This window comes from Sulfitobacter sp. 1A13368, assembly GCF_043557275.1.
Taxonomy (GTDB): Bacteria; Pseudomonadota; Alphaproteobacteria; order Rhodobacterales; family Rhodobacteraceae; genus Sulfitobacter; species Sulfitobacter faviae.
In genome coordinates this window covers 228,913-283,937 of sequence record NZ_JBIFFR010000006.1, presented here as the reverse complement: position 1 = coordinate 283,937, position 55,025 = coordinate 228,913, and the positions used below count along the sequence as shown (strand labels likewise).

At 63.6% G+C, this 55,025-nt stretch carries 52 protein-coding genes and 2 riboswitches (2 of these 54 only partly in view); of the genes, 26 read left to right on the top strand and 26 right to left on the bottom strand.

The window, feature by feature from the left end; translation table 11 throughout:
* Positions 1-160, bottom strand: a riboswitch (cobalamin riboswitch); it reaches 56 nt to the left of the window's first position.
* A gap of 25 nt (positions 161-185) precedes the next feature.
* The gene (locus tag ACGYK4_RS14020) at positions 186-1,265 is read right to left on the bottom strand and encodes a CobW family GTP-binding protein (protein WP_394457061.1); all 1,080 of its coding nucleotides are present in this window, start codon (positions 1,263-1,265) and stop codon (positions 186-188) included.
* Between the two features lie 355 nt (positions 1,266-1,620).
* Here ACGYK4_RS14020 and urtA point away from each other — a divergent pair, with 355 nt between their 5' ends.
* The 6 genes from urtA (at position 1,621) to aspS (ending at position 9,465) form a co-directional block, all read left to right on the top strand.
* The gene (gene urtA, locus ACGYK4_RS14015; protein ID WP_394457059.1) at positions 1,621-2,907 is read left to right on the top strand and encodes an urea ABC transporter substrate-binding protein; all 1,287 of its coding nucleotides are present in this window, start codon (positions 1,621-1,623) and stop codon (positions 2,905-2,907) included.
* A gap of 76 nt (positions 2,908-2,983) precedes the next feature.
* Positions 2,984-4,912 carry an urea ABC transporter permease subunit UrtB gene (gene urtB, locus ACGYK4_RS14010; RefSeq protein ID WP_394457057.1) on the top strand — a complete coding sequence of 643 codons (1,929 nt, stop codon included), beginning with the start codon at positions 2,984-2,986 and terminating at the stop codon, positions 4,910-4,912.
* Between the two features lie 3 nt (positions 4,913-4,915).
* On the top strand, positions 4,916-6,097 hold the full coding sequence (gene urtC, locus ACGYK4_RS14005; RefSeq protein ID WP_394457056.1) for an urea ABC transporter permease subunit UrtC: 1,182 nt from the start codon (positions 4,916-4,918) through the stop codon (positions 6,095-6,097).
* The gene (gene urtD, locus ACGYK4_RS14000) at positions 6,094-6,849 is read left to right on the top strand and encodes an urea ABC transporter ATP-binding protein UrtD (protein WP_322328935.1); all 756 of its coding nucleotides are present in this window, start codon (positions 6,094-6,096) and stop codon (positions 6,847-6,849) included. The genes urtC and urtD overlap by 4 nt, the downstream gene beginning before the upstream one ends.
* Entirely contained in the window at positions 6,836-7,531 is a 696-nt protein-coding gene (urtE, locus tag ACGYK4_RS13995; protein WP_271692372.1) for an urea ABC transporter ATP-binding subunit UrtE, read from the top strand. Before urtD ends, urtE begins: the two co-directional genes overlap by 14 nt.
* A gap of 158 nt (positions 7,532-7,689) precedes the next feature.
* Positions 7,690-9,465, top strand: coding sequence for an aspartate--tRNA ligase (aspS, locus tag ACGYK4_RS13990; RefSeq protein WP_394457053.1), 1,776 nt, complete (start codon positions 7,690-7,692; stop codon positions 9,463-9,465).
* 29 nt (positions 9,466-9,494) lie between these two features.
* Here the strand turns inward: aspS and ACGYK4_RS13985 are convergent, their stop codons facing one another.
* The 4 genes from ACGYK4_RS13985 to ACGYK4_RS13970 form a co-directional block, all read right to left on the bottom strand.
* Positions 9,495-10,226 (bottom strand): BglII/BstYI family type II restriction endonuclease, encoded by a 732-nt coding sequence (locus tag ACGYK4_RS13985; RefSeq protein ID WP_394457051.1) that lies wholly within the window; start codon positions 10,224-10,226, stop codon positions 9,495-9,497.
* On the bottom strand, positions 10,210-10,842 hold the full coding sequence (locus ACGYK4_RS13980) for an MT-A70 family methyltransferase (RefSeq protein WP_067261508.1): 633 nt from the start codon (positions 10,840-10,842) through the stop codon (positions 10,210-10,212). The genes ACGYK4_RS13985 and ACGYK4_RS13980 overlap by 17 nt, the downstream gene beginning before the upstream one ends.
* A gap of 112 nt (positions 10,843-10,954) precedes the next feature.
* On the bottom strand, positions 10,955-11,431 hold the full coding sequence (locus ACGYK4_RS13975; RefSeq protein WP_067261510.1) for a hemerythrin domain-containing protein: 477 nt from the start codon (positions 11,429-11,431) through the stop codon (positions 10,955-10,957).
* A gap of 58 nt (positions 11,432-11,489) precedes the next feature.
* Positions 11,490-11,660, bottom strand: coding sequence for a hypothetical protein (locus tag ACGYK4_RS13970; RefSeq protein ID WP_394432070.1), 171 nt, complete (start codon positions 11,658-11,660; stop codon positions 11,490-11,492).
* A gap of 149 nt (positions 11,661-11,809) precedes the next feature.
* Here ACGYK4_RS13970 and ACGYK4_RS13965 point away from each other — a divergent pair, with 149 nt between their 5' ends.
* Positions 11,810-12,532: a GNAT family N-acetyltransferase gene (locus tag ACGYK4_RS13965; RefSeq protein ID WP_394457050.1), complete on the top strand. Its 723-nt coding sequence runs from the start codon at positions 11,810-11,812 to the stop codon at positions 12,530-12,532.
* 9 nt (positions 12,533-12,541) lie between these two features.
* On the opposite strand, the gene ACGYK4_RS13960 is transcribed toward ACGYK4_RS13965, so the two are convergent.
* Positions 12,542-13,261 carry a response regulator gene (locus tag ACGYK4_RS13960; RefSeq protein WP_394457076.1) on the bottom strand — a complete coding sequence of 240 codons (720 nt, stop codon included), beginning with the start codon at positions 13,259-13,261 and terminating at the stop codon, positions 12,542-12,544.
* 126 nt (positions 13,262-13,387) lie between these two features.
* On the opposite strand from ACGYK4_RS13960, the gene mce reads away from it, so the two are divergent.
* Positions 13,388-13,792: a methylmalonyl-CoA epimerase gene (gene mce / locus ACGYK4_RS13955; protein ID WP_067261515.1), complete on the top strand. Its 405-nt coding sequence runs from the start codon at positions 13,388-13,390 to the stop codon at positions 13,790-13,792.
* A 2-nt stretch (positions 13,793-13,794) separates the two neighbouring features.
* On the top strand, positions 13,795-14,088 hold the full coding sequence (locus tag ACGYK4_RS13950; RefSeq protein WP_067261517.1) for a DUF1467 family protein: 294 nt from the start codon (positions 13,795-13,797) through the stop codon (positions 14,086-14,088).
* Here ACGYK4_RS13950 and ACGYK4_RS13945 read toward each other — a convergent pair.
* From ACGYK4_RS13945 to trpS, 4 genes are all read right to left on the bottom strand, one after another.
* Positions 14,021-14,755: an EI24 domain-containing protein gene (locus tag ACGYK4_RS13945; protein WP_394457048.1), complete on the bottom strand. Its 735-nt coding sequence runs from the start codon at positions 14,753-14,755 to the stop codon at positions 14,021-14,023. The genes ACGYK4_RS13950 and ACGYK4_RS13945 overlap by 68 nt on opposite strands.
* Positions 14,746-15,318 carry a nitroreductase family protein gene (locus tag ACGYK4_RS13940; protein ID WP_394457047.1) on the bottom strand — a complete coding sequence of 191 codons (573 nt, stop codon included), beginning with the start codon at positions 15,316-15,318 and terminating at the stop codon, positions 14,746-14,748. Before ACGYK4_RS13940 ends, ACGYK4_RS13945 begins: the two co-directional genes overlap by 10 nt.
* Positions 15,319-15,327: 9 nt before the next feature.
* Positions 15,328-16,434 carry a class II histone deacetylase gene (locus tag ACGYK4_RS13935; RefSeq protein WP_394457045.1) on the bottom strand — a complete coding sequence of 369 codons (1,107 nt, stop codon included), beginning with the start codon at positions 16,432-16,434 and terminating at the stop codon, positions 15,328-15,330.
* 209 nt (positions 16,435-16,643) lie between these two features.
* Positions 16,644-17,660 (bottom strand): tryptophan--tRNA ligase, encoded by a 1,017-nt coding sequence (gene trpS / locus ACGYK4_RS13930; protein ID WP_394457043.1) that lies wholly within the window; start codon positions 17,658-17,660, stop codon positions 16,644-16,646.
* Positions 17,661-17,735: 75 nt separating this feature from the next.
* Between trpS and ACGYK4_RS13925 the strand changes: the two genes are divergently transcribed.
* Positions 17,736-18,422 carry a rhomboid family intramembrane serine protease gene (locus ACGYK4_RS13925; RefSeq protein WP_394457041.1) on the top strand — a complete coding sequence of 229 codons (687 nt, stop codon included), beginning with the start codon at positions 17,736-17,738 and terminating at the stop codon, positions 18,420-18,422.
* Here ACGYK4_RS13925 and murJ read toward each other — a convergent pair.
* From murJ to ACGYK4_RS13905, 4 genes are all read right to left on the bottom strand, one after another.
* The gene (gene murJ, locus ACGYK4_RS13920) at positions 18,419-19,960 is read right to left on the bottom strand and encodes a murein biosynthesis integral membrane protein MurJ (protein ID WP_394457039.1); all 1,542 of its coding nucleotides are present in this window, start codon (positions 19,958-19,960) and stop codon (positions 18,419-18,421) included. The two genes, ACGYK4_RS13925 and murJ, sit on opposite strands and share 4 nt — an antisense overlap.
* Positions 19,961-20,070: 110 nt before the next feature.
* The gene (locus ACGYK4_RS13915) at positions 20,071-20,622 is read right to left on the bottom strand and encodes a CHAP domain-containing protein (protein WP_394457037.1); all 552 of its coding nucleotides are present in this window, start codon (positions 20,620-20,622) and stop codon (positions 20,071-20,073) included.
* A gap of 123 nt (positions 20,623-20,745) precedes the next feature.
* On the bottom strand, positions 20,746-23,526 hold the full coding sequence (locus ACGYK4_RS13910) for a [protein-PII] uridylyltransferase (protein WP_394457036.1): 2,781 nt from the start codon (positions 23,524-23,526) through the stop codon (positions 20,746-20,748).
* A 1-nt stretch (position 23,527) separates the two neighbouring features.
* Positions 23,528-24,709: a penicillin-binding protein activator gene (locus ACGYK4_RS13905; RefSeq protein WP_394457034.1), complete on the bottom strand. Its 1,182-nt coding sequence runs from the start codon at positions 24,707-24,709 to the stop codon at positions 23,528-23,530.
* 87 nt (positions 24,710-24,796) lie between these two features.
* Between ACGYK4_RS13905 and rsmI the strand changes: the two genes are divergently transcribed.
* From rsmI to ACGYK4_RS13885, 4 genes are all read left to right on the top strand, one after another.
* Positions 24,797-25,654, top strand: coding sequence for a 16S rRNA (cytidine(1402)-2'-O)-methyltransferase (gene rsmI, locus ACGYK4_RS13900; protein ID WP_394432047.1), 858 nt, complete (start codon positions 24,797-24,799; stop codon positions 25,652-25,654).
* 76 nt (positions 25,655-25,730) lie between these two features.
* A complete protein-coding gene (locus ACGYK4_RS13895; protein ID WP_276154079.1) occupies positions 25,731-26,075 on the top strand; it encodes a YraN family protein in 345 nt (114 codons plus the stop codon).
* Positions 26,076-26,180: 105 nt separating this feature from the next.
* Entirely contained in the window at positions 26,181-27,116 is a 936-nt protein-coding gene (gshB, locus tag ACGYK4_RS13890) for a glutathione synthase (protein WP_209217012.1), read from the top strand.
* The gene (locus tag ACGYK4_RS13885; RefSeq protein ID WP_394432044.1) at positions 27,113-28,030 is read left to right on the top strand and encodes an alpha/beta hydrolase; all 918 of its coding nucleotides are present in this window, start codon (positions 27,113-27,115) and stop codon (positions 28,028-28,030) included. The genes gshB and ACGYK4_RS13885 overlap by 4 nt, the downstream gene beginning before the upstream one ends.
* Here the strand turns inward: ACGYK4_RS13885 and ACGYK4_RS13880 are convergent.
* The 3 genes from ACGYK4_RS13880 to cobU all read right to left on the bottom strand — a co-directional run bounded on the left by ACGYK4_RS13880 (position 27,993) and on the right by cobU (position 30,682).
* Positions 27,993-29,510 carry a YifB family Mg chelatase-like AAA ATPase gene (locus ACGYK4_RS13880; RefSeq protein ID WP_394432042.1) on the bottom strand — a complete coding sequence of 506 codons (1,518 nt, stop codon included), beginning with the start codon at positions 29,508-29,510 and terminating at the stop codon, positions 27,993-27,995. The genes ACGYK4_RS13885 and ACGYK4_RS13880 overlap by 38 nt on opposite strands.
* Before the next feature lie 72 nt (positions 29,511-29,582).
* Positions 29,583-30,164: a histidine phosphatase family protein gene (locus tag ACGYK4_RS13875; protein ID WP_394432040.1), complete on the bottom strand. Its 582-nt coding sequence runs from the start codon at positions 30,162-30,164 to the stop codon at positions 29,583-29,585.
* Positions 30,161-30,682, bottom strand: coding sequence for a bifunctional adenosylcobinamide kinase/adenosylcobinamide-phosphate guanylyltransferase (gene cobU / locus ACGYK4_RS13870; RefSeq protein ID WP_394432038.1), 522 nt, complete (start codon positions 30,680-30,682; stop codon positions 30,161-30,163). Before cobU ends, ACGYK4_RS13875 begins: the two co-directional genes overlap by 4 nt.
* Positions 30,683-30,780: 98 nt before the next feature.
* On the opposite strand from cobU, the gene ACGYK4_RS13865 reads away from it, so the two are divergent.
* The 5 genes from ACGYK4_RS13865 (at position 30,781) to ACGYK4_RS13845 (ending at position 36,494) form a co-directional block, all read left to right on the top strand.
* Positions 30,781-31,659, top strand: coding sequence for an RNA polymerase factor sigma-32 (locus tag ACGYK4_RS13865; protein ID WP_067265311.1), 879 nt, complete (start codon positions 30,781-30,783; stop codon positions 31,657-31,659).
* Between the two features lie 81 nt (positions 31,660-31,740).
* Positions 31,741-32,934, top strand: coding sequence for a bifunctional phosphopantothenoylcysteine decarboxylase/phosphopantothenate--cysteine ligase CoaBC (gene coaBC, locus ACGYK4_RS13860; protein WP_394457032.1), 1,194 nt, complete (start codon positions 31,741-31,743; stop codon positions 32,932-32,934).
* Positions 32,935-32,943: 9 nt separating this feature from the next.
* A complete protein-coding gene (dut, locus tag ACGYK4_RS13855) occupies positions 32,944-33,396 on the top strand; it encodes a dUTP diphosphatase (RefSeq protein WP_394457030.1) in 453 nt (150 codons plus the stop codon).
* On the top strand, positions 33,396-34,433 hold the full coding sequence (locus ACGYK4_RS13850) for a HesA/MoeB/ThiF family protein (RefSeq protein ID WP_394457028.1): 1,038 nt from the start codon (positions 33,396-33,398) through the stop codon (positions 34,431-34,433). The genes dut and ACGYK4_RS13850 overlap by 1 nt, the downstream gene beginning before the upstream one ends.
* Before the next feature lie 48 nt (positions 34,434-34,481).
* Positions 34,482-36,494, top strand: coding sequence for a M3 family metallopeptidase (locus ACGYK4_RS13845; RefSeq protein ID WP_394457027.1), 2,013 nt, complete (start codon positions 34,482-34,484; stop codon positions 36,492-36,494).
* An 18-nt stretch (positions 36,495-36,512) separates the two neighbouring features.
* On the opposite strand, the gene ACGYK4_RS13840 is transcribed toward ACGYK4_RS13845, so the two are convergent.
* The 6 genes from ACGYK4_RS13840 to ACGYK4_RS13815 form a co-directional block, all read right to left on the bottom strand.
* Positions 36,513-37,451, bottom strand: coding sequence for a 2-hydroxyacid dehydrogenase (locus ACGYK4_RS13840; protein ID WP_394457025.1), 939 nt, complete (start codon positions 37,449-37,451; stop codon positions 36,513-36,515).
* A gap of 3 nt (positions 37,452-37,454) precedes the next feature.
* The gene (gene rodA / locus ACGYK4_RS13835) at positions 37,455-38,594 is read right to left on the bottom strand and encodes a rod shape-determining protein RodA (RefSeq protein WP_067265296.1); all 1,140 of its coding nucleotides are present in this window, start codon (positions 38,592-38,594) and stop codon (positions 37,455-37,457) included.
* Positions 38,591-40,540 (bottom strand): penicillin-binding protein 2, encoded by a 1,950-nt coding sequence (gene mrdA, locus ACGYK4_RS13830; protein WP_067265293.1) that lies wholly within the window; start codon positions 40,538-40,540, stop codon positions 38,591-38,593. The genes rodA and mrdA overlap by 4 nt, the downstream gene beginning before the upstream one ends.
* Positions 40,541-40,555: 15 nt before the next feature.
* Positions 40,556-41,095: a rod shape-determining protein MreD gene (locus ACGYK4_RS13825; RefSeq protein WP_067265291.1), complete on the bottom strand. Its 540-nt coding sequence runs from the start codon at positions 41,093-41,095 to the stop codon at positions 40,556-40,558.
* Positions 41,092-41,994, bottom strand: a complete 903-nt coding sequence (gene mreC, locus ACGYK4_RS13820) for a rod shape-determining protein MreC (protein WP_067265288.1) — start codon at positions 41,992-41,994, stop codon at positions 41,092-41,094. The genes ACGYK4_RS13825 and mreC overlap by 4 nt, the downstream gene beginning before the upstream one ends.
* Before the next feature lie 71 nt (positions 41,995-42,065).
* Positions 42,066-43,112 carry a rod shape-determining protein gene (locus tag ACGYK4_RS13815; RefSeq protein WP_040700660.1) on the bottom strand — a complete coding sequence of 349 codons (1,047 nt, stop codon included), beginning with the start codon at positions 43,110-43,112 and terminating at the stop codon, positions 42,066-42,068.
* Between the two features lie 189 nt (positions 43,113-43,301).
* Between ACGYK4_RS13815 and ACGYK4_RS13810 the strand changes: the two genes are divergently transcribed.
* On the top strand, positions 43,302-43,883 hold the full coding sequence (locus tag ACGYK4_RS13810; RefSeq protein ID WP_067265286.1) for a VOC family protein: 582 nt from the start codon (positions 43,302-43,304) through the stop codon (positions 43,881-43,883).
* Positions 43,884-44,142: 259 nt separating this feature from the next.
* On the opposite strand, the gene ACGYK4_RS13805 is transcribed toward ACGYK4_RS13810, so the two are convergent.
* Positions 44,143-45,711 (bottom strand): 2-isopropylmalate synthase, encoded by a 1,569-nt coding sequence (locus ACGYK4_RS13805; RefSeq protein WP_394457023.1) that lies wholly within the window; start codon positions 45,709-45,711, stop codon positions 44,143-44,145.
* Between the two features lie 296 nt (positions 45,712-46,007).
* Here ACGYK4_RS13805 and ACGYK4_RS13800 point away from each other — a divergent pair, with 296 nt between their 5' ends.
* Together ACGYK4_RS13800 and ACGYK4_RS13795 are read left to right on the top strand one after the other, a co-directional pair.
* Positions 46,008-46,676 carry an SDR family NAD(P)-dependent oxidoreductase gene (locus ACGYK4_RS13800; RefSeq protein ID WP_394457021.1) on the top strand — a complete coding sequence of 223 codons (669 nt, stop codon included), beginning with the start codon at positions 46,008-46,010 and terminating at the stop codon, positions 46,674-46,676.
* Positions 46,673-48,199 (top strand): cryptochrome/photolyase family protein, encoded by a 1,527-nt coding sequence (locus tag ACGYK4_RS13795; protein ID WP_394457019.1) that lies wholly within the window; start codon positions 46,673-46,675, stop codon positions 48,197-48,199. Before ACGYK4_RS13800 ends, ACGYK4_RS13795 begins: the two co-directional genes overlap by 4 nt.
* Here ACGYK4_RS13795 and ACGYK4_RS13790 read toward each other — a convergent pair.
* The gene (locus ACGYK4_RS13790; protein WP_394457017.1) at positions 48,196-49,626 is read right to left on the bottom strand and encodes a nitrilase-related carbon-nitrogen hydrolase; all 1,431 of its coding nucleotides are present in this window, start codon (positions 49,624-49,626) and stop codon (positions 48,196-48,198) included. The genes ACGYK4_RS13795 and ACGYK4_RS13790 overlap by 4 nt on opposite strands.
* 205 nt (positions 49,627-49,831) lie before the next feature.
* Between ACGYK4_RS13790 and ACGYK4_RS13785 the strand changes: the two genes are divergently transcribed.
* Both ACGYK4_RS13785 and gltX read left to right on the top strand, forming a co-directional pair.
* Positions 49,832-51,382 (top strand): MORN repeat-containing protein, encoded by a 1,551-nt coding sequence (locus ACGYK4_RS13785; protein WP_394457015.1) that lies wholly within the window; start codon positions 49,832-49,834, stop codon positions 51,380-51,382.
* A gap of 64 nt (positions 51,383-51,446) precedes the next feature.
* Positions 51,447-52,784 carry a glutamate--tRNA ligase gene (gene gltX / locus ACGYK4_RS13780; protein WP_394457014.1) on the top strand — a complete coding sequence of 446 codons (1,338 nt, stop codon included), beginning with the start codon at positions 51,447-51,449 and terminating at the stop codon, positions 52,782-52,784.
* Positions 52,785-52,887: 103 nt separating this feature from the next.
* Here gltX and ACGYK4_RS13775 read toward each other — a convergent pair whose 3' ends face one another.
* Positions 52,888-53,478: a gamma-glutamylcyclotransferase family protein gene (locus ACGYK4_RS13775; protein ID WP_271692340.1), complete on the bottom strand. Its 591-nt coding sequence runs from the start codon at positions 53,476-53,478 to the stop codon at positions 52,888-52,890.
* 101 nt (positions 53,479-53,579) lie between these two features.
* Positions 53,580-53,666, top strand: a riboswitch (glycine riboswitch).
* A 149-nt stretch (positions 53,667-53,815) separates the two neighbouring features.
* Between ACGYK4_RS13775 and gcvT the strand changes: the two genes are divergently transcribed.
* On the top strand, positions 53,816-54,949 hold the full coding sequence (gene gcvT, locus ACGYK4_RS13770) for a glycine cleavage system aminomethyltransferase GcvT (RefSeq protein ID WP_394457012.1): 1,134 nt from the start codon (positions 53,816-53,818) through the stop codon (positions 54,947-54,949).
* Between the two features lie 21 nt (positions 54,950-54,970).
* On the top strand, positions 54,971-55,025 hold the beginning of the coding sequence (gene gcvH / locus ACGYK4_RS13765) for a glycine cleavage system protein GcvH (protein WP_067265267.1). Its footprint extends 305 nt past the window's final position; only the first 55 of its 360 coding nucleotides appear in the window; it begins with the start codon at positions 54,971-54,973; the stop codon falls past the right edge of the window.

Sequence of the window (55,025 nt, the reverse complement as noted above, 5' to 3'; positions counted from 1 at the left end):
CCTTCCCAAGCCTTAAGCTCAGTGGTTTTTGCCGGGGTCACTCACCGCTCACAGTTGCGGGGGCAGTTACGGTTTCGGCGCGCGTTGCTTACTTTACCGTATTCCCTTTTCATCCCAGACGCCGCTGCGGCGGCTGGAAACCATCGCCCTGATCTGTGGCCGAAGAGCCATGCCGGGTCAAGCTGCTATCTCGCCTGTCGCCCAGGCCCATCGCGCCGGGCGCGCAGCATATCGAGGCTCCGGTTCAGTTCGGGGTTGGTCATGTCGCGGGCGATGACGACGATGCGGGACTGCTGGTCGTCCTTTGGCCAGTCGCGCAGGGGGACGGGCGGATCGAAAAGATGCTGCACGCCGTGAAAGACAAAGGGGGTGGGGACGTCTTCCAGATGCACAATGCCTTTGACCCGCAAAAGATCGGACCCGCGCAGCCTGACCAGCGTGTCGAGCCAAAGGTCGAAAACCTCGGCCGGGATCGGTGCGTCTAGCACGATGGAGGCCGATCCGATCCGTGCATCATGCTGGTGGGTTTGCATTACGGGCGCGGATGCCGAGGGCGCGGCGAAGCCTGAGAGGTTGTCGAGCGGATCCGCCACTGGGGCGGGCGTGAGCCATTCCATAACGTTGCCCGCATCAACCGCCCGCCGCATACCGCTGAGTCCCCAGAGCGATGCAACCGGGATAAGCCCGCGTTCGGCCTTGATGATGCGCGCCGTTTGATTGAGGTCGCGCAGCCTGCCTTCAAAGGCGGCAAGCGCTTGCTGGGTCACCAAGTCGGATTTGCTGAGCACCAGCAGATCGGCCATCGCCACCTGCGAGACGGCTTCGAACTGCTGATCCAGCGTGTCCGGCCCATTCGCGGCATCGACGACCGTCACAACCCCGTCCACGCGGAATTTGCGGGCCAAATAGGGATCGGCCAAGAAAGTCTGGAGAATGGGGCCGGGATCGGCCAGCCCCGTCGTCTCGATCACAACGCGGTCGAATTGCACACGCCACGTTTGCTTACGGCGCTTGAGGTCTTGCAGCGTTCGCGACAGATCCCCCCTGATCGAGCAGCACAGACAGCCCGATTGCATGAGAATGACCTCTTCGTCGGCGGTTTCGATCAGATCGTGGTCAAGCCCGGCCTCACCGAACTCATTCACGACGACCGCGATTTTGGGGGCCTCTTCGCTTGAGACGATATGATTGAGCAGCGTGGTTTTCCCCGCGCCGAGGAAGCCGGTCAGCAGGGTGACGGGGATACGTTTGTCGGTGGCGGGCATGGTTTGCTGGCTCTGCTATGGATTATCTCAGTGACGTTATAACATCACAATATGTGGTGCAACCCGCCGGCCGATGCCCCGCCTTTGCCAAATCCATGCGCTCAGCGCCCAAATTTTGGCAGGTCCACCTCAAATTGCCCAATCAAAGGGCGTTGTTGCTGCGCCGCAGAAAGCGACCTCGGGTTAGGGCTTGTTCCAACGCGCCCTGAAATTGAGGCTGCAGAGGCCTCGCTATGGGGCGGCGCCAAGGGAGTTGTCCGGCAAGGGGGGCATCCGCGCGCGATAACAATAAACGCTGTGTGGAAGAGGCATCATCGCGTCTTTGCTCTTCCGCACACCAAACGGGGATACCGTCATGAAATTTTCCACCAAACGCACAGTCACGGCGACCGCTGCCCTTCTGCTCGCAGGTTCAGCCGCCGCTGCGGCCTGCGACGATCCGATCAAGGTTGGCGTGCTGCACTCCCTCTCGGGGACGATGGCCATTTCCGAGACGACGTTGAAAGACACGATGGAGCTTCTGATCGCGCAGCAGAACGCCGCGGGCGGCTTGCTGGGATGTGAGATCGAAGCGGTCGTCGTTGACCCGGCATCCGACTGGCCGCTGTTCGCCGAAAAGGCGCGTGAGCTTCTCACCGTCTCCGAGGTGGATGTCATCTTTGGCTCTTGGACCTCGGTCTCGCGCAAATCCGCGCTGCCCGTTCTGGAAGAGCTGAACGGGCTGATGTTCTACCCCGTCCAATATGAGGGCGAGGAAAGCTCGCGCAATGTGTTCTACACCGGTGCGGCCCCGAACCAGCAGGCGATTCCGGCCACCGACTATTTCCTTGAGGAACTGGGCGTCGAGAAATTCGCGCTGCTGGGCACTGACTATGTCTATCCGAGAACCACCAACAACATTCTTGAGCAATACCTGCTGGACAAGGGCATCCCCGAAGAGAACATCTTCGTCAACTACACGCCTTTCGGCCATTCTGACTGGTCCACGATCGTGTCGGATGTGGTCGAACTGGGCGCGGATGGCTCGCAGGTGGGCGTGATCTCAACCATCAATGGCGATGCGAATATCGGCTTTTACAAAGAACTTGCCGCGGCGGGCATCTCTGCCGATGACATTCCGGTCGTCGCCTTCTCGGTCGGGGAGGAAGAGCTTTCGGGCCTCGATACCGCTGACCTCGTGGGGCACCTCGCGGCGTGGAACTACTTCCAATCGGCTGAATCCGAGCAGAATGACGAATGGGTCGCCGCGTGGAAAGAGGCGATGGGCGAAGACCGGGTGACCAATGACCCGATGGAGGCGCATTACATCGGTTTCAACATGTGGGTGAACGCGGTCACTGAAGCAGGCGCCACGGATGTGGATGCGGTGCGTGCGGCGATGTATGGGCAGGAGTTCCCGAACCTCACCGGCGGAACGGCTGTCATGCTGCCCAATCACCACCTCGCCAAGCCTGTGTTGATCGGTGAAATCACCGAAGACGGCCAATTCGACATCATCAGCCAGACCGAAGAAGTGCCGGGCGATGCATGGACGGATTTCCTGCCTGAATCGGCGGTTCTGGTCTCCGATTGGAAAGACCTCGAATGCGGCATGTACAACAAAGAGACTGAGACCTGCGTTCAGTTGACTTCAAACTACTGAACCCAAGAGCCGGGCGCGCCCTCAGCCGTGCCCGGCATCCGTTTTAACCACTTCCTCTCCGAAAGCCCCATACCTCATGGTTCGAATGCTGCTCAGCCTGATGTGCTTGCTGGCCTCTGTCGGTTTTGCATCCGCTCAGGACCTCCAGTCCCTTTTGCAGACCCACGAAGCGGAGGTGGTCAAACCCTCGCGTAAATCGGTCGGTGTCCTATTGGACGATCTGGTGGCCTCGGACTTGCCGCAGGTGCCAGCCTTTCTGGAGCAATGGGCCGAGCGGAACGTCTGGCAAGACGATACCTCGGGCCTGTTCTACTTTGGGGCCGAGGCGGATGATACACTCGCGCTGCGCGACATAGATACGGGCGAAGAGGCCACTGCGCCCTCGGACGGGTTCAGCCAATTGCGCCCCAATGGCGGCGTGCGGCGTGTCATTGGCACCGCATTGGTGCAGTTTCAACTGTCCGATCCCGATCCTGCGCGCCGCCGCGCCGCGCTTGAAAGCATCGCGCGTCGCAGCGATGCCAGCCAGCTTGGCCCGCTCCTGGCCTCCCTCGACGGGGAGGATGACCCCGCCCTGCGCGCCCGGAAGGAGCAATTGGCCAATTTCCTGACCGCGCGCTTTGGGCAGGCGGCTGATGAGCGCATTCGTGCGATTGAAAGCCTATCCTCCGATACCTCACTCGAAGCGCGGGCGGTGCTGAGCCAGATCCTCTCGGCCAAGACCGGCGTGGCCGAACAGCAGCCCGAGGGGAACATCGCCCGCATTCTTGATCCCATGGCAGCACCCTCGGCAAGCTATGAGACGCTGGTCGAGGCGGGCCTCGCCCCTGGGATCGTGCCACAAGGCGAGATACGCGCAGCGCTGATGGCCAATATCGTCGATGGCCGGGTGGGCGGCGTTCCTCTGGCGCAATTGGATAACCCGGCGCGGCGTGTGGATGCCTATCGCGCGCTTGCCGAGGCAGGCAGCGTGCCGCCTCTGGTGACGCAGGAAGATATCGACACCGCTTTGCAGAACGCTGTCTTTTACGAGCGTTACGCAGAGGAGGACGCCGCGATCACCGACGCGGCCCGCGCCACGCTCGACGCGGTCGAAACGCGGGTCGGCTGGGCGCAGACGTTGGATTTGACACTCGACGGTCTTTCGCTGGCCTCGATCTATTTCCTCGCCGCGATTGGGCTCGCGATCACCTTTGGGCAGATGGGGGTCATCAACATGGCCCATGGCGAGTTTATCATGATGGGGGCCTATACGGGCTATGTGGTGCAGCTCATCGTTCCCGATTACACGGTGTCGCTTCTGATCGCGCTGCCGCTGGCCTTTGCCGTCACCTTTGGCGCGGGCGTCGCGATGGAGCGGCTGGTGATCCGCCATCTCTACCATCGCCCGCTTGAGACTCTTTTGGCGACCTTCGGCATCTCAATCGCCCTGCAGCAGATCGCCAAGAACATCTTTGGCACGCAGGCCCGTCCGCTGACATCGCCCGAATGGCTGCGCGGGGCGCTGGTGATCTCGGATGTGGTTCAGATCAGTTTCATTCGCATCGCCATTTTCGTGCTCGCGCTGATCTTTCTGTTCTTGCTGCTGTATATTCTCAAGCGTACGCGCCTTGGCTTGGAGGTGCGCGCGGTGACGCAGAACCCCGGCATGGCGGCCTCAATGGGGATCAACCCGGATCGCATCAACATGATGACCTTCGGGCTGGGCTCCGGCATCGCCGGGGTCGCGGGCGTCGGCATCGGGCTTTATGCGCAGGTCACCTCCGAGATGGGCACGAATTACATCGTGCAAAGCTTCATGACCGTCGTGGTGGGCGGTGTCGGATCGGTCTTCGGCACGCTGGCGGGCGCGGGGCTGATCGGCTTCCTGCAAAAGGGGATCGAGTGGTTGAACCCCTCCAATACGCTGGCGGCCCAGACCTATATGATCCTTTTCATCATCCTGTTCATTCAATTCCGGCCCAAGGGCATTGTCGCCCCCAAAGGCCGGGCAGCGGCGGATTGAGCCATGACCCAGACGCACAGCCAACGCAGTTCCTTCATCGGGCGCAATCCTTCGGTTCTCTACTTCCTCGCCGCGCTGGGCCTGTTCACGGCCCTTGTCACGGTGATGTCCGAAGCGGTCGGCACCGGGCTTGTCTCAACCTCTTTCGTCAAGACGCTGGGCAAAACCCTTTGCCTGTGCCTTGTGGCCATCGCGATGGATGTGGTCTGGGGATATTGCGGCATCCTCAGCCTTGGGCATTTCGCCTTTTTCGGGATCGGGGGCTACGCCATCGGGATGTGGCTCATGTATGCGCGCACCGAGATCATCGTGGCCGAGAGCCTCGCCGGTCAGACCATCCCGCCCACGCCGCAGGAGATATCGGACGCGATCGGAAACCAGATTTTCGGGGTTGTCGGCTCATCCGACTTTCCGCTGATCTGGGCCTTTGCGGACAGCCTGTGGATTCAATTGGCCTTCGTCGTGCTGATCCCCGGCGCGCTGGCGCTGGTCTTTGGCTGGCTTGCCTTCCGCAGCCGCGTCAATGGGGTCTACCTGTCGATCCTAACCCAAGCGATGACACTGGCGCTGGCGCTTTACCTCTTCCAGAACGACAGCGGGCTGCGGGGCAACAATGGCCTGTCGGGCCTACAAAACATCCCCGGTTTCGCCGACAGCGGGCAAGACGTGGTCTCAATCGTCTTCTTCCTCGCCTCCGCCGTGGCGCTCGCATTGGGCTATCTGTTCTTCGCTTGGATCACCGACAGCAAGCTGGGCAATATCATCCAAGCCATCCGCGACGATGAATCGCGCGTCCGTTTCCTCGGCTATCATGTGGAAAGCTATAAGCTCTTCGTCTTCACCATCACCGCCATCGTCGCAGGCATCGCGGGCGTGCTCTATTACCCGCAGGCGGGCATCATCAACCCGGCTGAGATCGCGCCCATCGCCTCGATCTATCTGGCGGTCTGGGTCGCCATTGGCGGGCGAGGGCGGCTTTACGGGGCGGTCATCGGGGCGGCGGTGGTCTCGCTCCTGTCCAGTTGGTTCACGGGGGGCGGCGCGCCCAGCATCGATCTGGGGGTCTATACGATCCACTGGGTCGATTGGTGGCTGGTGCTGCTTGGCCTGAGCTTTGTACTTATCACGCTGTTTGCGCCCAAGGGCATCGGCGGCCTCTTTGACAAACTGGTGCGCAAGTCATGACTTCTCTTTTGGAAATGTCCGGAATTTCGAAGTCCTTTGACGGGTTTCAGGCGATCAAAAACCTCAGCCTCCAGATCGGGGAGCCGGAATTGCGGGCCGTCATCGGCCCCAATGGGGCGGGCAAAACCACCTTCATGGATATCATCACCGGCAAGACGAAGCCGGATGAGGGCTATATTCGCTTCGGCGAAGACAGCCGCTCGCTCATCGGCCTGTCGGAAAGCCAGATCGCCATGCTGGGGATCGGGCGGAAGTTTCAAAAGCCCACGGTTTTCGAGGCGCAAAGCGTGCGCGAAAACCTTGCCATGGCGCTCAAGAACCCGCGGGGCACCTTCTCGGTCCTGTTTTATCGCAAGAGTGCGGAGGGGGCGGCGCGGCTTGAACAGATCGCCGATGAGATCAACCTGACCGCCCATCTCTCCCGCCCTGCCGGAGAGTTGAGCCACGGGCAAAAACAATGGCTGGAGATCGGGATGCTGCTTGCGCAATCGCCGCGCCTGCTGCTGGTGGATGAGCCCGCCGCAGGCATGACCGCGCATGAGCGCGAGCACACCACCGACATCCTGAGAAAGGCGGCCGAGACCCGCGCCGTTATCGTGGTGGAGCATGATATGGAGTTCGTGCGGCGGCTGAACTGCAAGGTGACCGTATTGCACGAAGGATCGGTGCTGGCCGAAGGGTCACTGGACCATGTGACCAACAATCAAACCGTTATTGACGTTTATTTGGGGCGCACCGATGCTGGAGATTGAGAACCTGAGCCTGAAATACGGGCAATCCCAGATCCTTCATGACATCACCTTGAACGCCCCCGTGGGGCAGGTGACCTGCGTGACCGGCACGAATGGGGTCGGCAAGACGAGCCTGCTGAAAGCCATCGCCGGGCGGCATCCTTTCTCAGACGGGGCGATCAGGCTTAATGGCGTGGAATTGCAACCGGGGCGTGCGGCACTCTCGGCCAAGGCGGGCGTCGGATATGTGCCGCAGGGGCGTGAGATTTTTCCACTGATGACTGTGCAAGAGAACCTTGAGACGGGCTTTGCCTGCCTGCCCAAGTCCGAGCGCAGAATCCCGGATGATATCTTTGATCTGTTCCCCGTGCTCGCTGAGATGAAGACCCGGCGCGGGGGGGACCTGTCTGGCGGTCAACAACAGCAGCTTTCCATTGCCCGCGCACTCATCGCGCGGCCCAGCGTGCTGCTGTTGGATGAACCCACCGAGGGGATTCAGCCCAATATCATCCAGATGATTGGCCGCACCATCCGGCTTCTGCGCGATCGGGGGGAGTTGGCCATCGTGTTGGTCGAGCAGAACTTCGATTTTGCCTATAACAACGCGGATCATTTCCACGTCATGCAGCGCGGTCAGATCACCCAATCGATCCCAAAGGCAGAAGCGAAAAGAGAGCAGCTTTTGGATGCACTTGCGCTCTAGCTGACCCCTCAAAGAGGGATCGCGCAGGACTCCGGCTGGGGGGCTAGGCGCGGAAACCTCCTATTATTGTGGGGGCGCGTGGCAGCAAAGTCTTGACTTCCCGAGCGTCAAACGGTGTACCTGCGCGAAACCTGAAATAGCCCTAGGAAGGGACCATCATGCACGCCTATCGCAGCCATACCTGTGCCGATCTGAGCCTTGAGAACAAGGGTGACAATGTGCGCCTGTCCGGCTGGGTGCACCGGGTGCGCGATCACGGCGGCGTGCTGTTTTTGGACCTGCGCGACCATTACGGCATCACGCAGGTGATCTGCGACCCCGACAGCCCGGCCTTCGCCGAGATGGAGAAGGTCCGCGCGGAGTGGTGTGTGCGCATCGACGGCACCGTCAAGGCGCGCGATGAGAGCCTGATCAACCCCAAGCTGCCCACGGGCGAGATTGAGGTCTACGCGCGCGACATCGAAATCTTGGGCTCTGCTGCCGAGCTGCCGCTTCAGGTCTTCGGCGATCAAGAGTACCCCGAAGAGACGCGCCTGCGCTATCGCTACCTCGACCTGCGCCGCGAGAAGATGCAAAAGAACATGGCGCTGCGCTCTGACGTGGTGGCCTCGATCCGCAAGCGCATGTGGGATCAGAACTTCCGCGAGTTCCAGACGCCGATCATCACCGCCTCCTCCCCCGAGGGCGCGCGCGACTTCCTCGTGCCGTCGCGTCTGCATCCGGGCAAGTTCTACGCCCTGCCGCAGGCCCCGCAGCAATTCAAACAGCTGCTCATGGTTTCGGGCTTTGACAAATACTTCCAGATCGCACCCTGCTTCCGCGACGAAGACCCGCGCGCCGACCGCTCGCCCACCGATTTCTACCAGCTCGACATGGAGATGTCCTTTGTCACGCAGCAGGACGTCTTCGACACGATCCAGCCGGTGATCGCAGGCATCTTCGAAGAGTTCGGCGGCGGCAAGAAGGTCGACGAGACTTGGGAGCAGATTTCCTACAAGGACGCCGCGCTGTGGTATGGCTCCGACAAGCCCGACCTGCGCAACCCGATCAAGATGCAGGTGGTGAGCGAGCACTTCCGCGATTCCGGCTTCGCGATCTTTGCCAAACTGCTTGAGCAGGAAGGCACCGAAATCCGCGCCATTCCCGCGCCCACAGGCGGCAGCCGCAAGTTCTGCGACCGTATGAACGCCTTTGCGCAGAAGGAAGGTCTGCCCGGCATGGGCTATATCTTCTGGCGCGATCAGGGCAACGGAATGGAAGCGGCAGGCCCGCTGGCCAAGAACATCGGGCCCGAGCGCACCGAAGCGATCCGCCAGCAATTGGGTCTGGGCGTCGGCGATGCGGCCTTCTTCCTCGGCGGCAAGCCGAAGAGCTTTGAGGCCGTCGCGGGCCGTGCGCGTAACGTCATCGGCGAGGAGTTGAACCTCACCGACAAGGAGCGTTTCGCCTTTGCATGGATCGTGGATTTCCCGATCTACGAGCGCGACGAAGAGACTGGCAAGATCGACTTCGAGCACAACCCCTTCTCCATGCCCCAAGGCGGAATGGAGGCGCTGGAGGGCGATCCGCTCAAGGTGCTGGGCTACCAATATGACCTCGCCTGCAACGGCTATGAGTTGGTCTCGGGCGCGATCCGGAATCACAAGCCCGAGATCATGTTCAAGGCGTTTGAGATCGCAGGCTATGGCGAAGACGAGGTGCGCAAGCGCTTTGGTGGCATGGTCAACGCCTTCCAATACGGTGCGCCGCCCCACGGTGGCTGTGCTGCGGGCATCGACCGTATCGTCATGCTGCTGGCCGAAGAGCAGAACATCCGCGAAGTCATCCTCTTCCCGATGAACCAGCGCGCCGAAGACCTGATGATGAACGCGCCTTCCGAGCCCACCAGCGATCAGCTGATGGAACTGGGTCTGCGGGTCATCCCGCAGGAGTGATCCTGTCTGAATGAAACGTCGCCCCCGGCTTAACCGGGGGTGATATTGCCCGGTAGGATGCCCAGCACCAGAACCGGGCAGCCGCCGCTGCGCCCGGCGGCGATTCGGCTGATCAGCTTGTGGGTGCCGGTGGTGCTGGCTCCGAATTTCGCGCTGACGGTCTTGTCGGTCTCATTGCCAAATTTGTCCAGGCAATTGCCGAGCGATTTGAAAAAATCGTTCGACAGTTCGCGCGTGACAATGACGCCCACGTCGATCACCCCCGCTTCGAAGAAGCTGCGAAAGGCGTAAAGGTCGCGGTCGTAAGTCTGGTCCTTGCTGTTCCACTCATAGTCGAACGCCACCCGGCCGCGCCAAAAGTCGACCATATGATTGTGGATGAAGTCTTCGCGGATGATGCGGTCAACCTCGGGGGCGCTGTCGCCTTTGCCCGCGGTGAGTTGCACCAGCAGGTCGGCCTTGATGCGCACTTCTTCGTGGAAGTTCTCGGCAGCCGCATATTGCGCGAAACGGGTGGTAGCCGACATGCGGTTGCCCCCCGGCGCGCGGATTTCATCGCGGCTGATGGTGAATTGGCGCAGCACCCGGATGATCGCGGCCAGTTCCTCGGGCGCGCGCTGTTGCAGCACGGCGGCGGCGCTGCGGTAGCTGGTGACGGAATAGCGGTCGCGCAGATCGACGGGCAGCAGGTCTTCGACAAGTCTTTCGTCGTCGAAAACCGCGTCGTCGATGCGCCGCGCCAGATTACTCAGCCGCGACACTGGAATTGTAGCTGTAGGTCTTCCAATCGGGCTTGTAATCCGCCTCGGCCTGATTGCCCCAGACGGTCCACCCCTCACGCACGCCACGCCCGAAGAGTTCGAGGTAGGGGCCCCAAGAGCAGCTTTCGATCAGGTCATATTGCTCATCCGGCTTGCGCGAATGTTCGCGCTTGCGGGTTTGCAGCATGTTCACCTGCCGCCGCCCGGCGTCGAGCGTGCGCACGTTCTTACCACGCACGCCGAAAAGCAAAATCTCGGTCACATTGCGGAAGTAAAAACCCACGCCGCGCCCATCACTGCCGCCATCCTTGCGGATTTTGTGCCAGATGATGTTGGATTTATACTCAAACCCCCAAGCCTTGAGCACCTGCAACCCTTCGGGCAGCAGCGCATTTGGCACCCACATGTAGCAATGCGCGCGGTCTTCGAGGTGATCGGCCACGGGCAGGGCGCAGATATCCTCAACCGTCATCGTGGGATAACGGGCCAAGCGCTTATGCTCGGGCGCGACCTTTCCGGTGCGATTGGTAAAGCGCCACGGCGGGTCCGCCATGACGCATCCAAACCGGTCTTTGCCCAGAAAGTCGCGTAGGTCTTGTGATGGATTATCGCTCATATCCAATATATTGCGTTCCCTCGGGCTTTCTTGCAACCGCAACCTGCCCGGCGGGGCTGGATATCCACAAGAACGTTAAGGGAACACATCTAGCAGGGAAGAGCGGCTTGGGTCAATCCTCAAGGCTGTCTTCGCGCTTTTCCTCGATGAGTTTGGCTTCCTTTTCCTTACGCTTCAGGAACTTGTCGCCGAAGGCATCGTTCTGTTCCTCGCCGATAACCTTTTTCGCGCGGGTAAAAAGCTCGTCTTCTTCCTCATCCATGTGATGCTCGTAATCGTGCTTGAGCTGCTTGAAACGAGTCAGCCAAGCCGAAGAGGACATATCGGTTTCGCGCAATTCCTCCATGATGTCGTCAAGCTGCTGGTGCTCATGCACCGAATGGCGGGCGTGATCTTGGCCCCATGTCTCGGACATCAGCGTGGAATAAAAGGTCTCTTCCTCGGCGGCGGCGTGGGATTTCACGTCATGGTAAAAACGGTCCCAAGCTTTGCGGCGCTCGGCGCTGTCGCCTTCGGTGTCGGCAATGGTGTTCAACAGGGCGCGGTGTTCATCATGATCTTCTTTGATCGCGTCATAGATGGAGGGCATGGGGAAATCCTTTGGTGTTACCTGTGGCTAACGCCGCAGCCACCGGCAGGTTCCCGCCTTAGAAGACCGTGCCCTGCGCCGCTTGGCTGGCAACCTCTTGGAACAGCCCGCCGGTTTGCGCGTGAAATGCGGCCAAGGCGACGACCACCAGTCCAAGCGCATTCGCGCCCACAACGATCCAATCGACCGGCTTTGCGGGTGTCGCGCTGTCCTTGATGTGCTGGCTCATCTCACCCTCCCGGGCCTTTGCGGTTGCGACGATGCTGAAGGCTGATTGTGGCATCAATGTGTAGCTTGGAGGCCAAGACTGGGGTCTGACGCGATTATTTCAAGTTTATTCAGCTTGGCTGCTCGAAAACGCCGGTGCATAACTTTTCCATGAACAGTAAATCTGACCCGCGCCCCGTTGGCCCCCTTGTCGAGAATTGGTCCGAGCCGCCACGCCCGGGGGGTGAGGTGCTCACCGGGCAGCATGTGGTGTTGGAACCGCTTTCGGCCGAGAAACATGCGGCACTGCTTTACCCCGCCTATCTGGGGGAGGATCACGTTTGGGATTATCTGCCCTACGGGCCATTCTCTTCGGCGGCGCAGTACCACCGCTGGGTGCGCGACAATGCGGAAAAGGCCGATCCCTATTTCATGGCCGTAAAGGACCGCGCGCGGGATCAATGGCTCGGCGTGGCGAGTTTCCTGCGGATCAAGCCCGAGGCGGGCAGCATCGAAGTGGGCCATATCAACTTTAGCCCCGCGCTTCAGCGGACCCCGGCGGCGACCGAGGCGATATTCCTGATGATGCAATGGGCCTTTGAGGCGGGCTATCGCAGGTTCGAGTGGAAGTGCGATGCGCTGAACCGTCCGTCGCGCCGCGCGGCGCAGCGTCTGGGGCTGAGTTATGAGGGCGTCTTCCGGCAGGCAACCATCGTCAAAGGGCGCAATCGCGACACGGCTTGGTTCGCCGCGATCGACACGGAATGGCCCGCGCTGAAAGAGGCGTTCGAGGTCTGGCTTGCCCCCGGCAATTTCGACGGGCAGGGGCAGCAGAAAGAGCGGCTTGGCGATCTGACCCGCCTTGTCCGGGTGGCCGGGGATCCGACGCTTTAACCCGTCAGGCTAGATCGCCAGCTTTTCAGCAAGGCGGTGCCGGATCATCCCGGTGATGGCTGCGGTCTCAGGCCCCGCGGGTTGGCCCAGGGCGCGTTTATGGGCCAAGGCGCGGGCGGCTTCTTCCAAACGTTGGTCATTGGCCGAACGGGCCACCCCGCACAGGAATTGCGCGACGTAATCCAGCGTGTGATTGTCGGGCGCGTCCCCCAGCACGTCAGCGATATGGGCGATGTCATCTTGGAAACCGATCCGGTCGGGGGTGACATCCTCATCCGGCAGGATGCGTGGCCCCCGGGGGCGGCGGTCGTCGGACAGCGCGGCGAGGATGGCTTGCTGAAAGGAGGACAGCGAGGTGATCGGCTTGGACAGGAAGCCATCCACCCCCGCCGCACGGGCGTCAGGCTCCATATGGCTGTCGCCAGAGATGGCGATGATCGCCTCGACCCGCGGTGTGCTTTGCATTAGTTCGGCAATCAGGTCCAACCCGCTGCCATCGGGCAGGCCAAGGTCGACCAGCGCCACGCTGGGGCGGTAAACCTGCAAATGCCGCCGGGCCGAGCGCAGGCAGTCCGCCCGTCTGATCCGCGCGCCCGAGCGCAGGCAGAGCAGGCGCATCGCCTCACAGGCGAAACGGCTGTCTTCCACCACCAGAACGGTAAGGCCCAGCAATGGCCGCTCCGCCGTGGGGGTGAGGGTCGGTCTTTCAAAGGGGTCGGTATCGTCCATCATCGCCTCCAACAACAACTGCAGCGCCATCGTTACGCCGCGTTGGCTAATGACGCGTTAACGTGACGCATTGTTGTTTACCGGGGCGGCGGGCATAAAGCTGGCAAATCACGAGGAGCATTCAGGATGATCGGACGTCTTAACCATGTGGCCATCGCCGTGCCGGATCTCGAAGCGGCGGCTGATCAGTATCGCCACGCGCTTGGTGCCAAGGTCGGCGCGCCGCAGGCCGAACCGGACCACGGGGTGACCGTGATCTTCATCGAACTGCCGAACACCAAGATCGAATTGCTGCACCCCTTGGGCGAAGACAGCCCGATCAACGGCTTTCTGGAAAAGAACCCCGCAGGCGGCATACATCACATCTGCTATGAGGTCGAGGACATCCTCGCCGCGCGGGACCATCTGAAATCCACCGGCGCGCGTGTCTTGGGCTCGGGCGAGCCGAAGATTGGCGCCCATGGCAAGCCGGTGTTGTTCCTGCACCCCAAGGATTTCAACGGCGCGCTCGTCGAGCTTGAGGAGGTCTGATCATGGGGATCGTTTCGGGGCTCGTCCTCTTTGCCGTCATCTGGTCGATGACCTTCCTGATCGCCCTGCCGATCCGGGTGCAAACCCAAGGTGACGCGGGCGAGGTGGTGCCGGGCACCCACGCAGGCGCGCCCGAGCAGCATCATCTGGGCCGCAAGGCGCTGTGGACCACGCTGGTTGCCGCGATCATCTGGGCGATCAGCGCGACGATCATCCTGTCGGGCTGGATCAGCGTGGCGGATATCGAAGGTTGGCTGCATCCGAATGCGGCACCAACGCATGGTACAGGTGGGTAAAGGTCGCCGCCCCTAGGATCGGGATCAGCAGGTTCAGCAGCGGCACCGAAAGCGGCACCGCCATCAGCACCCCGGCCATCCAGATCGTGCCCGCATGGCGGCGACGCAGGCGCTTGGTCTCGTCCCGCCCGTGGCGGCGCAGCGCGGCGAGGGTGAAATACTCCCGCCCCAGCAGAAACCCGTTCAGCCCCCAGAAGATGAACAGCGCCGCCGGGGCGAAGAGCAGGTAGAGCACCAGCGCCAGCAGGTTCGCCCCTACCAACACGCCCATGAAATTGACCGTGTCGCGGATGGCGTCGCCCATGCCGACTTGGTTCGCGGGGGGCAAGTGCGGGTAGTGCACCTCTTCCACCGCATCGGCCACCTCATCGAGAAACATCGAGGTGATCGCCGAGGCCACGGGCACCATCAGGAAGACCGAAAGCACCATGAGCAGGATCAGCGCGCTCCAGCTCAGCAGATCGTCGAGCCAGTTGACTTCGCCCAGCACGGGCAGCCAAGCGTCTTCGGGGGTGACCCAATCCACCAGATAGGCAAAGCCCGCCGTGGCCGCGATCAGCAGCGCCAGCGACAGGCCCACGCCCAAGAGCACCACCTTGCGAAAGCGCGCATCGCCCAATTGGCCAAGCGCGCGGGTGAATGACCTGAGGATCGCGCTTACAGCCATGTGGTGATCCTGTCGATGTCCGGGCGCGGACGCTCCGGCGGGGCGGTGGTTTCGGTGCCGATGTGAATGATGCCCGCAATGCGCTCATGCGGGGCGAGGGCCAAACCCTCTTCCATAAAGCCCCGGTCATGGGCGGGCCAACCGCTCAGCCAATTGGCGCCCCAGCCTGCGGCGAGGGCGGCATTCAGAAGCGCGAGGCAAACCGCCCCGGCGGAATAGGTCTGCTCCAGCGGCGGAATTTTGGGAGAGGGTTTTTGCACCTCGATCACCGCCACGGCAAGGTTGCCCTGATCGAACTGCCCGCGCCCTTTGGTGATGTCCTCGGCCCCAAGGCCAAGCGCCGCGCCGCGTGTCTCGACCACCTCGGCCAAACGCGCCATCGCGGCACGGTCGATGACCACGAAACGCCAAGGCTCCAACTTGCCATGATCCGGTGTGCGCGCGGCGGCGGTGAGAAGCGGGCGCAGGGCCTCGGCATCGGGCACCGGCAGGCCCAGTGTCTTGGCCGGGCGCGAGCGGCGGTTTTGCAAAAAGGCGAGGACGGAAGGATCAGCTACGGGCATCGGGGTCTCTTACAGGTCCAGTTGCTGCGCCATATCGTCAATCGACTGGCGGAGGAAGGCATCAAAGGCGGGCGAGGGTTGGCGCGCATTCAGCGACCGCGCCATCGGGTCCGGCGCGTCAATCGCGCTGCCGCTCAGCGCGGCGATGGTGGCATGGCCGCAGAAGGGGACATAGGCTTCGGAATAGCCGCCCTCATGCACCAGCACCAGCTTGCCATCGCAAAGCCGCTCGGCGGTGCTGCGAATGCGTTTGGTCATCTCGGCAAAGGTTTCGGCGGTGGCCTGCATCCGCGCCAGCGGGTCGATGATCGCCGCGTCATAGCCGCAGGCGACGATGATCATGTCAGGGGCGAAAGCCTCGATCGCTGGGATCACAACGCGGTCCATCGCGTGGAGGTAGGCGGTATGGCCCGAGCCTGCGTGCATCGGCAGGTTGATGTTATAGCCTTCGCCCGCCCCGCGTCCGCGCTCCGTCAGGCCGCCGGTGTCGATGGGGTAATTCCCCTCTTGGTGGAGCGAGATGGTCAGCACGTCATCGCGGTCATAATAAATCGCCTCGGTCCCATTGCCGTGGTGCACGTCCCAATCCAGCACAACGACGCGCTTTGCCAGCCCCTTGGCCTGCGCGGCCTCAATGGCGATGGCGATATTGGCGAGAAGGCAGAAACCGTTGGGCAGCTCCGGCAGGCAGTGGTGCCCCGGCGGGCGGCTGAGGGCATAGGCGTTCTGAAGCTCGCCCCGCGCCACGGCATCGACGGCGGCGATGGACAGCCCGGCAGAGAGCGCGGCCAGTTCATAGCCGCCACGGGCGAAGGGCACCGCATGGCCCAGCTCACCACCCCCCGCATCCGAGAGGCGTTTGAAGTCATCAAGATAGGTTTCGGGATGCACCCGCGCCAAGGCCTCCCGGTTGGCGGGGGCAGCGCTGCGGGTGTCGAGTTCGGCGAAGAGCCCGGTCACCTCCATCAGGTTCTTCATCCGGCGCTTGGTCTCGGGATTTTCCGGCAAGCCCCCGGCGGCGAGGGGCTGCACCAGCCCGCCCACCGGCATGGTAAAGACGTAGTTGCCCCCTGCGTGCCAAAAGCAGCGTTCGTCCCAGAAAAAACCTGTGGTCATCTTGTGCTCCCCTTCATCCTTGCGGGGAAGGTGGCGCAGGGCGGCGGGATTGTCCATGACGCGGCGGGGCCACGCGGGCGGTGGCGCGTGAGGTGGGTGCGGGATTTGGTATTTGAGAAAGGATGAAGGGGGGGGGGCGCTTTGGGTGGAAAGCGTAGGGCTTGGGGTGGCCCTAGCGCCTTTGGGGGGGGCGCTAGGGGTTTTGGTGGTTAGCCGACCATGCCGACGATCTCATAGGTGCGTTTGAGGATCGGGGCGGTGATCTCGCGCGCTTGTTCCGCACCGCGGGCGAGGATGCGGTCGATCTCGGCCGGATCGGCCATCAGGCGCTGCATTTCGGCGGTGATCGGGCCCATTCTGGAGACGGCCAGTTCCGCCAGCGCAGGTTTGAAGGTGCCGAATTGCTGGCCGCCGACCTCCGCCAACACCTGATCGACGGTGCGGTCGCTGAGGGCGGCGTAGATGTTCACGAGGTTGCGCGCCTCGGGGCGGTCCTTCAGCCCCTCGGCCTCGGACGGGAGGGCGTCGGGGTCGGTCTTGGCCTTGCGGAACTTCTTGGCGATCGTGTCGGCATCGTCGGTCAGGTTGATGCGGCTCGCGGGCGAGGGGTCGGACTTCGACATCTTCTTGGACCCGTCGCGCAGGGACATGACGCGGGTGGCCGCGCCTTCGATCACCGGTTCGGTGAGCGGGAAGAAGTCAACGCCGTAGTCGTGGTTGAACTTCGCGGCGATGTCGCGGGTCAGCTCAAGGTGCTGTTTCTGGTCCTCACCCACCGGCACATGGGTGGCGTGGTAGATCAGGATGTCGGCGGCCATCAGCGCGGGGTAGGCGAAAAGCCCCAGCGAGGCGGCTTCGGCGTTTTTGCCGGCCTTGTCCTTCCACTGGGTCATGCGGCCCATCCAGCCCATGCGCGCGACGCAGTTGAAGACCCAAGCCAGCTGCGCGTGCTCAGGCACTTGGCTTTGGTTGATTAGGATGGATTTTTCAGGGTCGATGCCCGAGGCGATGAAACCGGCGCAGAGCTCGCGGGTGCTTTTCTTCAGGTCCGCCGGGTCTTGCCAGACCGTGATCGCATGCAGGTCGACCATGCAGTAGATCGATTGCACGCCCTTTTCCTGCGCATCGGCGAACCGTTTCAGCGCGCCGAGGTAGTTGCCCAGATGCAGGTCGCCCGAGGGCTGAATGCCGGAAAACACGCGCGGGGTGAATTGGGTCTCTGACATCTGGAGGCACCTCTGGGCTGGAAAGTCTTGCGCGGCAGGCTTACTTCTGGCCGCGAACCCCGTCAAGGAGCGCCCATGCAAGACCCAGACCTCCAGCCCCCCGTGAACCCGCTGCCGCCCGCGGTTGTCATTCTGTTTCTGGCCATTGTCGGGGTCGAGGTGGTGCTCTCTTTGGCCGAGGCCGGGCTGGTGGGTGGCCCCGCTGCCGTGGGCTGGCGACTGGCGCTGGTGCGCGACTTTGGCTTTTCGGGGCTGATTTTTGATGCGATGATTGGCGCAGGCCAGTACCCGATCGAACATATCTGGCGGGTGGTGACTTACCCTTTCATACATCTGGGCTTTACTCATGCGATCTTTGCCGTGGTGCTGCTTTTGGCCCTGGGCAAGATGGTGGCCGAGGCGATGGGGCAATTGGCGTTTGTGGTGATCTTCGTGCTGTCGGGGATCGGTGGGGCGCTTGTCTATGGGGCGCTATTGAACGATCCGGTCTGGCTCGCCGGGGCCTATCCCAATGTTTACGGGTTGATCGGCGGCTATAGTTTCGTGATGTGGCGGCGGTTGCTGGGCTCGGGCGGACCGCAGTATCAGGCCTTTACGCTGATCGCGCTGCTGATGGGGCTCCAGCTGTTTTGGGGTATGTTTTTCGAGACTGGCTTTCTCTGGGTGGCGGAACTGGCGGGGTTCATCTGTGGTTTCGGGCTGAGCTTTCTGGTCGCGCCCGGGGAATGGGCGCGACTGCGGGCGCGGTTGCAGCAGCGTTAACCGCGCCGCATGGCGGATTTGAACTCGGACAGCCGGAATGCGCCGATTAGCTGGCCGACGCCGAAGTAGCTGAGTGCCGCGATGACAAGCAGCAGCACCAGCGCCAGCCCGCGCCACCACGGCAGGCCAAGCATCGGTTGCAGCGCGGCATTGCCCAGCCAGAGCGCGCCGCCCATGGCGGCGGAGGCGATGAGGATGCGCCAGATGCGTTTGTGGAACCGTGCGTCGAATTTGACGGCGTCGCCAAAGCGCCGTGCGCCGATGGCGAGGCAGGCAAACATCGCCCAGCCCGCCAGCGTCGTGGCGACCGCCGGGGCGATCCAGCCGATGAAGGGGGCAAGGCCGATGGCGAGCGCTGCGTTCACCACCATGGCGATCACAGCGAAATGGAAGGGGCGGCGGGTGTCTTCGCGCGCGAAATAGACCGGTTGCAAGATTTTTTGCAGCACGAAGGAGGGCAGGCCGAGGCCGTAAACCATTACCGCCGTGGCAATCGCAGCGGTGTCATCGACGCCCGAGGCGCCGCGCTCGAACAGCACGGTGACCAGTGCGAAGGGGATCACGATCAGCGCGACCGAGGAGGGGATCGTCAGGGCCAGCGAAATCTCGGCGGCGCGGCTGAGCGCGGTTTGCGCGCCTGCGTCGTCTCCGGCCCGCAGGCGGCGCGACAGGTCGGGCAGCAGCACGATGCCCACGGCGATGCCCACCACGCCTAAGGGCAGTTGATAGAGGCGGTCGGCGGCGAAGAGCCATGAGACGGCCTTGTCATATTGGCTGGCCACCAATTGCCCGACCACGAGGTTAATCTGCATCACGCCCGAGGCCAGCGCGGCGGGCAGGGCGATGACGATCATCGCGCGCATGTCGGGGGACCAGCGTGGGCGGGAGGGGCGCAGCGGGAAGCCCGCTTGGGCCGCGGCGCGCCATGTCAGCGCCAGCTGTGCCACACCGGCGACGGGGATCGACCAGATCAGCCAAAGCGCCACTTCGCCCCCGGTGAGCGCGGCGAAGGTCATGGCGGCGATGACGAAGATGTTTAGCAGCACCGGCGCTGCGGCGGCCACGGCAAAGCGCCCAGTGGCGTTGAGGATGCCCGAAAACAGCGCAGACAGTGACATGCAGAGGATATAGGGAAAGGCGATGCGGCCAAAGGCGACCGTCATGTCGAAGCGCGGGTCTCCGACGAAACCTTCGGCTGTCAGCCAGACCAAGCCGGGCATGAAGATCATGCCCAAAGCGGTCAGCGCCAGCACCACCAGCGCCAAGCCGTTGAAGGCATCGCGGGCGAATGTCCCGGCGCCTTCCTCGCCCTCCAGCTTTTTGGCGAACATCGGCACGAAGGCCGCGTTGAACGCGCCCTCGGCAAAGAAACGGCGGAACATATTGGGCAGGCGAAAGGCGGCGACGAAAGCGTCCATGACAGGGCCGGGCCCGATGAGCGACAGCAGCAGCACTTCGCGCAGGAAGCCAAGCACACGGCTCAGCAGGGTCCAGACCCCGACAGTGAAAAAGCCGGACATAAGACGGATAGGTTTCATCGGAGGAGCCTTAAATTGCGCTGCGGTGATCCCTAGCGCGGGCGCTCATCCGGTGCAATCGCGGTGAGCGGTGCTGAATGGCCCCGCCCGCCGCTTTGGCAAGCCGGCGCTTATCCCCCCGTGGGATAGATGAACCCGTTGATCGGATAGGTGCTGCCAAAGGCGCCCGGCTGGCTTTCCAAGCGCACGGCGGACCAGTCGTTGTCGTCAGAGACGTCGATCACCGCCATTTTGAGCGAAACCTCGTTGCGCTTCCAATTGGCGTGATCCACCCGGATTTCGCGGGGTGAGACGATATCGGAAACCACAGCGATATGCCCCATCGGCATGGAGCGGGTGGCGCTGAAGGCCATCACGGCACCGACGACGGGATCATCGCCGCGCGGGTAAAGCCCTTTGGCCTTGCCCCACCATGTCTCCGCATTGCCGCGAATCTGGATGCCGCTGACATTGCGGGCGAAGGGCACGCACCAAACGCGCTGGCCCTTGGCGCGCATGTCTTTGGCGGTCTGTACGGCCATGAAATGCCGCTGGGGATCGATGCCGCCGAAATCATAGGTCTGCGGGATGTCAGGCGCTTTGGCGCAGGCTGCCGTGAGAAGAAGTGTGGCGCAGAGGGCCGTCAGGCCCCGGTTCGGCAGTGCGGCGCGTGTCACGCTCATATGTCCCTCATTCATGGAATCCCGCCTCAGCGGCGAGTTGCAGGGATTTTGAGGATCTGATGCGCAAAGCAAAGCGGTCAAAGAGCGGGTGGCGAAAACCCGCCGATGAAGCGGAGGCGGGGGCTAGCCCTCCGCCCGCTCCACCCCTGCGGCAATCGCTTCGCGCAGGCGTTTCTCCAAGGTGCGCTGCTTGGCCTCGGTATAGTATTTCAGGCCGAACATATCCTTGACGTAGAAAGTATCGACCACCTGTTCGCCATAGGTCGCAATCACCGCATTGGCGATATAGACGTTGGAGGCCGCCAAGGTGCGCGTCAGATCATAGAGCAGACCAGGCCGGTCGCGGGTGTCGACCTCGATTATCGTGTAGATTTCAGAGCCTTCGTTGTCGAAGGTGATATGCGTGGGCACCTTGAAGGCGCGTTCGCGCTTCTTGACCTTATCGCGGGATTTCAGCGCGTCGCGGGCGACGATCTCGCCGCGCAGGGTCTTGAGGATCATCTCGCGCAGCCGCGGCAGGCGCCTGGCTTCATAGGGTTGATCCTCGCTGTCCTGAATCCAAAAAGCGTCAGTTACGAAACCATCCTTCGTGGTGTAGCTGCGCGCATCCACCACATTGGCGCCGACCAGCGCCAGCGCGCCTGCAAGCCGGGCAAAGATGCCGGGGTGATCGGCCATGACGAAACAGGCCCGCGTCGCGCCGCGGTCTTCGTCGGGGTGCAGATCAATGCGAATATCATCATTGCCGATGTCGCGCAGCAGTTCCGCAAAGGCGACATGGGCGGTGACATGCAGACCCTGCCAATAAGGCGGATAGTGGCGGGCCGTCTCGCGTTGCAGGTGTTTGCGCGGCCAATCGGAGAGCGCGGCGCGCAGGGCTTTCTTGGCCTCCGCGCCACGGTTCTCGCGGTTGAGGTCTTCAAGCCCGGTTTCCAGCGCCCGTTCGGTCTGGCGATAGAGGGCGCGGATCAGCACCGCTTTCCAATTGTTCCACGTGTTCGGCCCGACGCCGCGAATGTCGCAGACCGTCAGCACGCAAAGTAGGTCGAGCCGTTTGACCGTCTGCACCGCCTTGGCAAAGTCGCGCACCGTGCGCGGATCGGCGATGTCGCGTTTCTGGGCCATGTCGGACATCAGCAGATGATAGCGCACCAGCCATTCCACTGTGTCGACCTCATCGCGTTTCAGCCCCAACCGGGGGCCAATGCGCCGCGCCAGTTTCGCGCCGATGATGGAATGGTCCTCGGGCCGCCCCTTGCCGATGTCATGCAGCAGCAGGGCCACATAGAGCACCTTGCGGTTCACCCCGCGTTTCAGGATCGAGGAGGCGACGGGCAGTTCTTCTTCCAACTCGCCCTTTTCGATCCGGGCGAGGTTGGCGATACATTGGATGGTGTGTTCGTCCACCGTGTAGGAGTGATACATGTTGAACTGCATCATCGCGACGATCGGCTCGAACTCAGGGATGAAGGCGCCCAAGACGCCCAATTCGTTCATCCGCCGCAGGGAGCGTTCGGGATTGCCGTGTTTCAGCAGCAGATCAAGGAAGATGCGGCGCGCCTCTGGCGTGCGGCGCATGTCGTCGTCGATCAGCGCGAGGTTGGCCTTGATTAGGCGCATCGCATCGGGGTGGATCAACATCCCCGTGCGCAGCGCTTCTTCGAAGATGCGCAACAGGTTCAGCTTGTCTTGTAGAAACTCTTCATCGTCCTTCACCGCGATGCGGTTGTGGATCACCTGAAACCCCTCGCGGATTTTCGGGCGGCGGCGGAAGATGCGTTCCAGCAGCGGTTCGGCCTTCATATGGGACGCTTCGAGCCCGCTGACGAAGATGCGCGTCAGATCCCCCACCGCGGTGGCATGGCGGAAATAGGCCTGCATGAAAATCTCGACGCCGCGCCGGCCGCCGATGTCCTGATAGCCCATGGCCTGAGCGACCTGCACCTGCATGTCGAAGGTCAGCTGTTCCGTCGCGCGCCCGGCAATCAGGTGGAGGTGCCCTCGCACGGCCCAGAGAAAAGCCTCGGCCTCGCGGAAGGTGTCGTATTCATCGGCGCGGAAAACGCCGAGATCGACCAGATCCGCGACCCGGTCCACGTCATGGATGAACTTGGCGATCCAGAACAGCGAATGCAGATCGCGCAGCCCGCCTTTGCCTTCCTTGACGTTTGGCTCGACCATATAGCGCTCACCCTGTTTCAGGTGGCGATTGTCGCGCTCTTCAAGTTTCGCTTCGATGAAATCCTTTCCCGCGCCTGAGAAAAGTTCGTTCTTGAGCCTTTCGGAAAGCTCTTGCGCAAGGGTCACATCGCCGTCGATGAAGCGGTTCTCCAGCAGGGCGGTCTGAATGGTGAAATCATCCGCCCCCAGCCGCAGGCAGTCTTCGATGGTGCGGGTGGCATGGCCGACCTTCAGCTTTAAATCCCACAAGATATAGAGCATCGATTCGATCACGCTCTCCGACCAGGCGGTCGCTTTGTAGGGGATGAGGAACAGCAGATCGACATCGGAAAAGGGCGCCATCTCTCCCCGGCCATAGCCGCCGACGCCAATCATGGCGAGCCGTTCACCCTCGGTCGGGTTCGGGTTGGGGTGCAGCACCTGCGTGGCGATCTGCAAGACGCAGCGCAGCAGTTGGTCGGTGAGATAGGTGTAGGAAGAGGTCATCGCCCGCGCATCGAAGGGCGATTCAGCAAAGCCTGCCGCGATGGCCTTGCGGCCCGCTTGCTGGGCTTCTTGGATCAGGGGGACGATCTCGGCCCTGAGGGCCGCGCCCTCCAGCGTGCTGTCGCGCTGGGCGAGGGCTTGCCAGATGGCCGTGTCGTCAAAGATTTGTTCGGGCGCGCAAATCAGGCGCGGGTGTCGACGCGCGCCTGATGTTGTTGTCGGTTTCGCGAGGTCCAATTCAGAAACCAGCCCCGCCAAAGCCGCGCGGTGCCGGGTCGAGCACGACGACGCGGTTGTCGCGGATCGTGGCCACGGCCAAGGCGCGTTCGTTGGTGCCATCGCGGCGCAGGCGGAAGATGCCGCTGGCGCCTTGGAAACCCGCCCCTCGGGTCAGCGCGGCCCCGGAAAGCGCGTTGGATTTGCCGCCTTTCACCAAGGAGCCGATTGCCGCGATCCCGTCAAAGGCCAGCCCGGCCAGAGGGTGCGGATCACTGCCATAGGCCGCGGTGTAACGGTTGGAGAAGGCACCGCTCGCCGCCGTGTCCGGCAGAGCGAACCAGCCGCCCTGAACGCCGGGCAGCTCCAGCGTTTGGGCGGGGATGTCCCAACGGGTCAGGCCGACATATTGTGTGGTCGCCGATTGGATGCCAGCCTCGGGCAACAGCTGTGCGAAAAGCGGCAGGGCGCTGGCCGAGGAGGTGGTGAGGAAGAGCGCATTGGCGCCGCTGCCTTCGATGGTCACTTTGACGCGCGGCACGGCGGCCACGACCGACTCTTGGCTCAGCGCGTAATCGACGGTGCCTGCCAGCGTCGCGCCATTGGCGCTGATCGCTTGAACGATCGCGTCACGGCCCAGTTGTCCGGCAAGGTCCTGACCATGCAGCACGACCATTTTGTCTTTGCCGTTGCGCTTTGCAAAGCTCACCAACCGGTTGGCGGTATTGGCAAAAGTCGGCCCAAGCACGAAAACATTGCCGCCCGCGATGGTCGGGTTGTTCGAGAAGGAGATCACGTTAACCCCGGAGGAGGCCACGGCCACCCCAGCCGCATTGGCCGCTTCGCCGTAAACCGGGCCGAGGATGATCTTGGCCCCTTCATTCACCGCCTGCGCAGCGACGGATGCGGCTGTGCTGGCATTGCCTGCGGTGCCATAAACGCGCAGGTCGATCTGGACGCCATCCAGATCGCGCATCGCAAGACGCGCGGCGTTTTCGAGGTTCTTGGCCAGCAACTCATCACTGGCCGTGCCGCCCCGCGGAACCAAGAGCGCCACGGGGACGGGGGCCGCAGGGTCGATGCGCGGGCCGCCGGAATTGGCGCCGCCCGTGGCGACAGGCTGACAGGCCGCCAGCAGGACCGCGAAGAGCGGCAGCAAGAGCAGGTGCATCTTCTTGCGGATGGCGCGGAAACAGGCAATCATTTGTATTCACTCCCCGGTGGTGGCAAGACGACGATGGTCGCCGGAACATGGCCGCGATCATAGTGACTGCGAAAGGCGGGTCCAGCGTTGAAATTTGACAAGACAGAGCTAGCCCCGGGACTTTATTTCGTGGGCGTCCCCATCGGCACCGCACGCGATATCACGCTGCGCGCGCTCGACACGCTGGCCTCGGCGGATTTGCTGGCGGCAGAGGACACGCGCAGCCTGCGGCGGCTGATGGAAATTCATGGGGTGCCGCTTGATGGGCGCAAGGTGCTGGCGCTGCACGATCACAGCGGCACATCGGTGCAAGAGCGGCTGATCGCGGCCATCCGCGAGGGCAAATCTGTCGCCTATGCGTCGGAGGCGGGCATGCCGCTGATCGCCGATCCGGGGTTTGAATTAAGCCGCGCCGCAGCCGAAGCGGGCGTGATGCAGACCTGCGCGCCGGGACCATCGGCCGTGCTGACCGCGCTGGCCTTGGGCGCCCTGCCGACGGATGCATTTTTCTTTGCGGGCTTCCTGCCCAATAGTAAATCGGCACGCATCGCGGCGCTGGAAAAGCTGCGCGACGTGCCGGGGACACTAGTTTTCTACGAATCGCCCAAACGGCTCGGCGCCATGCTGCGCGATGCGGCAACCGCACTGGGCGCGGGGCGTAAAGCGGCAATGTGCCGGGAGTTGACCAAGAAATTCGAAGAGATTCAGCGGGGTACCCTAGAAAACCTCGCCGAGCTTTATCAAGCGAAGGCTCCGAAAGGCGAAGTGGTCGTGCTGATCGATCGCAGCCGTTCAGACTCTGTTAATCACCTTGACCTAGAAACAGATTTGCAACGGGCGCTTACAGAAATGTCGATGCGTGACGCTGTCGATTTGGTGGCGCAGGCCCATGGCCTGCCACGGCGGCAGGTCTATCAAGCGGCATTGGCGCTCGGCAAAGGTTAGAACGCGGATCGGAGCAATGAAAATGGCGCAGGGTGATACGGGGATACGAACTGCGACCAAGCGCCAACGGGGGCGCATGGCCTATCATGCCGGGATCGCCGCCGAGAACCGCATCGCGCAAGACTATGAAAGGCGCGGTTTTGCCATCGCCCGCCGCCGTTGGCGGGGCCGCGCTGGTGAAATTGATTTGATCCTGCGCGATGGGGCTGCCTTGATCTTTGTCGAGGTGAAACAAAGCCGTAGTTTCGCACGGGCCGCCGAAAGCCTTTCTGCCCGACAGATGCAGCGCATCTACCGCTCCGCCGAGGAATTTCTTGCTGGCGAACCTGCAGGAAGCCTGACCGAGGTGCGCTTTGACGTGGCGCTTGTCGATGGGCAGGGGGCCACCGAAATCATCGAAAACGCCTTTGGCCACGGCTGACCCATTGCGCATAGGCCCCTGCTGCGCCATCTAAGAAGCGATCCCAGAAGCCTGCACCGTCGGTCCGGGTCGGATCACGACAAAGGTAAGCAGCGGGGGACGCCGATGAAAATCGCCTTTCAAATGGACCCGATCGGGGACGTGAACATCAATGCCGACAGCAGCTTTCGGCTGGCCGAAGAGGCGCAGGCGCGGGGGCATGAGCTGTTCTTCTACACGCCCGACCATCTGGCGTACCAAGAGGGGCGGATCACCGCGCGGGGCTATGACTTTACCGTGCAGCGCGTGCAGGGCGATCATGCCCGGTTCGGAGAAGAGCGCGAGGTCGATTTGGCGGATTTCGACGTGGTCTGGCTGCGCCAAGACCCGCCTTTCGACATGCATTACATCACCTCGACCCACCTGCTGGACCGGCTGAAAGAAACCACCTTGGTGGTCAACGACCCTTTTTGGGTCCGCAATTACCCCGAAAAACTTCTGGTTCTCGACTTCCCCGATCTGACGCCGCCCACCACGATTGCGCGTGATCTTTCGACCATCAAGGCCTTCAAGGCGAAGCATGGCGATGTAATTCTGAAACCGCTTTACGGCAATGGCGGGGCCGGTGTGTTCCGGCTGGACGCCAATGACCGCAACCTCACCTCCCTGCATGAATTGTTCACCGGTTTCTCGCGTGAGCCGCTCATCGTTCAGAAATTCCTGCCTGCCGTGTCCAAGGGTGACAAGCGCGTCATTCTTGTGGACGGGGAGCCCGTGGGCGCGATCAACCGCGTCCCGGCGGAGGGCGAGACGCGATCGAACATGCATGTCGGCGGGCGGCCTGAGAAGGTCGGGCTGACCGAGCGCGATCTGGAGATCTGTGCCGCCATCGGGCCATTGCTTAAAGAAAAGGGCCAGATCTTTGTCGGGATCGATGTGATCGGTGACTATCTGACCGAGATCAACGTGACCTCTCCCACCGGCATTCAAGAGCTGGAACGGTTCGATGGCGAGAATATCGCCGGAAAAATCTGGGAGGCGATTGAGGCCAAGCGCGGGTGAGCCTGCGCCAGCATCTTCTGAACCGCTACCTGCGTCTGACAGAGAAACCTTTGCTGGCGCATGCAAACCCGCAGTTCCTGCGGGCCACGATGGAGATGCAGGCGCGGCTCTTTTTCAAAGGGCCGCGCGAGGTGCATGCGGAATGGCGTGATCTGCCGGGGGCGGGATCGGCGCTTTGGCTTACGCCGCCGCAGGCCTCGCAAGGGCGTGTGATCCTCTACGTTCATGGCGGCGGGTTCGTGTTTGGCAGCCCGGAGACGCACCGGGCGATGGTCGCGCGCCTATCTCTGCTGACTGGCGCGCGGGCGGTGCTGCCGCGCTATGCGCGCGTGCCCGAGGCGGCCTTTCCCAAACCTGCGCAAGACATCCGCGCGGCGTGGGATGCGCTGTGTCAAATGGGCATCGCCGCGGGGGATATCGTGATTGGCGGCGACAGCGCGGGCGGCGCGCTGGTTTTCGATCTTTTGGCGCAGCTTTGCCGCGAGGGGGTGGCGCTGCCTGCTGGCGCCTTTGGGCTTTCCCCCTTGTTGGACCTGACGTTTTCAGGCCCGAGTTTCACTCAGAATGCCGAAAGCGACGTGTTGTTGCCCGCCGCCCGCGCGACGGAAATGGCGCGGCTCTATCTTCAGGGGCAGGATGCGGAGAGCCCCCGGGCGAGTCCCATTCTCGCTGATTTCAAAGGCGCACCGCCCGTCTGGCTCACCGTAAGTGACAGCGAAATCCTGCGTGATGACAGCCGCCGATTGGCGGCCCGTCTGCGCGAAGCGGGCGTGTCGGCCACCTTGCAGGAGGTCCATGACCTACCGCATGTCTGGCCGCTGTTTCAGAACCACCTGCCCGAGGCGCGGCAGAGCCTCGCGGCCCTCGCCGATTGGATCAATGCCCTGCCGTCGGATCGGGCAGGCGAAAACTGATCGCCTCGGCCATATGGGGGCGGCGGACCTCGGGTTCCCCCGCAAGGTCGGCGATGGTGCGCGCGACACGCATGACCCGGTGATACCCGCGCGCCGACAAGGAAAACCGTTCTGCTGCGCGCAGAAGCAGCGTGCGCGCTTCGGCATCCGGGCTGACGACGGTTTCGAGCAGGTCACCCGCCGCATCAGCATTGGCCGAAATCCCGTCATGCGGCGCGTAGCGCGTGGATTGAAGCGCCCGCGCGGCGGCGACCCTTGCCGCGACCTTGGCCGAGGTCTCGCCGTTGGCGGGCAGGTTGAGGTCGCTGTAGCTGACGGGCGGCACGTCGACGCGCAGATCGAACCGGTCCATCAGCGGGCCGGAGATACGCCCGAGATAGTCTTCCCCGCAAGCCGGGACACGGGCGCAGGCGCGGGCCGGGTCGGGCAGGTAGCCGCATTTGCAGGGGTTTGCCGCCGCGACGAGCATAAAGCGGCAGGGGTATTTCACATGGGCATTGGCGCGCGCGATCATGACCTCGCCGGTCTCGATCGGTTGGCGCAGGGTTTCGAGGACGGTGCGGTTGAACTCGGGGAACTCATCCATGAACAGCACGCCGTTATGGGCCAGAGATGCCTCCCCCGGACGCGCCTGCCGACCGCCGCCGATGATCGCAGCCATGGAGGCCGTGTGATGCGGCTCGCGGAAAGGGCGGCTGCGGGAAATGCCACCCTCGTCGAGCAGCCCGGCGAGGGAGTGGATCATCGAGGTCTCAAGCGCTTCACCTGCCGTCAGCGGCGGCAGGATGCCGGGCAGCCGCGCGGCCAGCATGGATTTGCCCGACCCCGGCGTGCCGACCAGCATCAGGTGATGCCGCCCGGCCGCGGCGATCTCCAACGCGCGTTTGGCGCGTTCTTGGCCTTTGACCTCGCGCAGGTCGCGACCCGCCAATGCGAGGGGCACCTCGCCCGGCTCGGCGGGGGCGATCGGCACCTGCCCGGTGTAGTGGCGCACCACGTCGCCCAGATTGGCGGCGGCGATGACCTGTGTCTTGCCCACCCACGCGGCCTCCGCCCCCGACCCTGCGGGGCAGAGCAAGCTGCGGTCCTCGGCGGCGGCGGCCATGGCGGCGGGCAGGGCGCCGACCACGGGCATCAGTGTCCCGTCGAGCGAAAGCTCCCCCAAGGCCACTACATTCTGGGTGATGTCATCCGGCAGGATATCGAGGGCCGAGAGCAGCGCCAGCGCGATGGGCAGGTCGAAATGGCTGCCTTCCTTGGGCAGGTCGGCGGGGGAGAGATTGACGGTGATGCGTTTGGACGGCAGCGCGATGGCCAAGGCGCTGAGCGCCGTGCGCACCCGGTCGCGGGCTTCCGACACGGCCTTGTCCGCCAGTCCGACGATTGAAAAGCCTGGCAGCCCGGCGGTGACCGCGCATTGCACCTCGACGATGCGCGCGTCGACCCCTTGAAATGCGACCGTATAGGCCCGCGATACCATTACCCCTGCTCCGTCTTGCTATGGTTAATCGGTAGGCAAAACGGGTTTAGGAATGGTTAACGGCACTGTGGGTCAGGGCGTATGATTGATCCCTTCAACCCGCCATTGGCCGTTGTCGTGGGACAGATGCGTCACCGAGAGGTTGTCGATCTTATGGGCCATCGCCTCTAGCGGGCCGCCGCCTTGGGCTTGCTGCACCTGCGTGAGGATCACGCCGAAATGGGCCACGGCGATCACATGGGCATTGGGGTGGGCCGCGTTGATCCGTGCCACAACTCGGTCGACGCGCGCCTTGGTCTGGTTCCAGCTTTCGCCCTCGGGGGCCATGACATCGCCGGGGGTCTCCCAATAGGCGCGGCTGAGGTCCGGGTCACGCGCGGCGACTTCGGAGAAATGCAGCCCGTCCCAAGCGCCGAAATGCAACTCGCGCAGCTCTTGCTCATGGGGCAGGCGGCGGCGGGAGGGCTGGGCGAGCGCATCGGCCGTATGCACAGCGCGGATCAGGTCCGAGGAGACGAGCAGCGCCTCATCCGGCAGATGCAGATTCAACCGCGCAAGACGGGGCGCATCGGAAAGGTCCGCCGGGACATCGCGCCAGCCGACGAAGTTCTTCTCATGGGTCGGGCCGTGGCGCACCCAGTGCCAAATGGTCATGGCATCTCCCCTTTCAGCAGTTGCGGCAGGCCGACGACGACCTGCACCACCGTATCCGCCTCGGCGGCCAAGGCGATGTTGAGCCGCCCCTGCGCCTCGCGGAACTGGCGGGCCATGGCGTTCTCGGGCACGATGCCTTGGCCGACCTCGTTCGAGACCACGATCCAATGCGCGGCGCAGCCCCGCAGGGCCTGCAAAAGCTGCGCCTGCGCGGCCTCCAGATCGCTGCCTTCCATCAGGTGATTGCTCAGCCACATGGTTGCGCAGTCGATCAGCACGATTTCGCCGGCGGGCAGTTTCGCCAGCGGTTCGGTCAGATCTAGCGGGCATTCGACGGTGCGCCACCCCGCATCGCGCCTTGCTTGATGCTTGTTCACGCGTTCTTGAACTTCGTCATCCCAGATGCGACCGGTGGCGAGGTAAGTCTTTGTCATGCCACTGGAATTTACGAGGGCCTCTGCCCATTCCGACTTGCCCGAGGCCGCCCCGCCTAGGGCAAAGGTAGTTCTAGGCAACATCTTCTCACCAAATATTTGAACCAAATGGCATGTCTCTGCGTATCTCCACCAAAGGCCCATCACAAGGTGCGCCGCGCATTTCTCAAGGGGGATACCAAATGTCATTGCAAACCGCTCGCGAATTTTCACTCACCCGCACCGCAATGAAGGCCGAATTGCTCGATGCCGAAACGGAGTTGGAATTGGCCTATGCGTGGCGCGATCACCGGGATGAGGCCGCGTTGCACCGTTTGATCACCGCCTACATGCGTCTGGCGATCTCGATGGCGGGCAAGTTCAAGCGCTACGGCGCGCCGATGAACGACCTGATCCAAGAGGCGGGTCTGGGCCTGATGAAGGCCGCCGACAAATTTGACCCCGACCGCGGCGTGCGTTTCTCGACCTATGCGGTCTGGTGGATCAAGGCGAGCATTCAGGACCATGTGATGCGCAATTGGTCGATGGTGCGGACGGGGTCGACCTCCTCTCAGAAATCGCTGTTTTTCAACATGCGTCGCGTGCAGGCCCGGTTGGAACGTGAGGCCACGGCCATGGGCGAGACGCTGGACAAGCACCAGCTGCGCCAGATGATCTCCACCGAGATCGGCGTGCCGCTGCATGATGTCGAGATGATGGAAGGCCGTCTGTCGGGCTCGGACTATTCGCTGAACGCCACGCAGAGCGCTGAGGATGAGGGCCGCGAGTGGATCGAAGCGCTGGCTGATGAGAGCGCCCAGGCGGCGGAGCGTGTCGAGGAAGAGCATGACACGGCGCAGTTGCGGAACTGGTTGCTGGCGGCAATGCAGGGCCTGTCCGAGCGTGAGCAATTCATCGTGCGCGAACGCAAGCTGCGGGATCCTGCGCGTACTTTGGAAAGCCTTGGCGATGAACTCAGCCTCAGCAAAGAGCGGGTCCGCCAGCTTGAAGCCGCGGCCTTTGGCAAGATGCGCAAGTCGCTTGAGATGCAATCGCGTGAGGTCTTTGCCTTTCTGGCCTGACGCCGCATTGCGATGCCCGCCGGGGCTGGCAGATTTCGCCGCCCCGGATTAAGGTCTCCCTAATGCAAACGGGGGGCCTTTATGCTGTCGGGCAAACATATTCTGCTGATCATCGGCGGCGGCATTGCCGCCTATAAATCCCTCGATCTGATCCGGCGTCTGCGCGAGCGTGGGGCCAAGGTGACGCCGGTGCTGACCCGCGCGGGCGAAGAGTTCGTCACCCCGCTTTCCGTATCTGCCTTGACCGGGGTGAAGGTCTTTCGCGATCTCTTCGACCTCGGTGATGAGGCCGAGATGGGGCATATCCAGCTGAGCCGCGCGGCGGACCTCTTGGTGGTCGCCCCCGCCACGGCAGACCTGATGGCCAAGATGGCGCAGGGGGCGGCGAATGATCTGGCATCGACCTTGCTTTTGGCCACCGATACGCCGGTGCTGCTGGCACCTGCGATGAACGTGCGGATGTGGCAGCACCCCGCGACGCAGCGCAACATCGCTACTCTGCGCGGCGATGGCATCGCCATGGTCGGGCCGAATGACGGTGATATGGCCTGCGGTGAATACGGGCCGGGACGGATGGCCGAACCGCTTGAGATTGTCGCGGCTGTTGAGGCGCGGCTGGGGCAGGGGCCGCTCGCGGGCAAGCGCATCCTCGTCACCTCCGGCCCGACGCATGAGCCGATCGACCCGGTGCGCTATATCGCCAACCGCTCTTCCGGGGCGCAGGGTACAGCCATCGCGCGGGCGCTTATGGGCTTGGGGGCCGAGGTCGTATTTGTCACCGGCCCCGCCGAGGTCGCCCCGCCCGAGGGCGTCGAGGTCGTGCCCGTGCAAACGGCGCAAGAGATGATGCAGGCGGTAGAGGCCGCACTGCCCGCCGATGCCGCCGTCTTTGCCGCCGCGGTGGCCGATTGGCATGTGCAGGGGGCAGGGGACCGTAAGCTGAAGAAATCGAAAGACGGGCTGCCCAGCCTGACTTTCGCGGAAAACCCCGACATCCTGAAAACCGTCAGCCAGCGCGGCGTAGGCCGCCCGCCGCTCGTCGTAGGCTTTGCCGCCGAGACGAACGACGTGCTAGCCCATGCCACCGCGAAACGGGAGCGCAAGGGCTGTGACTGGATCGTCGCCAATGACGTCTCGCCTGCCACCGGCATCATGGGCGGGCGCGAGAATGCCGTGACACTGATCACCGAGACCGGGGCGGAGGATTGGCCGCGCATGGGCAAAGATGCCGTGGCCGCCCGTCTGGCCGAACGTATCGCCGCAGCACTTGCCTGAGGGGCCGCTATGACCACGATCAAACTCTGCTGGGCCGATGGCGCGGACCGCAGCCTGCCATTGCCCGCCTATGAAAGCGCCGGGGCGGCGGGGGCGGACCTGCGGGCCAATCTGCCCGGCGGCGCCGTCGATCTGGCCCCCGGCGCGCGGGCGCTGATCTCCACCGGGTTGCACATGGCGATCCCGCAGGGGTTCGAGGTGCAGATCCGCCCGCGCTCGGGTCTCGCGCTGAAGCATGGGATCACCCTGATCAACAGCCCCGGCACCATCGACAGCGATTATCGCGGCGTGGTGGGGGTGATCATGGGTAACATGGGGGCGGAGGCTTTCACCGTCGAACATGGCATGCGCATCGCGCAGATGGTTGTGGCTCCGGTGGTGCAGGCGGGCTTCGATCTGGACGAGCGCCTTGATGAGACCCCGCGCGGCGCGGGCGGGTTTGGCTCGACGGGGGCGCAGTGATGCTGGCTGTTTTGATCATCGCGGCGGCGCTTTGGTTCGGCGGCGGCTTCCTCGGGTTACCGCGCGGGCTGCGCGCGGGGCTGATCGGGCTGATGTATCTGGCGCTGGTCGCCCTGCATCTGCTGTTTCCGGCCACCCATCCGCTGCGGCTCGCCACCGGCGGCAGCGCCGCGCCTTGGCTGCTCTTGGGCGGTTTCGTCGTGCTGGTGCTGCTCTACCGGCAGGGGCTGGCGACCCTGCGCGCGCGCGCCACGCCGGACGCCCCGACTGAAGCCCCCACCGCGGGCCGTTTTTCGGAGAGTGAGTTGAACCGCTACGCCCGGCACATCGTGTTGCGTGAGGTCGGCGGCCCCGGGCAGAAGGCACTGAAGAACGCGAAGGTGCTGGTGATCGGTGCGGGCGGTCTCGGCGCGCCGGTGCTCCAATATCTCGCCGCGGCGGGCGTCGGCACCATCGGGGTGATCGACGACGACGCGGTCGAAAACGCGAACCTGCAACGGCAGGTGATCCACAAGGACAAAGCCATCGGCGCGCCCAAGGTCTTCTCGGCCGAGGCCGAGATGCTGGCGCAGAACCCTCATGTCACGGTCCGCCCCTACCATCGCCGTCTGACCGATGAGATCGCCGAGGATCTGATGGCGGACTATGACCTCGTGCTCGACGGGACCGACAATTTCGACACCCGCTACCGGGTGAACGCGGCCTGCGTTGCGACGGGCACGCCGCTGATCTCGGGCGCGCTCAGCCAGTGGGAGGGGCAGCTCAGCGTCTTTGATCCCGCCCGCGGCGCGCCTTGTTATCGCTGTATCTTCCCCGAAGCGCCGGCGGCGGGGCTTGCGCCCTCCTGCGCCGAGGCCGGGGTGATCGGCCCGCTGCCCGGAGTGATCGGCACGATGATGGCGCTGGAGGCCGTGAAGCTCATCACCGGGGCGGGCAGCGTGCTGCGCGGCGAGATGATGATCTACGACGGGCTTTATGGCGAGACCCGCAAGATCGGGCTGAAACGGCGGAAGGGCTGCGAAACCTGCGGCGGGTGATTGCATGTCCCCCCGGCGCGCCCCATCTTGGGCGCAAAGGAGACCTGCATGACTAACCCGCTTCTGACCGAATGGGAGACTCCCTTCGGCATCGCCCCCTTTGACCGCATTTCCGACGATGATTTCGCCCCGGCACTCGAAGAGGCGCTCACCGCCCACCGGGCCGAGATCGACGCCATTGCCGGCAATTCCGAGGCCCCCACGTTCGCTAATACCATCGAGGCGTTGGAAGCCTCTGGCGAGGCGCTGGACAAGGTTCTGAGCGTCTTCTTCACCGTTGCGGGCGCAGACAGCAACCCGGCGCGCGAGGCGTTGCAGCGCGACTTCTCGCCCAAGCTCGCCGCGCATCAATCGGCGATCTCGGGCAACACGAAGCTCTTCGCCCGCATCAATGCCGTTTGGGAGGCGCGCGACAGGCTTGACCTGACCGAGGAACAGGCCCGCGTGCTGATGCTGACGCACCGCGGCTTCGTCCGCTCAGGCGCTGCGCTGACGGGGTCGGAGGCCGAGCGCATGAAGGAGATAAAAGCGCGGCTGGCGGTGCTGGGCACGCAGTTCACCCAGAACCTGCTTTCGGACGAGCGCGACTGGTTCATGGCGCTGTCCGAGGACGATCTGACCGGCCTGCCGGATTTCGTCGTGGAATCCGCCCGCGCGGCGGGGGAGGAGAAGGGCGCCGACGGCCCGGTGATCACATTGTCGCGTTCGCTCATCGTGCCCTTCCTGCAATTCTCCGACCGCCGCGACCTGCGCGAGAAGGCGTTCCGTGCATGGGAAGCGCGGGGCGCGAACGGCGGAGAGACAGACAACCGCGAGATCGCGGCCGAGACGCTCGCCCTGCGCAAGGAGCGTGCCGAACTCCTCGGTTACGACAATTTCGCCGCCTACAAGCTCGAAACCGAGATGGCCAAGACGCCCGCCGCCGTGCGCGACTTGCTGATGTCGGTCTGGAAACCGGCCAAGGCCCAGGCCGACGCCGATGCCGAGGTGCTGACCGCGCTGATGCGCGAGGATGGCGTGAACGGTGCGCTGGAACCTTGGGACTGGCGCTACTACGCCGAGAAGCGGCGCGCGGCGGAGCATGACCTCGATGAGGCGGCGCTGAAACCCTATATCCAGCTCGACCGGATGATCGACGCGGCTTTCGACTGCGCCAACCGGTTGTTCGGGCTGGAATTCGCGCCGCTCGACGTGCCGCTCTACCACCCCGATTGCCGGGCGTGGGAAGTGACGCGGAACGGCCAGCATGTGGCGGTCTTCATCGGTGACTATTTCGCCCGCGGCTCGAAGCGGTCGGGCGCGTGGTGCTCGGCCATGCGGGCGCAAGCCAAATTCCCGCGCGAACAGGCGCCCGTGGTGATCAACGTCTGCAATTTCGCCAAGGGCGATCCGGCGCTACTGTCCTACGACGACGCCCGCACGTTGTTTCACGAGTTCGGCCATGCGCTGCACCAGATGCTCTCGGACGTGACCTATGAAAGCGTCAGCGGCACCTCGGTGGCGCGCGACTTCGTGGAGTTGCCGAGCCAGCTTTTTGAGCACTGGTTGGACCAGCCAGAGGTGCTGCAGAAATTCGCCACCCATGCCCGCACGGGCGAGGCGATGCCGCGCGAGATGCTCGACAAGGTGATGGCCGCCGCGACCTTCGACATGGGCTTTCAAACGGTGGAATATATCGCCTCCGCCCTTGTCGATCTGGAGTTCCACGACGGCGCGCCGCCCACCGATCCGATGGCGAAACAGGCCGAGGTGCTCCGCAGCATCGGCATGCCGCAGGCGATCCGCATGCGCCACGCCACCCCGCAGTTCGCGCATGTGTTTTCGGGCGATGGCTATTCCAGCGCCTATTACAGCTACATGTGGTCCGAGGTGATGGACGCCGACGCCTTCGCCGCCTTCGAGGAAGCGGGCGGGGCTTTCGACGCCGAACGCGCCAAGGCGTTGGAGGAACACATCCTCTCGACCGGCGGTAGCCGTGATCCGGCGGAGCTTTACACCGCCTTCCGGGGGCGTCTGCCGGGGGTTGAGGCGCTGCTCAAGGGGCGCGGGCTGGCCGCCTGAGATTGGCCGCGTCCGGGGTCAATACCCCCGGTCGCGGTCCACCAGATGAAGCAGAGGCTCACCGGCCTCGCTGCGACGGATGTTCTCGGCGATGACTTCCGAGGCCGTGTCGTTGCGCGTGGCCGCCGCGATATGCGGGGTTACGGTAACATTCGGATGCCCCCAATAGGGGTGATCTTCGGGCAGCGGCTCTACCCGGAAGACATCGAGCGTTGCATGGGCGATCTGCCCGCTATCGAGAGCTGCCAAGAGCGCATCGTCGTCGATCAGCGGCCCGCGACCGGGGTTGATGATGAAGGCACCCTCGGGCATTTGCGCGAGCGTCTCGGCATTCAGAACGTTCTGCGTGGCGGGTGTGTCGGGCATCAGGAGCACGGCGATCTCGGCGCGTTTGAGCGCTTCCGTCAGACCTTCGTCGCCATGCAAGCAACGCACGCCGTCGATCTGCTTTTCGCTGCGCGACCAGCCGGTCACGTCAAAGCCCAGACCCACCAGCGCCTCGGCCACAGCCTGTCCGAGCGCACCGATGCCCAGCACCGCCACGCTGCGCTCGCGCGCCAGCGGCGGCGTGCGCGGCGCCCATTTGGCATCCTTGCGCAGGATGTCGGTATCCATCCCCAGATGATGGCGCAGCACGTGGCCGGTACACCATTCCACCATGCCGTGGGTCAGGCCGAAATCGACCATCCGCGCCAGCGGGATCTTGAGCGTCTCGTTGCCGGTGATCGCCTCCACCCCGGCCCAGAGGTTCAGCACCGCCTTGGCGCGGGTATAGGGGGTGAAATCCTGCAAATCGCTGTTGGGGGCATAGACGATATAGTCGACCTCTTCGGGCGGCAGGTCGGTGGCCAGCGTGAAATCCTGCCCCGGCAGTGCTTTGCGCAGCGCTTCGTTCAAAGGCTGTTCGTAGCCGTCCCAGCGTTCGGCTTTAGCGGCGAAAAGAATGTTGATCGTCATGAATTACCTCGGTCTGTGAACATGCGCCGATTGCACCAAGCCGAAGGCCAGCAGCAGCACCAGCATGGCCGAGCCGCCATAGCTCACCATCGGCAGGGGCACGCCGACCACGGGGGCCAGCCCCATGACCATCGACATGTTAACGGCGAAAAAGAGAAAGAAGTTAAGCGCGATGCCAAGGGTCAGCAGGCTTGAGAACCGGTCCTTGTTCTTCACCGCCGAGGCCACGCAGAAAAGGATGATCAGCGCGTAAAGCCCCAGAAGGGAGACGCCGCCGACAAAACCGAACTCTTCGGCCAATGTGGTGAAGATGAAGTCGGTGTGTTTCTCGGGCAGGAAGTTCAGCCGCGATTGGGTGCCTTGCATATAGCCGCGCCCCGACCAGCCGCCCGAACCAAGCGCGATCTTGGATTGGGTGATGTGGTAGCCCGCGCCAAGCGGGTCTTGGCTGGGGTCGAGAAAGGTGTCGATGCGGCGGTATTGGTAGTCTTTCAGCAATTGCCACGGTGTTCCGCGCGACTGGAAGACGGCGGTGACCAGCCCGATGGCGGCGGTGATGACGGCGGCGAAATAGGCCCAGTGCACGCCCGCAAGGAACATCAGCCCGCCCCCGGCGGTCAAGAGCAGGATCGAGGTGCCAAGGTCGGGCTGTTTCAGCACCAGCGCGGTGGGGATCACGATGATCAGAATGGGCACCAGCACCCAGAAGGGGCGCGAGACCTTCTTGACCGGCAGCCAGTCGTAATAGGCGGCCAGAAACAGGACCAGCGTGATCTTCATCAGTTCCGACGGTTGCAGCCGCATGAAGCCGATGTCGATCCACCGCTGCGCGCCCATGCCGACAGAGCCGAAGAGTTCGACCGCGACCAGCAGCACCAAGGTCGCCCCATAGGCCACGCCCGACAGGTTGCGCCAAAGCCAGATCGGCACCATCGCCACGGTGAACATGATCGCCATGCCCATGGCGAAACGTTTCATCTGCGGTTCGGCCCAAGGGGAGAATGACCCGCCCGCAACCGAATAGAGCATCAGAAAACCGACGCCCGCGACACTGGTCAGCAGGATCGCCAGCGGCCAGTTCATAAAGAGGATTTTGCGCAGCCCTGTGGGGACGGATTTGACCGTATGCTCAAGATAGCTCATGCCTGATCCTCCCCCTCCAGATTGGCGGTGGTCTCGGGCGTGGTGTTGCGCAGTTCCTCTTGCTGGGTGGCGATGCGGCCCCGGTCGGACTTGGGGTAGGCTTCAAGCGGCGGCTCGCCGCCCGCCATGGCCTGCAACATCACGTCGCGCGCAATCGGGGCTGCGGCTGTCGAGCCGCCGCCGCCGTGCTCCACCAATACGCAGGCTGCGTATTTCGGTTTGTCATAGGGCGCAAAGCAGACAAAGAGCGCGTGGTCGCGGCGTTCCCACGGCAGGTCGGCGTTGCTGGTCACGCCGCGGGCGCGTTCGGCGGCGGTGATGTTGCGCACCTGACTGGTGCCGGTCTTGCCCGCCATGCGCATCGTGTCATCGATGATCCGGCTGCGATAGCCCGTGCCGCGGCGGTCGTTCACCACATCGTACATCGCCTTGCGCAATTGGCGCAGGTTGTTCTCGTTCAGCCCCATCGGTTCGCCCGCGCCGCTGGGTTGCTCCACCCCGTCGATGGATTTGATCAGCCGCGGCGTCACCGCGCGGCCCGTAGCGATCCGCGCGCTCATCACCGCCAATTGCAGCGGGGAGGAGAGGGTGAAACCTTGCCCAATAGAGGCGTTGACCGTGTCGCCCACGACCCAATCCTCACCCCGGGCCGAACGTTTCCACTGTTTCGTGGGCGCCAGCCCGCCCGCGACCGAGGACAGCGCCAGATCATGTTTGATCCCAAGGCCAAAGCGGTTCGCCATGGCGGTGATCTTTTCGATCCCGACTTTTACCGCCAGATCGTAGTAATAGACATCGCAGGATTGTTTCAGCGAATGTTGCAGATCGACCCAGCCGTGGCCCGCGCGTTTCCAGCAGTGGAACCGCCGCCCCGCGACCTCCAGATGACCGGGGCAATAGACCGTCTCATCGGGGGTGACGATGCCCTCTTCGATGGCGGCAAGTGCCACGATCATTTTGAAGGTCGAGCCGGGCGGGTAGGTGCCCTGTATGGGTTTGTTCACCAAGGGGCGGTATTTGGAATTGAGCAGCGGGTTGTAATCCGCCGAAGAGATGCCGCCGATAAAGAGGTTCGGGTCGTAGCTGGGCGAGGATGCAAGCGCGGCCAGATCGCCATTCTCGCAGTCGATGATGACCACGGCTGCGCTTTCCTCGCCCAGACGGGCCTGCACATAGCGTTGCAGATTGGCGTCCACGGTCAGTTGCAGATCGGCCCCGGCCTGCCCCTCGCGCCGCTCCAGCTCGCGCATCACGCGGCCCGTGGCGTTGACCTCCACATGTTTGGTGCCCGCCGCACCGCGCAGCAGGTTCTCGGCGCGGGCTTCGACGTTGATCTTGCCGATTTGAAAACGCGGGATGCGCAGCACCTGATCGGGGTTCTCCAGCGCGTCCAGGTCGGCTTGGCTCACCCGGCCCACGCGGCCCACCACATGGGCGAAATCCGCGCCGCGCGGGTAGACGCGGGTCAGGCCCACTTCGGGCGTGACGCCGGGCAGGGCGGGGGCGTTGACGCTGACCTTGCTCACGACTTCCCAGCTGACGTCATCGACGATGGTGACGGGCAGGAAGGGGGCAGAGCGCGACATTTCGGTCATGGCGCGTTCGCGGGTCTCCTCGTCGATCTCGATGACTTGGGCGAGCCGCTCCATCACGGCTTCCACGTCGCCCGCATCCTCGCGGACCATGACGATCCGGTAGGAGGGCACGTTATCGGCAAGCTGTATGCCGTTGCGGTCGAAAATCTCACCCCGGGCGGGGGGGATCAGGCGGATGTTGATGCGGTTCTCTTCGGCCAGCAGGCGGAACTGATCGGCCTGATCGACCTGTAGATAGCGCATGCGCGCGGCCAGCCCGCCCATGAACAGCAGCTGCGCCCCGCCCAAAAGGGCGGCGCGGCGCGTCAGGCGCGTGTGGGTTGCATCATTGTCGGCGCGGCTCCGTCTCATCTCATCGCTCCCCGATCAAACCCGTTTGCCAAGCGCATCCAGATCGCCCGGCGCGGTCTTGCGCACGCCCATGATACCATGGGTCACCGCCACGATCAGCGGATAAGCGAGCGTCGTCAGTGCCAATTCCGTGAGGTTCAGCGTCAGCGAAGGCGTCGGCACCAGCGCAAGGCTCAGCAAAATCCGGTTGGCAAAGATCACCATGGTCAAGATCACCGCCACGGTCAGCCATTCGGCGGCAAAGCTCGCATCCCGCAGGTGCCGCCCCCGCGATTTGAGGTTCTCGACCCCGATCAGGGCCAGCACCGCCCAAAGGCCGGGCGGGCGTTGCAGCAACAGGTCCGCCAGCAGAAAGACCAGCGCTAGAAAAAGCGAGGGCACGTATTCGGGCCGTCGAAGCCCCCAAGCGCATGCAAAGCCCAGCAGCAGGTCCGGCCCGGCCCAAGCCCGCGGGGTCGTCTCAAGCGGAAGGAGGTGGAAGAACAGGATCACCAGCGCCAGCGCGACAAAGCTCAGGCGCATGACCCAAAGGCGGCTGCGCGACAGATCGGTCATGGCTGCACCCCGACCGGCGCTGCCGGATCGGCCAAGGGGCCGTCGGAGGTGATGACATGGGCGGTGTCCGGCACGGTTTCATTGCCGTGATGGCGCAGGACGCGCAGGAACTCCAACCGCTCGTAATCCGCCGCCAGCCGGACGCGCAGCCGCCCGCCCGGATCGGCGGCGACCTGACCGATCAGGATGCCCGCGGGGAACACGCCGCCATCGCCCGAGCTGATCACCCGGTCACCGGGGCGGACCAGCTCGCGGTTCTCGATGAAGTCCAAGGGCGGCGCGGCGCTGTTGTCGCCCGCCACGATGGCACGTTGGCCCGAAGGCTGGATCGTCGCCGGGATGCGGCTTGAGGCATCGGTCAGCAGGATCACCCGCGCGGTGTTCTTGCCCACGCCTGCGATGCGGCCCACAAGGCCGATGCCGTCCATCGTGGCCCAGCCTTCGACCAGCCCGTCGCGCGCGCCGACGTTGAGCAGCACCGACTGGCGATAGGGTGAGCCGCTGTCGGCCAGCACCGTGCCGGTGATGAAGGTCAGCCGCGGGTCGAGCCGCACGTTGTTGAGGTCCAGCAGCCGGGCGTTCTCTTGCTCAAGTTGCAGCGCGGCCTCTTTCCACGCCTGCATCTGCCGCAGTTCCGAGCGCAGCTCGCGGTTCTGTTCGCTCAGGCGCTGGTAGCTTTGGAAGTCGCGCAGCAGGTTGATGGTGCCGGTGACCGGGGCCATAGCCCAGTCGAGATTGGGCACGAAACGATCCGTCACCTGCGCGCGAAAGCGTTCAACGCGGGGGCTGTCAATACGCCAAAGCAGGAAGATGCCGGTCAGCGCCAACACCAGCACGACCAGCAGCAACCGCCGCAGCGGGCCGGTGAAATCGCTGGAACTGGAACGGTCCTTGGCCATCTGTGCCGAAACTCCCACCCGGTCAGGCGGGGCGGTGTCGCCGCGTGCCGGGTCTGGCTAACTTGCCAGTGTTAACTGTCGTAGTCGATCGCGTGGCGCAGCTGTTTCTCGTATTCCAGCGCCTTGCCGGTGCCGAGGGCCACGCAGTTGAGCGGCTCATCCGCGACCGAGATCGCAAGGCCCGTTTGTTCGCGCAGCGCCAGATCAAGATCACCCAAGAGCGCGCCGCCGCCCGTGAGCATGACGCCACGGTCAACGATGTCGGCGGCAAGGTCGGGCGGGGTGGTCTCCAGCGCGGTCATCACCGCCTCGCAGATCTGCTGCACCGGTTCGGCCAGCGCCTCGGCGATCTGGGCCTGTGTGACCTCGATCTCCTTCGGCACCCCGTTCAACAGGTCACGACCACGGATCTGCATCGAAGTGCCGCGCCCGTCGTCGGGCATCCGCGCCGTGCCGATGGAGGTCTTCACCCGTTCGGCCGTCGTCTCCCCGATCAACAGGTTCTGCTGGCGGCGCAGGTAGCTGATGATGCCTTCGTCCATTCGGTCACCGCCGACACGGACCGAGCGGGCATAAACGATGTCGCCCAGCGAGAGCACCGCCACTTCTGTCGTGCCGCCGCCGATGTCGACGACCATATTGCCGGTGGGGTCGGTGATCGGCATGCCCGCGCCGATGGCCGCGGCGATAGGCTCCGCAATCAGGCCTGCGCGACGCGCGCCTGCCGACAGCACCGACTGGCGGATCGCGCGTTTCTCAACCGGGGTGGCCCCATGCGGCACGCAGACGATGATCTTGGGCTTTGAGAAGGTCGAGCGCTTGTGCACCTTGCGGATGAAGTGCTTGATCATCTCCTCGGCGGTGTCGAAATCCGCGATGACACCTTCGCGCATCGGGCGGATCGCCTCGATGCTGCCCGGGGTGCGGCCCAGCATGAGTTTCGCATCCTCACCCACGGCGAGCACTTTCTTGACGCCGTCCTTGACGTGATAAGCCACAACCGAAGGTTCGCTCAGCACGATGCCCTTGCCCTTGACGTAAACCAGCGTGTTCGCGGTGCCGAGGTCGATCGCCATATCAGAGGAGAACAGGCCGCGGAATTGATCGAGGATGGACATAGAGTAGCGGAGCCTTGCAACTATTCGGACAGGCCCGCCTGCATGGGTCCACGCGCGGGCTATTGGCTCTTATAGGGCGCACGGGGTCAGGGTGAAAGGGGCAAGACCGCAAAGGTGGCGCGATATTGCCGCCGCGCTATCATAGAGCGGAATATTTAGGGCGCAGCACAGGCGGAGGAAGGCGATACCATGCAGAAGATACAGACACTTGGGGTGCATCACATCACCCTCACCGGGGCGGACCGACAAAGCTCCATCGACTTTTGGGAGGGTGTGTTGGGGATGCCTTTCATCTTTGACCAGCCCAATCTGGATGACCCGGACGAGGGGCATTTGTATTTCGATCCCGGCGATGGTCGGCTGATTACGATCTTTACCAATGAGAACCGCAAGCGGGTGCACAACCGCACGCCGATGGACCCGGGCTGCGTGCATCATCTGGCCTTCGAGGTGGACCGCGCGATGTTCGATCAGGTGCCCGCGCGGTTGGAGGCGCGGGGCATCGGGCATTCCGGCGTGAAGGACCGCGGCTTCATGCATTCGATCTATTTCAAGGATCCGCTGGGGCTGTTGATCGAACTGGCTTGCTACACTTTCATCCCACCGCGCGGGTCGAGCCATGCCGAGGTGATGCTGGAGGCCCACAAGCTGCGCGTGGCGGCGGGGGATGATCATATCCAGCGCCAGCATCTCGCGGATGCAGTGGTGAAGATCGTAGAGCGGGGGCAGGCGTCGCTGAGTGACGATCGTGGGGCGAAGAATCCGTATTGAAGTTGCCACCGGGCCCGGAATCAAGCCGCAGGCGCCGGGCCATCGCCTGCCCGCCCGTCACGCCAAAGGCGTGCCGATATACACTGGCGCACCTTTGGTGCGACCGGGTAGGCGATTTGGTGAGGCTGGGTGCGACCTTGCCAGCGCACATCATGGTTGAGCCATAAAGTGGGTCTAACGTCGCGTTGGATCGCCGACCCGCGGGCAGGCGATAGCCCTCTCCGCAAAGAAGAAGGGCGGGGTTACCCCCGCCCTCCGATCAACTCACATCTTTATAATTAATCTCGCGCTTGTCCGTGCCGCCCTTCTCGCGCCGCACCAACAGGCGGTTGAGCGCGTGGATATAGGCCCGCACGCTCGCCACCACGGTATCGGTATCCGCCGACTGGCCGGTCACGATGCGGCCCTCTTCCTCCATCCGCACGGAAACCGTCGCCTGCGCGTCGGTGCCCTCGGTCACCGCATGCACCTGATAAAGCTGCAAACGCGCGGAATGCGGCACCAGCGCCTTGATGCAGTTGAACGCCGCATCGACGGGGCCGTCGCCGGTCTGGTTCGTGGTCTGCTCTGCGCCGTCGATCTCAAGCACCATGTCGGCGGTCTGCGGGCCATCGGTGCCGCAAACGACCTTGAGCGATTTCAGGCGAATGCGGTCTTCCTCCGGGTCGGTCGCGGTGCGCATCAGCGCGATGAGGTCATCCTCATAGATTTCCTTTTTGCGGTCGGCCAATTCCTTGAACCGCACGAAGACATCCTTGAGCTGGTTGTCACCCAGTTCAAACCCGAGGTCTTCGAGCTTGGAGCGCAGCGCGGCGCGGCCCGAATGCTTGCCCATGACGATGTTGGTCTCGGTCAGGCCCACGTCCTCTGGGCGCATGATCTCAAAGGTCTCGGCGTTCTTCAGCATGCCGTCTTGGTGGATGCCGCTCTCATGTGCAAAGGCGTTCTTGCCGACGATGGCCTTGTTGAACTGCACGGCAAAGCCCGAGACAGCAGCGACACGGCGCGAGATGTTCATGATCTTGCGGCTGTCGATGCGGGTCTCGTAGGGCATGATGTCGTTGCGCACCTTGAGTGCCATGACGACCTCTTCGAGCGCCGTATTACCCGCGCGTTCGCCCAAGCCGTTGATGGTGCATTCGATCTGCCGCGCCCCGGCCTCCACGGCGGCGAGGCTGTTGGCCGTCGCCATGCCGAGGTCGTTGTGACAATGGGTGGCAAAGACGATCTCATCCGCGCCGGGCACGTTCTCCAACAGCTTCGCGATCAGATCGGCGCTTTCACGCGGGGCGGTGTAGCCCACGGTGTCGGGGATGTTGATGGTGGTGGCACCGGCCTTGATGGCGATTTCCACGACGCGGTAGAGATAATCAAGCTCGGTCCGCGTGGCGTCCATCGGCGACCATTGCACGTTGTCGCAAAGGTTGCGGGCATGGCTCACCGTCTCATGGATGCGGTCGGCCATCTCGTCTTGGGTGAGGTTCGGAATGGCGCGGTGCAGGGGCGAGGTGCCGATGAACGTGTGAATGCGCGGCCGGGCTGCGTGTTTCACCGCTTCCCAGCAACGGTCGATATCGCCCAGTTGCGCCCGGGCAAGGCCGCAGATCACGGAATTCTGGCTCTGCCGCGCGATCTCGGACACCGCTTTGAAGTCGCCCTCTGAGGCGATGGGAAAGCCGGCCTCGATGATGTCGACGCCCATCTCGTCCAGGAGCGACGCGATCTCAAGCTTCTCGGCATGGGTCATCGTCGCCCCGGGGGATTGTTCGCCATCCCGCAAGGTGGTGTCAAAAATCAGCACACGGTCCTGTTTCGTCATATCTGTCATCCTGGGTTCTTTCTTTGCTGGTATCCTTGGCGCGCAACACATCCCTCTGAGCGGGCGCGCCGAAGGGCACGCTCAGAGGCGGATTAGGTGCAGCAAGTTGGCGCGCAGCAGGCCCGCGCAGTTGCGCGGCAGGGTCGGGATATGGACGGCCTGTGTCATGGGAGTAGTTATACGCCCGTCTTTTCAAATGAAAAGGGGGTGTTGCGGCTTTTGTTTGCCCCTGCGTCAGCGCCGCCTATCTGCCTATAAGCAAGGGAGATCAGGATGCAGCGACAAGCGATACCATGGGCGGCGTCATGAGCGCACGGGTGCTGGTAATTGGGGCCAGCGGCGGGATCGGCGCGGCGCTAAGTGCGGCGTTGCGTGCGCGCGGCGATACGGTGACGGCCCTGTCCCGCACGGGCGATGGGCTGGACCTGACGGATGAGGCATCGGTCAATGCCGCGCTGGAGGGGCTGAGTGGCCCTTTCGATGCGGTGATCGTCGCCACCGGCGCTTTGGAGATCGACGGGGCAGCGCCGGAAAAATCGCTGCGCGCCGTTACGCAAAAGGCGATGCTGGATCAGTTCGCGCTGAACGCGGTCGGCCCGGCGCTGGTGTTGCGCCACGCGGCCCGGCTTTTGCCCTGTGACAGGCGCGCGGTTTTCGCCGTGCTTTCGGCGCGGGTCGGCTCCATCGGGGACAACCGTCTGGGCGGGTGGATCAGCTACCGCAGCGCCAAGGCGGCGGTGAACCAGATCGTGCATACCGCCGCGATCGAGCTGACGCGCTCCCATCCGCAAAGCATCTGCGTGGCGCTGCATCCCGGCACTGTGGAGACACCATTCACCGAGAAATACCTTGGCCGCCATCCCGCCGTCCCACCAAGTGAGGCGGCGGGCAATCTGTTGCGGGTAATCGACGGGCTGACCCCGGAGGAGAGCGGCGGGTTCTTCGACTGGGCCGGAAAGGCGGTGCCGTGGTGAGCCGTCTGATCTTGGTCTTGGGCGACCAACTCTCGCTAAACCTGCCGTCACTGAGCGAGGCCGACAAGGCGCGCGATGTGGTGGTCATGGCCGAAGTGGCGCAAGAGGCGGAATATGTCCGCCACCACCCTAAGAAAATCGCGCTGGTCTTTGCCGCGATGCGCAAATTCGCGCGTGCGTTGGAAAAGGATGGCTGGACGCTGCGCTACACCCCCTTGGACGATCCCGATAACGCGGGCTCCATCGTGGGCGAGTTGCTCCGCTGGGCCGAAGAAACGGGCGCGGGCGAGGTGATCGCGACCGAGCCGGGGGAGTGGCGGCTGATCAACACGCTGAACGATGCGCCGATCCCCACACGCCTTTTGCCGGACGACCGTTTCCTCGCTAGCCGCAAGCGGTTCGAGGATTGGGCCGAGGGGCGCAAGGCGCTGCGGATGGAATACTTCTACCGCGAGATGCGCCGCGAGACGGGGTTGTTGATGGAGGGCGACGACCCCGCAGGCGGCAAGTGGAATTTCGACCACGACAACCGCAAACCTCCGAAGGAAGGGCTGGATATCCCCGACCCGCTCACCTTCGCCCCCGATGCCGAGGTAGAGGTGGTGCTGGGGCTGGTGGCGGCGCGCTATGGCGACAACTTCGGCGATCTGCACCCCTTTGACTTTGCCACGACGCGCGCGGAAGCCTTGCAGGTGCTGGCGCATTTCATCGCCCACGCCCTGCCGCGTTTCGGCGACTATCAGGACGCGATGCTAGAGGGGCAGCCCTATCTCTTTCATGCGCTGATCTCACCTTATCTGAACCTCGGGCTGCTGGACCCGTTGGAGGTCTGCCGCGCCGCCGAGGAAGCCTGGCAGGCGGGAGAGGTGCCGATCAACGCCGCCGAAGGGTTCATCCGCCAGATTCTCGGTTGGCGGGAATATGTGCGCGGCATCTATTTCCTCGAAGGGCCGGACTATGTGGAGCGCAACGTGCTGCGCCACGACCGGGACTTGCCTGCCTTTTACTGGGGCGCCGATACCCAGATGAATTGCCTGCGTCAGGCCATCGGGCAGACCCGGAAACACGCCTATGCCCACCATATCCAACGGCTGATGGTGACAGGCAATTTCGCCCTGCTGGCCGGGATCGACCCGCATCAGGTGCATGAGTGGTATCTAGAGGTCTACGCCGACGCCTATGAATGGGTCGAAGCGCCCAACACGGTGGGCATGAGCCAATTCGCCGATGGCGGGGTGATCGCCTCAAAGCCCTATGTCTCCTCCGGGGCCTATATCAACCGCATGTCGGATTACTGCAAAGGGTGCAGCTATAGCGTCAGCACCAAGGCGGGGCCGAAGGCCTGCCCCTTCAATCTGCTCTACTGGCATTTCCTTGACCGTCACCGCGAGCGGTTTCAGGGCAATATGCGGATGAAGAACATCTATGCCACTTGGGACCGTATGGACGACGACCGGCGCGAGGCGGTTCTGCGCGATGCGGATAAATGGTTGCAGCGGTTGGACGCGGGCGAGACGGTCTAGGCCGTCTCTGCTTTCAAACGCGGGCCGGGAACGGCTGGCCCGTTGCGCGCCTTCGCCGCCGCGATGCGCCCTGCAAGCCTCTGCGCGCTCTGCGGCGCATGGCCCGCCGCCACGCAGTCATCCACGTTGCCGCCGCCCTCCAGCAGGATGCGCAGGATCGCGTCCTCTGCGCGGGCCTCTTCCGTGTCGCGGGTCGGGCTGGGCGCCGGTCCCTGCATCCATGCCCGCACCGTATTGCTGCGCCAGTCACAGAGCGCCGGCACCTCGGTTTGGTAAAGGTCTTTGACCGGGTTGAAATCCCCCATCAGGGCCGCAATCCCCATGGCGGCAGCGGATTTGTTCTGTGCGGTGAGCAGCATCTCCCCCGCGTCATCGGCCAAGGCGCGTAGCATCAAGCTACGCAGGGGAGGGGCGAGCATCTCGGCGCTGACCTCTGCCCCGAGCGCGGCCAGTTCATCCCGCAGCGCGGCGTGCAGATTGTCCGACAGCGGCACGTCAATCTGGCGGACATTCTCGGCCCCCAAGGCATCCCGCGCAATCGCCGCCGCGAGCGTGGTGTCGTTCCCCTCGGCCTGTTCGATCAGCACCTTGGAAGCGCCGGTTTTCGCAACATAGTCCCGCAGCCCCACGACCAAGGCGCGGTAGTCCCGTTCCAGCGCCTCCGGCTGCGGCGCGAAGGCGCTTTCAACGATCCGCCAGCCTTCCGGCCCGCGCTCCAGATCGACATGGGCAAGCGCTGTGTCGAAGGCAGGCATCTGCAATGCCAGCTTGCCGCCGGGATTCAGCGCGAATGTGGCGCCATCGAATACTGTCTCACCCTCGCCGCCGGTCATGTTGAGGTGGATCACCGGCAATTCCGTTTCGATCACCCGCGCGACCATGTGGTTGAGGCGCCGCTCCATCGCGCCGCGCAGATGGGGCGCGGCATTGGGGATCAGCAGCAGTTCGGCCCCCGTCTCGGCCTGCGTTTCGGCCACGTCGCCCGTCTCACCATCCGCGCCGATGGGAGAGCCGATGCGCAGCCCCGCCACCGCATAGGGGCCGCTGATCGGCGCGGGATCGAAGGGCGTGCGCGGTCGGGGTGCGTGTTGCAGCACCCTTTGCGCGATCTTTCCGCCTTGCAGAATAAGGTAAGCGTTGTGTAGCTTGCCGGCCTCAATCCAAGGCGCGCCAAGTGCCAAGGCGGGGCCATCGGCGCAATGCGCGGCCAGCGCTTCAAGCTGCGTCAAGACATCGCGCTGAAAGGAAGGATTTTGCGACAGTCCTTGCGCGTCATGCCCGGTCAGGAAGAGTTCGGGCAGGGCGACCATCTGCGCGCCTGCGTTGCGCCCGGCCTGCCATGCGTCGCGGGCCAATGCCGCGTTTCCGGTCAGATCACCGGCGGTGGGGTTCAACTGCCCGAGGGTGAGGCGGAAACGGTCTGACATGGCAAGGCTCCGGGCTGGCTGGCATCGGGTGGGTCTAGCAGATCGGACCGGGGGCGAAACCCCCGTGCGCAGAGCTGACCCGCAGCACCGGGTGCGCGGGATCCGCCCAAACCGGCGTGCCCCTCTTGCAAACACGTTGCCTCTGCCCTCTATCACCCGTAACCTCGGGCCGAATGCCACTTAACGAGATCGGGAATTTCCGCCCATGTTGCACCGCAGCCTGCCCCTCTGTCTGATCGCCCTTCTGGCCACGCCGCTTGCGGCGCAGGACGGGCAGGTGCTGACCAAGGAATATGACGACGGCGGCATCTATGAGGGCACCTTTCAAGGCGGTCTTCAGCATGGCACCGGCACCTATAAGCTGCCCAATGGCTATGAATACTCCGGCGAATGGGTCGAGGGGGAGATCAAGGGCGAGGGCGTTGCACGCTTCCCTAACGGATCGGTCTATGAGGGCAATTTCGCCAAGGGCAAGCCTGACGGCCTGGGCAAGATCACCTTTGCCGATGGCGGCACCTATGAGGGCGAATGGGAAGCGGGCGCGATCATGGGGCAGGGCGTGGCAATCTACGCCAATGGCGTGCGCTATGAGGGCGAGTTCCGCAACGCCAAACACCACGGCAAGGGCGTGATGCAAAGCCCCGGTGGCTATGAATACAAGGGCGATTGGGTCGATGGCGTCAAACAGGGCGTTGGCACGATCACCTATCCCGATGGCGCGGTCTATGAAGGTGAGATCGAGGCCGGCAAACGCAGCGGCGAAGGCACGCTGACCATGCCCGACGGGCTGGTCTATGTGGGCAAGTGGAAAGACGGCCAGATCGATGGCACCGGTACGCTGACCCAACCCAATGGCGACGTCTACGAAGGCACGCTGGTCGCGGGCCGCCGTGAGGGCAAAGGCAAGGTCACTTATAAAAACGGTGACACCTATGAGGGCGATTTCAAGGATGACCGCCGCGACGGGCAGGGCACCTTCACCGGCACCGATGGCTATGTCTACACCGGCTCTTGGGTGGCCGGGCAGATAGAAGGCGAGGGGCAGGTGACCTATCCCGACGGGTCGGTCTATGTCGGCACCTTCCGCAATGATCTGGCCGATGGCACGGGCAAAATCACCTATCCCGATGGCTCGACCTATGAGGGCGAATGGATCGCCGGGGTGATCGAGGGCGAGGGGATCGCCACCTATACCAACGGCGTGGTCTATGAAGGCGCGTTCAAGGACGCCCGCAACCACGGCCAAGGCGTGATGACCTATGCCGATGGCTACCGCTATGAGGGCGGCTGGCAGGACGGCCAGCGGCATGGGCAGGGCAAAGCGACCTATCCCGATGGCACCGTTTACGAGGGGGCCTTTAGGAACGGCCAGCGCCACGGTCAGGGCAAGATCACCATGGCCAGCGGTTTCGTCTATGAGGGCGAGTGGACCGAGGGTGAGATCGAAGGGCAGGGTGTTGCGACCTATGCCAATGGCGATGTCTATGAGGGCACCTTCAAAGCGGGCAAGCGGCAGGGCAGCGGCACCATGCGCTATGCCAGCGGCGAGGAAGCCACGGGCGAATGGGAGAATGGCGTGCTGAGTGATGGGGCTGCCGGGGCCGAAACCTCGGATGCGGAGCCCGCGGAGGCGGCGCCGGTTGCGACTGACGGTGAGGCAAAGGCCGCCGAAGAGGAGCCGTCTGAGGATCGCACCGAGGCGGACACTTCAGAGGCTACGCCCGCTCAGACCGGCACCGCAGCAGACGGCGGCTAACCCCGCCTTTGCTGGACAACGCCCGCGCCCTGTGGCAAGCCCGCGCGCAACAGGAGTACGCCAGATGTCCAACCCCACAATCACCCGTTTCGCCCCGTCCCCCACTGGCTATATCCATGTGGGCAACCTGCGCACCGCGCTGATGAACTACCTTATCGCGCGCAAGGCGGGCGGCACCTTCATCCTGCGCATCGATGATACCGATCCCGAACGCAGCAAGGAAGAATACGTCGACGGCATCAAGCAAGACCTCGAATGGCTGGGGCTGGAGTGGGACCGGGTCGAGCGTCAGTCCGAGCGGCTGGATCGCTACCACGCCGCCGCCGATGACCTGCGCGAAAAGGGCCGTTTCTACGAGGCTTTCGAGACGCCGACAGAGCTGGACCTCAAGCGCAAGAAGCAACTCAACATGGGCAAGCCGCCGGTCTATGACCGCGCCGCGCTGAACCTGTCGGACGAAGAGAAAGCCGCCCTGCGGGCCGAACGCGGCGATGGGGTCTGGCGCTTCAAGTTGGATCACGCGCGGATCGAATGGGATGACGGCATTCTTGGCGATATCTCCATCGACGCGGCTTCGGTCAGTGACCCGGTGCTCATTCGCGGCGACGGGCAAATCCTTTATACGTTGGCGAGCGTCGTCGACGACACCGAGATGGGCGTGACCCATGTGGTGCGCGGCTCGGACCATGTGACCAACACCGCCACGCAAATCCAGATCATGCAGGCGCTTGGCAATGCAGCGGTGCCCTCCTTCGCGCATCACTCGCTGCTGACCGGCCCGCAGGGCGAGGCGTTGAGCAAGCGTTTGGGCACATTGGCGCTGCGCGATCTGCGCGAGCAGGGGGTGCAGCCCTTCGCGCTTCTGAGCCTGATGGCTCGGCTCGGGTCCTCCGATCCGGTGGAACTGCGCACGGATATGGCAGAGCTGATCGACGGCTTCGACATCAACCGCTTCGGCTCGGCCCCGACGAAATTCGACGTGGCCGACCTCTTCCCGCTGACGGGGCGCTACTTGCAGCAATTGCCGCTGGAGGCCGTGAAAGACGACATCACAGCGCTTGGTGTGCCGGAAGACAAGGCCGCGCAATTCTGGGCCGTGACACGCGAGAATATCTCGACCCTGAAAGACCTCGGCCCCTGGTGGGCCATGTTCCGCGACGGGGCGGAGCCGGTGATTGCCGAGGAAGACCGCGAATTCGTGGCACAGGCCATGCTGCTGCTGCCCGATATGCCTTTCGATGAGAGCACTTGGTCCAGCTGGACCGCAGCGGTCAAGGAAGCCACGGGCCGCAAGGGACGCGGGCTGTTCCGGCCATTGCGTCTGGCGCTGACGGGGCAGGAGCATGGGCCGGAGATGGCGCAGGTGATGCCGCTGTTGCAGGTGGTGAAGGCGCGCGGCTGATTGGCAGGCGGGAGCGCTTGGGGCGACTTCCCGGGGGCGCTGCCCCCGGTCCCCCGAGGGTATTTGAGAAAGGATGAAGGAGGTTTGGGGGCGTGTTTCGCCCTTAGAAGTTCCTTGCGGCGAAGGTTGTTTCGGCGCGTTCTTTGATCTGCACTGACAGGCGATCCATGTGCTGGTCGACCACGGCGGTTTCCGCTTCTGTCAGCGTTTGGTGGCGCGGGTAGAGGGGGGCTGCGCGGTCGTCGAGGATGGGCGTGTCCCAGCCGTCGGTCGTATCGAAAAAGCGCGCGGCGCCATCGGTGCCGAATTCGCGCAGGAAGCCTTGGACCACCACATCGAGATAGCTGAGCAGGATGACGTGATCGCCGTGGGTCACTGCGATGTCGGCGGGGATCGCGTAATGGGCGATGTCGGGGGCGGGGGTCAGGTCATGCACCACCGCGCCGCCTGAGGCGTGGCGTTCGTAGCTGTATTCGCGTTTGTCCAGCGCGGCCCAATCCGCGCCCGGCACGGCGGCGATCAGCCCGTCGATGCGGGTAGCGGGGTGCTGCACCACGGAAAGATAGACGATATCGCGGCCTTCGGTGCGGACCCATTGGCGGCGCCAACCGTCGAGCTGCGCCGTGCGGGCATCGGGGTAGCTATGGGTGTTGCGGTTCACGAGGCTGCCGTAGCCAAAGAAATAGGGGGTCATGCGGGGTGCTTTCCATCTGCCGTGTTGCCGGTAAGAAAACATGTGTCGCATCCGCTCACAAGCATGCTTGACGCAGAGGTATGCCCCAGCATACGAAAGGCCCAATCGTCACGGGAGAATCGGTTAACACCGATGCCGAAGGAGCAACCGCCCCGGAAACTCTCAGGCCCCAGGACCGTGATGTGACCAAGACTCTGGAGAGGGGCGCGGATGCGCACGCCGAAGGGATAACGATCTCAGGCGGAAGGACAGAGGGGGCATCAGGCGCAGCATTTGCGGCGCCAAGGTGCCGGCATGGTCAAAAGGTCATCCGGAAGCGACAGGAAAGGCGAACCGGATGAGCGATCTCAAGCAGACGGCATTGCATGATTTGCATGTGGAACTGGGGGCCAAGATGGTGCCCTTTGCGGGCTATTCCATGCCCGTGCAATACCCTCTTGGCGTGATGAAGGAACATCTGCACACCCGTGCCGCCGCCGGGTTGTTCGATGTGGGCCACATGGGGCAGGTCGTCGTTCGCGCCAAGTCTGGCAGCTATGAGGATGCGGCCTTGGCGATGGAGCGGCTCGTGCCCGTCGATGTGCTGGGCCTTGGGGAGATGCGCCAGCGCTATGCCATGTTTACCGATCCCAATGGCGGTATTCTGGATGATCTGATGCTCGCGAACCTCGGCGATCAACTCTTCGTCGTGGTCAACGCGGGCTGTAAGGACGACGACATCGCCCTGATGCGCGCGAACCTGTCGGAGACCTGCGAGGTCGAGGTGCTGGACGATCGCGCGCTGCTGGCGTTGCAGGGGCCGCAGGCCGAGGCTGCCTTGGCGCGGTTGCAGCCCTCGGTGGCGGATATGAAATTCATGGATGTGGCGCGGGACGTCGATCTTGATGGGATCACCGTCACCCTGTCGCGCTCGGGTTACACCGGGGAGGACGGCTACGAGATTTCCGTCGCCAATGGTGACGCGGTGGCGCTGGCGCGAAAGCTTGTGGCGATGGAGGAGGTCGAGCCCATCGGCCTTGGCGCGCGGGACAGCCTGCGGCTGGAAGGCGGGCTTTGCCTTTATGGTCACGACATCGACACCACCACCACGCCGGTCGAGGCGGCGCTGAACTGGGCCATCCAGAAGGTGCGGCGCGAGGACGGCGACCGCGCGGGCGGCTTCCCGGGCGCGGGCGTGATCTTGCAACAATTGGCCGACGGCGCGCCGCGCAAGCGCGTGGGGTTGCTGCCCGAGGGGCGTGCCCCGATGCGCGAGGGGGTCGCCATTTATGATGCCGCCGAGGGCGGCAACGAGATCGGCCGCGTGACCTCCGGCGGCTTTGGTCCGACGGTTGGCGGCCCGGTTGCCATGGGATATGTCAGCGCCGAGCATGCGAAGGTCGACACCGCGCTCTGGGGCGAGGTGCGCGGCAAGCGCTTGCCGCTGACTGTCACGAAAATGCCGTTCGTCGCGGCGAACTTCAAACGCTGAATCTACACAGGGAACTCCATTATGAAATTTACCGAAGAGCATGAATGGCTGCGCGTCGAGGGTGACGAAGTGGTCG

What these genes read in the sequence shown, in the direction of transcription:
- ACGYK4_RS14020 (WP_394457061.1), bottom strand. Translation starts at nt 1,265, where the DNA reads ATGCCCGCCACCGACAAACGTATCCCCGTCACCCTGCTGACCGGCTTC.
- urtA (WP_394457059.1), top strand. Translation starts at nt 1,621, where the DNA reads ATGAAATTTTCCACCAAACGCACAGTCACGGCGACCGCTGCCCTTCTG.
- urtB (WP_394457057.1), top strand. Translation starts at nt 2,984, where the DNA reads ATGGTTCGAATGCTGCTCAGCCTGATGTGCTTGCTGGCCTCTGTCGGT.
- urtC (WP_394457056.1), top strand. Translation starts at nt 4,916, where the DNA reads ATGACCCAGACGCACAGCCAACGCAGTTCCTTCATCGGGCGCAATCCT.
- urtD (WP_322328935.1), top strand. Translation starts at nt 6,094, where the DNA reads ATGACTTCTCTTTTGGAAATGTCCGGAATTTCGAAGTCCTTTGACGGG.
- urtE (WP_271692372.1), top strand. Translation starts at nt 6,836, where the DNA reads ATGCTGGAGATTGAGAACCTGAGCCTGAAATACGGGCAATCCCAGATC.
- aspS (WP_394457053.1), top strand. Translation starts at nt 7,690, where the DNA reads ATGCACGCCTATCGCAGCCATACCTGTGCCGATCTGAGCCTTGAGAAC.
- ACGYK4_RS13980 (WP_067261508.1), bottom strand. Translation starts at nt 10,842, where the DNA reads ATGAGCGATAATCCATCACAAGACCTACGCGACTTTCTGGGCAAAGAC.
- ACGYK4_RS13975 (WP_067261510.1), bottom strand. Translation starts at nt 11,431, where the DNA reads ATGCCCTCCATCTATGACGCGATCAAAGAAGATCATGATGAACACCGC.
- ACGYK4_RS13970 (WP_394432070.1), bottom strand. Translation starts at nt 11,660, where the DNA reads ATGAGCCAGCACATCAAGGACAGCGCGACACCCGCAAAGCCGGTCGAT.
- ACGYK4_RS13965 (WP_394457050.1), top strand. Translation starts at nt 11,810, where the DNA reads ATGAACAGTAAATCTGACCCGCGCCCCGTTGGCCCCCTTGTCGAGAAT.
- ACGYK4_RS13960 (WP_394457076.1), bottom strand. Translation starts at nt 13,261, where the DNA reads ATGGACGATACCGACCCCTTTGAAAGACCGACCCTCACCCCCACGGCG.
- mce (WP_067261515.1), top strand. Translation starts at nt 13,388, where the DNA reads ATGATCGGACGTCTTAACCATGTGGCCATCGCCGTGCCGGATCTCGAA.
- ACGYK4_RS13950 (WP_067261517.1), top strand. Translation starts at nt 13,795, where the DNA reads ATGGGGATCGTTTCGGGGCTCGTCCTCTTTGCCGTCATCTGGTCGATG.
- ACGYK4_RS13945 (WP_394457048.1), bottom strand. Translation starts at nt 14,755, where the DNA reads ATGGCTGTAAGCGCGATCCTCAGGTCATTCACCCGCGCGCTTGGCCAA.
- ACGYK4_RS13940 (WP_394457047.1), bottom strand. Translation starts at nt 15,318, where the DNA reads ATGCCCGTAGCTGATCCTTCCGTCCTCGCCTTTTTGCAAAACCGCCGC.
- ACGYK4_RS13935 (WP_394457045.1), bottom strand. Translation starts at nt 16,434, where the DNA reads ATGACCACAGGTTTTTTCTGGGACGAACGCTGCTTTTGGCACGCAGGG.
- trpS (WP_394457043.1), bottom strand. Translation starts at nt 17,660, where the DNA reads ATGTCAGAGACCCAATTCACCCCGCGCGTGTTTTCCGGCATTCAGCCC.
- ACGYK4_RS13925 (WP_394457041.1), top strand. Translation starts at nt 17,736, where the DNA reads ATGCAAGACCCAGACCTCCAGCCCCCCGTGAACCCGCTGCCGCCCGCG.
- murJ (WP_394457039.1), bottom strand. Translation starts at nt 19,960, where the DNA reads ATGAAACCTATCCGTCTTATGTCCGGCTTTTTCACTGTCGGGGTCTGG.
- ACGYK4_RS13915 (WP_394457037.1), bottom strand. Translation starts at nt 20,622, where the DNA reads ATGAGCGTGACACGCGCCGCACTGCCGAACCGGGGCCTGACGGCCCTC.
- ACGYK4_RS13905 (WP_394457034.1), bottom strand. Translation starts at nt 24,709, where the DNA reads ATGATTGCCTGTTTCCGCGCCATCCGCAAGAAGATGCACCTGCTCTTG.
- ACGYK4_RS13895 (WP_276154079.1), top strand. Translation starts at nt 25,731, where the DNA reads ATGGCCTATCATGCCGGGATCGCCGCCGAGAACCGCATCGCGCAAGAC.
- gshB (WP_209217012.1), top strand. Translation starts at nt 26,181, where the DNA reads ATGAAAATCGCCTTTCAAATGGACCCGATCGGGGACGTGAACATCAAT.
- ACGYK4_RS13880 (WP_394432042.1), bottom strand. Translation starts at nt 29,510, where the DNA reads ATGGTATCGCGGGCCTATACGGTCGCATTTCAAGGGGTCGACGCGCGC.
- ACGYK4_RS13875 (WP_394432040.1), bottom strand. Translation starts at nt 30,164, where the DNA reads ATGACCATTTGGCACTGGGTGCGCCACGGCCCGACCCATGAGAAGAAC.
- cobU (WP_394432038.1), bottom strand. Translation starts at nt 30,682, where the DNA reads ATGTTGCCTAGAACTACCTTTGCCCTAGGCGGGGCGGCCTCGGGCAAG.
- ACGYK4_RS13865 (WP_067265311.1), top strand. Translation starts at nt 30,781, where the DNA reads ATGTCATTGCAAACCGCTCGCGAATTTTCACTCACCCGCACCGCAATG.
- coaBC (WP_394457032.1), top strand. Translation starts at nt 31,741, where the DNA reads ATGCTGTCGGGCAAACATATTCTGCTGATCATCGGCGGCGGCATTGCC.
- dut (WP_394457030.1), top strand. Translation starts at nt 32,944, where the DNA reads ATGACCACGATCAAACTCTGCTGGGCCGATGGCGCGGACCGCAGCCTG.
- ACGYK4_RS13850 (WP_394457028.1), top strand. Translation starts at nt 33,396, where the DNA reads ATGCTGGCTGTTTTGATCATCGCGGCGGCGCTTTGGTTCGGCGGCGGC.
- ACGYK4_RS13845 (WP_394457027.1), top strand. Translation starts at nt 34,482, where the DNA reads ATGACTAACCCGCTTCTGACCGAATGGGAGACTCCCTTCGGCATCGCC.
- ACGYK4_RS13840 (WP_394457025.1), bottom strand. Translation starts at nt 37,451, where the DNA reads ATGACGATCAACATTCTTTTCGCCGCTAAAGCCGAACGCTGGGACGGC.
- rodA (WP_067265296.1), bottom strand. Translation starts at nt 38,594, where the DNA reads ATGAGCTATCTTGAGCATACGGTCAAATCCGTCCCCACAGGGCTGCGC.
- mrdA (WP_067265293.1), bottom strand. Translation starts at nt 40,540, where the DNA reads ATGAGACGGAGCCGCGCCGACAATGATGCAACCCACACGCGCCTGACG.
- ACGYK4_RS13825 (WP_067265291.1), bottom strand. Translation starts at nt 41,095, where the DNA reads ATGACCGATCTGTCGCGCAGCCGCCTTTGGGTCATGCGCCTGAGCTTT.
- mreC (WP_067265288.1), bottom strand. Translation starts at nt 41,994, where the DNA reads ATGGCCAAGGACCGTTCCAGTTCCAGCGATTTCACCGGCCCGCTGCGG.
- ACGYK4_RS13815 (WP_040700660.1), bottom strand. Translation starts at nt 43,112, where the DNA reads ATGTCCATCCTCGATCAATTCCGCGGCCTGTTCTCCTCTGATATGGCG.
- ACGYK4_RS13810 (WP_067265286.1), top strand. Translation starts at nt 43,302, where the DNA reads ATGCAGAAGATACAGACACTTGGGGTGCATCACATCACCCTCACCGGG.
- ACGYK4_RS13805 (WP_394457023.1), bottom strand. Translation starts at nt 45,711, where the DNA reads ATGACAGATATGACGAAACAGGACCGTGTGCTGATTTTTGACACCACC.
- ACGYK4_RS13800 (WP_394457021.1), top strand. Translation starts at nt 46,008, where the DNA reads ATGAGCGCACGGGTGCTGGTAATTGGGGCCAGCGGCGGGATCGGCGCG.
- ACGYK4_RS13790 (WP_394457017.1), bottom strand. Translation starts at nt 49,626, where the DNA reads ATGTCAGACCGTTTCCGCCTCACCCTCGGGCAGTTGAACCCCACCGCC.
- ACGYK4_RS13785 (WP_394457015.1), top strand. Translation starts at nt 49,832, where the DNA reads ATGTTGCACCGCAGCCTGCCCCTCTGTCTGATCGCCCTTCTGGCCACG.
- gltX (WP_394457014.1), top strand. Translation starts at nt 51,447, where the DNA reads ATGTCCAACCCCACAATCACCCGTTTCGCCCCGTCCCCCACTGGCTAT.
- ACGYK4_RS13775 (WP_271692340.1), bottom strand. Translation starts at nt 53,478, where the DNA reads ATGACCCCCTATTTCTTTGGCTACGGCAGCCTCGTGAACCGCAACACC.
- gcvT (WP_394457012.1), top strand. Translation starts at nt 53,816, where the DNA reads ATGAGCGATCTCAAGCAGACGGCATTGCATGATTTGCATGTGGAACTG.